The 41090-nt window shown below is 67.4% G+C and carries 38 protein-coding genes and 1 tRNA gene; 18 read left to right on the top strand and 21 right to left on the bottom strand.

What is annotated here, in order from left to right:
• The coding region (locus ASF72_RS13755; protein ID WP_235504733.1) for a hypothetical protein at window positions 1-517 on the top strand (517 nt) is incomplete at its 5' end.
• Window positions 518-708: 191 nt separating this feature from the next.
• Here ASF72_RS13755 and sepH read toward each other — a convergent pair.
• Together sepH and ASF72_RS13745 are read right to left on the bottom strand one after the other, a co-directional pair.
• Window positions 709-2031 carry a septation protein SepH gene (gene sepH, locus ASF72_RS13750; protein ID WP_056599787.1) on the bottom strand — a complete coding sequence of 441 codons (1323 nt, stop codon included), beginning with the start codon at window positions 2029-2031 and terminating at the stop codon, window positions 709-711.
• A gap of 129 nt (window positions 2032-2160) precedes the next feature.
• Window positions 2161-2649: a DUF3093 domain-containing protein gene (locus tag ASF72_RS13745; protein ID WP_056599786.1), complete on the bottom strand. Its 489-nt coding sequence runs from the start codon at window positions 2647-2649 to the stop codon at window positions 2161-2163.
• Between the two features lie 157 nt (window positions 2650-2806).
• Between ASF72_RS13745 and dut the strand changes: the two genes are divergently transcribed.
• The 4 genes from dut (at window position 2807) to ASF72_RS13725 (ending at window position 5354) form a co-directional block, all read left to right on the top strand.
• Window positions 2807-3337: a dUTP diphosphatase gene (dut, locus tag ASF72_RS13740; RefSeq protein ID WP_056599796.1), complete on the top strand. Its 531-nt coding sequence runs from the start codon at window positions 2807-2809 to the stop codon at window positions 3335-3337.
• Between the two features lie 97 nt (window positions 3338-3434).
• Window positions 3435-4151 (top strand): DUF3710 domain-containing protein, encoded by a 717-nt coding sequence (locus tag ASF72_RS13735; protein WP_050687990.1) that lies wholly within the window; start codon window positions 3435-3437, stop codon window positions 4149-4151.
• Window positions 4144-4503 carry an OB-fold nucleic acid binding domain-containing protein gene (locus tag ASF72_RS13730; RefSeq protein WP_050687989.1) on the top strand — a complete coding sequence of 120 codons (360 nt, stop codon included), beginning with the start codon at window positions 4144-4146 and terminating at the stop codon, window positions 4501-4503. Before ASF72_RS13735 ends, ASF72_RS13730 begins: the two co-directional genes overlap by 8 nt.
• Window positions 4500-5354 carry a DUF3159 domain-containing protein gene (locus ASF72_RS13725; protein ID WP_056599783.1) on the top strand — a complete coding sequence of 285 codons (855 nt, stop codon included), beginning with the start codon at window positions 4500-4502 and terminating at the stop codon, window positions 5352-5354. The genes ASF72_RS13730 and ASF72_RS13725 overlap by 4 nt, the downstream gene beginning before the upstream one ends.
• Before the next feature lie 46 nt (window positions 5355-5400).
• On the opposite strand, the gene ASF72_RS13720 is transcribed toward ASF72_RS13725, so the two are convergent.
• Window positions 5401-6198 (bottom strand): potassium channel family protein, encoded by a 798-nt coding sequence (locus ASF72_RS13720; RefSeq protein ID WP_235504732.1) that lies wholly within the window; start codon window positions 6196-6198, stop codon window positions 5401-5403.
• Window positions 6195-6869, bottom strand: coding sequence for a potassium channel family protein (locus ASF72_RS13715; RefSeq protein ID WP_056599779.1), 675 nt, complete (start codon window positions 6867-6869; stop codon window positions 6195-6197). The genes ASF72_RS13720 and ASF72_RS13715 overlap by 4 nt, the downstream gene beginning before the upstream one ends.
• A gap of 118 nt (window positions 6870-6987) precedes the next feature.
• Here ASF72_RS13715 and ASF72_RS13710 point away from each other — a divergent pair, with 118 nt between their 5' ends.
• The 8 genes from ASF72_RS13710 (at window position 6988) to ASF72_RS13675 (ending at window position 18605) form a co-directional block, all read left to right on the top strand.
• Complete coding sequence (locus ASF72_RS13710; RefSeq protein WP_056599778.1) at window positions 6988-8961, top strand: APC family permease; 1974 nt, start codon at window positions 6988-6990, stop codon at window positions 8959-8961.
• Window positions 8961-10349, top strand: a complete 1389-nt coding sequence (locus tag ASF72_RS13705) for a class I SAM-dependent RNA methyltransferase (RefSeq protein WP_056599776.1) — start codon at window positions 8961-8963, stop codon at window positions 10347-10349. Before ASF72_RS13710 ends, ASF72_RS13705 begins: the two co-directional genes overlap by 1 nt.
• A 152-nt stretch (window positions 10350-10501) precedes the next feature.
• Window positions 10502-13312, top strand: coding sequence for an aconitate hydratase AcnA (gene acnA, locus ASF72_RS13700; RefSeq protein WP_056599772.1), 2811 nt, complete (start codon window positions 10502-10504; stop codon window positions 13310-13312).
• Between the two features lie 128 nt (window positions 13313-13440).
• Window positions 13441-15414, top strand: coding sequence for a 1-deoxy-D-xylulose-5-phosphate synthase (gene dxs / locus ASF72_RS13695; protein WP_056599769.1), 1974 nt, complete (start codon window positions 13441-13443; stop codon window positions 15412-15414).
• A gap of 32 nt (window positions 15415-15446) precedes the next feature.
• On the top strand, window positions 15447-16028 hold the full coding sequence (locus tag ASF72_RS13690; RefSeq protein ID WP_056599793.1) for a DUF402 domain-containing protein: 582 nt from the start codon (window positions 15447-15449) through the stop codon (window positions 16026-16028).
• Window positions 16025-16585, top strand: coding sequence for a hypothetical protein (locus tag ASF72_RS13685; protein ID WP_056599766.1), 561 nt, complete (start codon window positions 16025-16027; stop codon window positions 16583-16585). The genes ASF72_RS13690 and ASF72_RS13685 overlap by 4 nt, the downstream gene beginning before the upstream one ends.
• Before the next feature lie 10 nt (window positions 16586-16595).
• The gene (locus ASF72_RS13680; protein WP_056599765.1) at window positions 16596-17573 is read left to right on the top strand and encodes an aldo/keto reductase; all 978 of its coding nucleotides are present in this window, start codon (window positions 16596-16598) and stop codon (window positions 17571-17573) included.
• 6 nt (window positions 17574-17579) lie between these two features.
• Window positions 17580-18605, top strand: coding sequence for a nucleoside hydrolase (locus tag ASF72_RS13675; protein WP_050684044.1), 1026 nt, complete (start codon window positions 17580-17582; stop codon window positions 18603-18605).
• A 29-nt stretch (window positions 18606-18634) separates the two neighbouring features.
• On the opposite strand, the gene ASF72_RS13670 is transcribed toward ASF72_RS13675, so the two are convergent.
• Complete coding sequence (locus tag ASF72_RS13670) at window positions 18635-20059, bottom strand: mycothione reductase (protein WP_056599764.1); 1425 nt, start codon at window positions 20057-20059, stop codon at window positions 18635-18637.
• A 217-nt stretch (window positions 20060-20276) separates the two neighbouring features.
• On the opposite strand from ASF72_RS13670, the gene ASF72_RS13665 reads away from it, so the two are divergent.
• Genes ASF72_RS13665 through ASF72_RS13655 form a run of 3 tightly spaced genes read left to right on the top strand, consistent with a single transcriptional unit; the run spans window position 20277 to window position 23850 of the window.
• Window positions 20277-21095, top strand: a complete 819-nt coding sequence (locus ASF72_RS13665) for a hypothetical protein (protein ID WP_056599763.1) — start codon at window positions 20277-20279, stop codon at window positions 21093-21095.
• A 50-nt stretch (window positions 21096-21145) separates the two neighbouring features.
• Window positions 21146-21889 carry an energy-coupling factor transporter transmembrane component T gene (locus ASF72_RS13660; RefSeq protein ID WP_050684047.1) on the top strand — a complete coding sequence of 248 codons (744 nt, stop codon included), beginning with the start codon at window positions 21146-21148 and terminating at the stop codon, window positions 21887-21889.
• 2 nt (window positions 21890-21891) lie between these two features.
• Entirely contained in the window at window positions 21892-23850 is a 1959-nt protein-coding gene (locus tag ASF72_RS13655; RefSeq protein WP_082484272.1) for an ABC transporter ATP-binding protein, read from the top strand.
• A 116-nt stretch (window positions 23851-23966) separates the two neighbouring features.
• Here the strand turns inward: ASF72_RS13655 and ASF72_RS13650 are convergent, their stop codons facing one another.
• The 9 genes from ASF72_RS13650 to ASF72_RS13610 form a co-directional block, all read right to left on the bottom strand.
• On the bottom strand, window positions 23967-26138 hold the full coding sequence (locus ASF72_RS13650; RefSeq protein WP_056599762.1) for a 3-hydroxyacyl-CoA dehydrogenase NAD-binding domain-containing protein: 2172 nt from the start codon (window positions 26136-26138) through the stop codon (window positions 23967-23969).
• Window positions 26135-27415: a thiolase family protein gene (locus ASF72_RS13645; RefSeq protein ID WP_056599759.1), complete on the bottom strand. Its 1281-nt coding sequence runs from the start codon at window positions 27413-27415 to the stop codon at window positions 26135-26137. The genes ASF72_RS13650 and ASF72_RS13645 overlap by 4 nt, the downstream gene beginning before the upstream one ends.
• A gap of 119 nt (window positions 27416-27534) precedes the next feature.
• On the bottom strand, window positions 27535-28866 hold the full coding sequence (locus tag ASF72_RS13640) for an HRDC domain-containing protein (protein WP_056599757.1): 1332 nt from the start codon (window positions 28864-28866) through the stop codon (window positions 27535-27537).
• A 58-nt stretch (window positions 28867-28924) separates the two neighbouring features.
• Complete coding sequence (locus tag ASF72_RS13635; protein ID WP_056599754.1) at window positions 28925-29575, bottom strand: DUF3000 domain-containing protein; 651 nt, start codon at window positions 29573-29575, stop codon at window positions 28925-28927.
• Between the two features lie 57 nt (window positions 29576-29632).
• Entirely contained in the window at window positions 29633-30724 is a 1092-nt protein-coding gene (locus tag ASF72_RS13630; RefSeq protein ID WP_056599751.1) for a threonine aldolase family protein, read from the bottom strand.
• A gap of 84 nt (window positions 30725-30808) precedes the next feature.
• On the bottom strand, window positions 30809-31534 hold the full coding sequence (locus ASF72_RS13625) for an SDR family oxidoreductase (protein ID WP_056599749.1): 726 nt from the start codon (window positions 31532-31534) through the stop codon (window positions 30809-30811).
• On the bottom strand, window positions 31531-32898 hold the full coding sequence (locus ASF72_RS13620) for a DUF6421 family protein (RefSeq protein WP_056599748.1): 1368 nt from the start codon (window positions 32896-32898) through the stop codon (window positions 31531-31533). The genes ASF72_RS13625 and ASF72_RS13620 overlap by 4 nt, the downstream gene beginning before the upstream one ends.
• Window positions 32899-33042: 144 nt before the next feature.
• Entirely contained in the window at window positions 33043-33570 is a 528-nt protein-coding gene (gene msrB / locus ASF72_RS13615; RefSeq protein WP_082178153.1) for a peptide-methionine (R)-S-oxide reductase MsrB, read from the bottom strand.
• 14 nt (window positions 33571-33584) lie between these two features.
• The gene (locus ASF72_RS13610) at window positions 33585-34076 is read right to left on the bottom strand and encodes a hypothetical protein (RefSeq protein ID WP_056599747.1); all 492 of its coding nucleotides are present in this window, start codon (window positions 34074-34076) and stop codon (window positions 33585-33587) included.
• Window positions 34077-34179: 103 nt separating this feature from the next.
• Between ASF72_RS13610 and ASF72_RS13605 the strand changes: the two genes are divergently transcribed.
• Window positions 34180-35439, top strand: a complete 1260-nt coding sequence (locus tag ASF72_RS13605; protein WP_050684056.1) for an alpha/beta hydrolase family protein — start codon at window positions 34180-34182, stop codon at window positions 35437-35439.
• A gap of 24 nt (window positions 35440-35463) precedes the next feature.
• Here ASF72_RS13605 and ASF72_RS13600 read toward each other — a convergent pair whose 3' ends face one another.
• Genes ASF72_RS13600 through ASF72_RS13585 form a run of 4 tightly spaced genes read right to left on the bottom strand, consistent with a single transcriptional unit; the run spans window position 35464 to window position 37902 of the window.
• Window positions 35464-35997 (bottom strand): hypothetical protein, encoded by a 534-nt coding sequence (locus tag ASF72_RS13600; RefSeq protein WP_157370989.1) that lies wholly within the window; start codon window positions 35995-35997, stop codon window positions 35464-35466.
• Window positions 35990-36484 (bottom strand): Cys-tRNA(Pro) deacylase, encoded by a 495-nt coding sequence (gene ybaK, locus ASF72_RS13595; protein ID WP_050684058.1) that lies wholly within the window; start codon window positions 36482-36484, stop codon window positions 35990-35992. The genes ASF72_RS13600 and ybaK overlap by 8 nt, the downstream gene beginning before the upstream one ends.
• Before the next feature lie 9 nt (window positions 36485-36493).
• Window positions 36494-36952 (bottom strand): SufE family protein, encoded by a 459-nt coding sequence (locus ASF72_RS13590; RefSeq protein ID WP_050684059.1) that lies wholly within the window; start codon window positions 36950-36952, stop codon window positions 36494-36496.
• 26 nt (window positions 36953-36978) lie between these two features.
• On the bottom strand, window positions 36979-37902 hold the full coding sequence (locus ASF72_RS13585) for a sulfurtransferase (protein WP_056599744.1): 924 nt from the start codon (window positions 37900-37902) through the stop codon (window positions 36979-36981).
• 215 nt (window positions 37903-38117) lie between these two features.
• Here ASF72_RS13585 and zapE point away from each other — a divergent pair, with 215 nt between their 5' ends.
• Window positions 38118-39155 carry a cell division protein ZapE gene (zapE, locus tag ASF72_RS13580; protein WP_050684118.1) on the top strand — a complete coding sequence of 346 codons (1038 nt, stop codon included), beginning with the start codon at window positions 38118-38120 and terminating at the stop codon, window positions 39153-39155.
• Window positions 39156-39182: 27 nt separating this feature from the next.
• Here the strand turns inward: zapE and ASF72_RS13575 are convergent, their stop codons facing one another.
• From ASF72_RS13575 to ASF72_RS13565, 3 genes are all read right to left on the bottom strand, one after another.
• Window positions 39183-40349: a benzoate/H(+) symporter BenE family transporter gene (locus ASF72_RS13575; protein WP_050684061.1), complete on the bottom strand. Its 1167-nt coding sequence runs from the start codon at window positions 40347-40349 to the stop codon at window positions 39183-39185.
• A 202-nt stretch (window positions 40350-40551) separates the two neighbouring features.
• On the bottom strand, window positions 40552-40812 hold the full coding sequence (locus tag ASF72_RS13570; protein WP_050684119.1) for an antitoxin: 261 nt from the start codon (window positions 40810-40812) through the stop codon (window positions 40552-40554).
• Window positions 40813-40987: 175 nt separating this feature from the next.
• Window positions 40988-41059 (bottom strand) — tRNA-Val (locus ASF72_RS13565).
• Window positions 41060-41090: the final 31 nt, after the last annotated feature.

The raw sequence follows: 41090 nt of genomic DNA, 5'->3' as shown, positions 1-41090 counted from the left end.
CGAACACCCCGACCACGAACCACCCACCTGGCCCACCACCTGGACCCAACAACACCCCACACCACCCATGGACGCGAAGCGTGACGACCAGGAGTCAAGTGAACAGAGCGCCGATGATTGGAGTCTCCAGGACCAGGAACTCATTCGTGAAGACCCGTCGGGTGCTGATGAGCCCGGAAGTCAGGTGCAGTTGGTGCACGCGGCACTAAATGCTTACGAAGCTTGGTGGGGCAACATGAACTGCCGCGACGAGAACCCCGAACTTGGAAATGTACCGGCGGATGCCTTCGTTGAATCCACCGACGACGTGCACTTGACCTTGCCGCCGTATTCAACTCCGCCAGGCTATGAGTCGCTGGGGATGGATCCCGACGATGAGGACTTTGTCACCGTCCAGGAACTCCGCCCGGACGATCCGCGTTGGGACCAACTCCCGGCATGTCCTGAACCATCCGTTGGCGATCCGCCCAAGGAATGGGTGACGTATCTGCTGGCCTCAGCGTCGCCCGTCAGATGAAGTTTGACCGCAAGGTGATGACCGCTGGCCAGTTTCGACATGTCACGGGCCAGCAGCCAGCAGTCAAATACCAGTAGCCAGTAACCAGCAGTCAGAAACCAGTAGCCAGCAGCCGAAAACCGCTGCGCGCCAACGCTTCGCATGCCTAAACCAACAACGCCACGGGCAGTTGCCCGTGGCGTCAGGTGAAGCTAGTCGCCCCGCGTACCGAAGACGATTTCATCCCACGAAGGGACGCTGGAACGCTTGGGCCGCGCTGGCTGCCGTTCTGGAGTCTCGGAGTCCGGTCCCTGGCCAGAGCCGGAAGCGTCCTCGTTCCGGGGTGCAGCCCGACGCGGGTTGCCACCCAGTAGTTCGTTGAGTCCTGCCGTGCCTGACGATCCAACTGCGGGCGCCGGCTCGTTGCCGGATTTCTGCGGCGAAGCAACAATGGTGATTTCCCGTGTCTCCGTGCTCACCCCATCATGGAGCCGGAGAGCGTCGTCTTGGGAGTCCCGGTGCGGCGGAATGAGGCTGAGCCGGGACAGCATGGACGGCCGGGGTTCCCGGCGCTTGACGAACGAATCGCCCTGGCCGGGCTGGCCATCCTGAGCGGCCGGCGTTTCGACTGCGTCATCCGTGGATTCGTCTGCGCCGGGTTCCGGCTCCGGGATGACCTCTGAAGGCCGCGGGTGGGCGGCCGGGACTCCGTGTGTGAGGAGCAGGGCCAGGGCGTCATCGGACTGCTCGTCCACACCCAGCCGCTGCCCGCGACGGGAGCGGAGCATATCGAGGATTCCGTCAGGATCGGTGCCGGCAGCGACAGAGGCAGCGCCGGCGGCTGCGGCGTCTGCATCGGTTTCGAAATCAAAGGGCCGGTCCGAGACGGCGGAAAGGCGACGTGCCGGAACGGGCCCGTCCAAGGGCTCAAGCTCACTGAGTTGCTGGGCCCACCGGTTGGCGTTCAGCAGGGTTTTGCGGCCCGGGTTGAACGTCCACAGGGCGGGCGGTTCCTCACCGATCCCGGCGGTGGCGCCGTTTTCGGTTTCGAACGCGGCCGAAACCGTCCACAGGCCGTCCTGGCGGCGCCAGGAGTCCCATTCAACGGTGGAGGCACTAATGCCGTGGGCTGAGAGCCGGTGGGCCACCATGTCGGCGAGCGTTGCCGGGTTGTCCCCAAAAGCAGAGCGGTAAATGTCGTGGCCGGGGGAGGGGGTGGCAACTTCCACCTTGCGGGCCTGCTGGGCAACGTAGTCACGTTCCGCGAGGACCGGGCCCTCGTAGCGCTCAACCTTGGCCAACGGCAGCCCTGAAAGCTCCGCCACGTCCGCCGCCGTGGCACCGGCGCGGATCCGCGCCTGGATGTCCCGCGGGGACATGGGAATGGCCGGCACGTCAGCCTTCGGCTTTGCCGTGGCCCTGCTTGCTGTCCTCAGCGCTTCATCGATCGGCAGCTGGAACATCTCGCCGCCGGCCCCGCTCAACAGGAGGTGAGTCCCGTCGTCGTGTACGCCTACAAGCCGTAGATCCTGCATACAAATCCTCCACCCTGGCATTACTATCAAACGAAACTCTGCCATCCGGCAGGGCGGAATCGGTTCAAGTGGCAGGGCGCGCCGCAAATTTCCGGCGTTTTCTGCAGTAATTCAGGCGGCGTGGGAACTTCAGTTCCGGGTCAGTGCCGCAACCAGTTCGTCCGGCCGGCGGCTGGAGGTCAGCCAAAACGGTGTCCGGTCGGCGGGATCGGTGATCTCGATCTTCACCACGGGATCAATCCAGCCGCGGATGCACAGGTACGTCAGGCCGTTGAGCCGGGTGCCGCGCTCCGCCGTCGCCTCGCGGGCCCGGAAGGCCTCCACGGAACCAACGAAGCGGCGTTCGATGGTGGCACGTCCCACCGTCACCGAATCCCCAGTCACCACAATGGTGGGGGTGGACAAGATAAGCAGTGCCGCGATGATCACAAACAGCACTGCCGCCGCCGTGTAGCCGGCACCAGCGCTGATGGGTGCAAACACCAGGATTCCCGCGCCGGCAATGCCCGCCGAGATGATCCAGATACACATGTTCGGCCAGAGCTTCTCCCGGTAGATGATGGAAGTCCCGGGAGTCGGAGTACTGGGAACAGGAGTGGGCGTGCTTGATTCGGGCATGTGCCCAGCTTTCCACCTTTGCCTGCCTATTTCACCTTGGCAGACCGGCAACAGGAAGCAAGGCGTCCGACGGCGGGCCAAGACTCAGCAGATCCGTGTCGGCAGGCGTCCCCGCCGCCTAGGCCGGTGCTGGCGACGGGGGTTAGAGTGTGTGACTGTGACTGATCAACCCGCCACAACTGATGCCCTGCCCGAACAAGCCACCGCAGAGACGGACGCAGCCGCAACGGCTCCCACTCTCCAGGTGCAGCTGAAAATGCTTGATTCCGGACTTGAACCGCCGTCGTACGCACACCCGGGCGATGCCGGAGCAGACCTTCGGGCCCGCGTGGACGTAACCCTGCAGCCGGGTGAGCGAAGGCTTGTGCCAACCGGTGTGGCCATTGCCCTCCCGGCCGGTTTCGTCGCCCTGATCCACCCCCGTTCCGGGCTGGCCACCAAGCACGGCCTGACAATCGTCAACGCCCCGGGGACAGTGGACGCCGGGTACCGCGGCGAAATTTCCGTGACCCTCCTCAATACCGACACCAGTAACGCGATCGAACTCAAACGCGGCGATAGAATTGCCCAGATGGTCATTCAGCGCGTTGAATACGCGCAGTTCGTCCCGGTCAACGAATTGACCGGATCCGCCCGGGGCACCGGCGGGTTCGGATCCACAGGAGGCTTCGGCCTCCCCAGCGCCTAGTTTCCGGCTCCTGCACCGCGCTGCTGCTGGAGCAGCACAGAACGACGGCGGGACCCCCTCGGGCCGGACCGGAACAGCTACTACAAAGGAGAACCCCATGGTCTTTGGGCTCGGCAGGAAAGCCAATAAGGAAAAGGCAGCCGAACCGGACGATTCGCTGGACACCGCAGAAGCTGCGGAAGCCAAGGCGGAGAGTACGGAGCGGAGCGCCACAGGACCGTTCGACGAATCGGAGATCAGCAGCCAGGACGGTTACATCGACCTCGGCGCTCTCCTGGTCGCCCCGAGCGAGGGCCTCCAGTTGCGGCTCGAGGTGGAGGAAGCCACCCAGCGCGTTGTGGCCGTGACCCTTGACCTCAACGGTTCAAGCCTTCAGTTGCAGGCGTTCGCTGCACCCAAGACCGAGGAACTCTGGGACGAGATCCGCGGCCAGATCGGCCAGTCGGTCGGTTCGCAGGGCGGCCAGGTTGAGGAAGTTGAAGGATCATTCGGCACCGAACTGGTTGCCAAGCTCCCCGCCGGACTCCCCGACGGCAGCCAGGGCTACCGGGTGGCGCGCTTCATCGGCGTCGACGGTCCCCGCTGGTTCCTCCGTGGCGTGCTGGGCGGCCCGGCAGCGTTGGAACGCCCGGCTGCCGAAGCCCTCGAGTCATTGTTCCGCCAAGTGGTAGTGATCCGCGGCGACGTTCCCATGCCTCCCCGCGACCTGCTGCAGCTGCGCCTGCCCAAGGATGCTGCCGCCAGCCCCACACCCGCCGGTGGACCTGTCCTCGAAGAGCCCGAACGCGGTCCCGAAACCACTCAGATTGGCTGATCCGGAGCAGGGCGGAGTCCCGGCCGCCGGCGTTCCCGTCCCGCTCAGCCAACTACCGGCGAAGGGCCGGGTCCTCTGCCGGGGCCGGATAGAGTCCGTCACTTATTTCCCGGCCGACCGGACCGCGGCGTTCACCGCCATCATGTCGGACGCCGAACCGCCCCGCCCCGGCAGTACCGCCACAGCCGGCCGCCGGGCCCGGCTCCGCGTGGTCTGGCTGGGCCGGCGGCGTGTCCCAGGCATCGAAGCAGGCACTGAACTTCGCCTCGAAGGAATGCTCTCCCGGAGCGAAGGCCTGCCAACGATCTTCAATCCTCGTTACGAGATACTTTCCCACCAGGAGAACGAATGACCGCGCCCCAGCACGAACCGTCCTCCACCCCGGAAGGCCCCGGCGCCTTGGGCGAACCCGGCGCCGCCAGCGAGTCCGGCATCGCCGAAGCCGAAGCGTCGGGCCGGGACAACGGCCCGGCCTCAAACGTACGGGACACCACAACGCCAACCTCCGCACTTGCCGCCGAATATGCGGCCAAGGCAGGTCTGCACCGGACCCACACTGGCCAGGTGGACGTGCTGCGCAGCGCTGGCGGCATCCAGGGCATCGCCGAAAGCATCGCGCCGGGACTTGTGTTCCTGATCGCGTTCACCATCACCCGGGACCTCACCCCGTCGCTCGTGGCAGCACTGGGCACGGCAGCGGTGTTCACCGTGGTTCGCCTGGTCCAGCGCAAGCCGCTCACCCAGGCCCTGGCAGGTGTGGTGGGCGTAGGCATCTCCGCCTGGCTCGCCAACAGCACCGGCAAAGCCGAAGACTTCTACCTGCCCGGGCTCATCACCAACGCCGCGTACGTCCTGGCGATGGTCCTCTCCATCATCATCAAATGGCCCGTGGCCGGACTTCTTTTCGGGTTTATCCGTAATGAAGGACTGGACTGGCGCAAAGACCCGGTCCGGCTCAAGGCCTACCGGCTGGGGACCTGGATCATCGTGGCTGTCCTGGCCCTCCGGCTCCTGGTCCAGGTCCCGCTGTACCTGATGGGCCCGGACGGCCTTGCCGCCCTGGCCACTACCCGCCTCATTATGGGTGCGCCACTCTACATCCTGGGCGTGTGGATCGCCTGGCTGGTCACCCGGCCCGCAGGGTCAAGCGAGGCAACTGCCGGAAACACGAAGGACGGGCAGGCTGAAGGGCTGCAGCCCTAGCAGGCAAACAGCAGGCATCCCAACCCCACCGCAATAACCCGCTGGGCTACCCGTCGAACCCGTCCTCCGGCGCATGCTGACCCGTGGCGCCGGTCCGATCAGCGCCGGTCCGATCAGTGCCGGTCCGATCAGTGCCGGTCCGGTCAGCTCCGTCCGGATCAGCATCGGCTGGCTCCGTGCCGGCCGACTCTGCGGACAGCAAGGCCCGCAGTTCGTCTTCGGCGGCGATGGTGGTGACAAAAAAGAGCTCGTCCCCGCCATCGATCACATCGTCGCGGCTGGGCGTGATGGGGGCGTGGTCCCGCAGGATCGCCACCAGGGTGGAATCCTCCGGCCATTCAATGGTGCCCACCGTCCGGCCGATCACGTGCGAGTCGTGCGGCACGGTGAACTCAACAATCGAGGACACCCCCGTCTGGAGCGTCAGCAGCCTCACCAGGTCGCCAATTTCCACGGCTTCCTCGACCAGCGCCGTCATCAACTGCGGGGTGTTGACGGCCACGTCCACACCCCAGGAATCGTTGAACATCCAGTCGTTTTTGGGGTTGTTCACCCGGCCCACCGTGCGGCCCACGCCGAACTCGGTCTTGGCCAGCAGGGAGACCACCAGGTTGACCTTGTCGTCACCGGTGGCGGACACCACCACGTCGGCGTCCTCCATTTTGGCGTTCTGCAGTGTGCTCAGCTCACAGGCGTCGCCCACCAGCCACCGCGCTCCCCGCAGGCCGCTGCGGCCAATCACTTCGGGCTTCAGGTCGATCAGCAGGATCTCATGCTTGTGGGACAAAAGCTCCCGGGCGATCGAGGATCCGACGCTGCCAGCGCCGACGATGACCACTTTCACTGCAACTCCTTGGCGGGGGCTTTGGCCAGGATCTGGGCGACCTGGGCGCTGCGGTCAACCTGCAGCATGGCGTGCACGGTATCGCCGTCCTGGTAGGCGGTCCCGGCGTCGGGCAGCAGGCCTTCCCCGAAGCGGGTCAGGTACGCAACCCGGACGGACGTAGCCTGTTCAATGCTGCTGATCCGGTGCCCGATCCACCCGGGGTCGAGGTCCACCTCCGCGAGCACCAGGCGCCCTGACGGCTCACGGTAATCACCGGCCAGGTGCTGTTCGGGGAGGATGCGGCGCAGGACCTGGTCCGCGCTCCAGCGGACCGCAGCTACGGTGGGGATGCCCAGCCGCTGGTAGATTTCCGCGCGGCCGGGATCGTAGATCCGGGCCACAACATGCGGCACATGGAACGTCTCCCGGGCCACCCGCGTGGCCAGGATGTTCGAATTATCGCCGCTGGAGACAGCAGCGAAGGCGTAGGCGTCGTCAACACCGGCCTGCTTCATGGTGTCCCGGTCGAATCCGACGCCGGTCACCTTGCGGCCCGTAAATCCCGGGCGGAGCCGGCGGAAGGCCCTGTCGTCCTGGTCGATGATGGCGACGGAATGGCCGGCGTCCTCCAGCGTGTGCGCCAGCGTCGCCCCCACCCTGCCACATCCCATGATCACGAAATGCGCCACCGATTCTCCTCTGTATTCAAGCCCGGGCCGTGCAGCTAGAACTCTACCGGCATGCCGCCGTTAATCGCCTTCCCCGGGCCGCCATGACACAGCCCTTGATTCAGACTAGCTTTGTGGAGTGCTGACAATATTGAACGCCGTCAAACGCGTGCTGGTGGGCCGGCCCTTCAGGAACGACCGCCTGGCCCACACCTTGCTTCCCAAAAGGATTGCACTGCCGGTCTTCGCCTCCGACGCCCTCTCCTCCGTGGCTTATGCGCCGGATGAAATCCTGCTCACCCTGGCCCTGGCCGGGGTCAGCGCGGTGGCCTTCTCTCCGTGGGTGGGCCTGGCCGTGATGGTGGTGCTGCTGACGGTGGTGGCTTCCTACCGGCAGAACGTGCACGCCTACCCCTCGGGCGGCGGCGACTACGAGATCGCCAACGAAAACCTGGGCAAGTACGCCGGGCTCACCGTCGCGTCCGCACTCCTGGTGGACTACGTGCTTACCGTGGCCGTGTCCATGTCCTCGGCCGCCGCATACCTGACCACGGCCGTGCCCGCCCTGCACGGGCAACAAGCCCTCATCGCCACCATCGGCGTCGTAATCCTTGCGTTGGTGAACCTCCGCGGCATCAAGGAGGCGGGCAGCGTCTTTGCCGTGCCCACCTACATCTTTATGGCCTCGATCCTGGGCATGACCGGCGTCGGCGTCTACCAGGCGGCCACCGGCCAGCTCGGCGAGGCGCCGTCCGCGGCGTTCACGATCGTGCCCGCCCCCGGCTTCGATGAAGGCCTGGTGGGCCTCGCCGGCGCCTTCCTGCTCCTGCGGGCCTTCTCCTCGGGTGCCGCCGCCCTGACCGGCGTGGAGGCCATCAGCAACGGCGTGCCCAACTTCAAAAAGCCCAAAAGCAAAAACGCGGCCACCACGCTTCTCTTGCTGGGCGTGATCGGCGCGTCCATGCTGGCCGGCATCATGTACCTGGCCCAGGCCACCAAGGTCCACATCGTGCTGGACCCGGCCACGGAATTCCTGCTCAACGGCCTGCCACTGCCGGACAATTACATCCAGAACCCCGCCATCAGCCAGATCGCCCAGACCATCTTCGGCCCCGGCTCGATCCCGTTCTACATCGTGGTGGCCGCCACCGGCATTATCCTGGTCTTCGCCTCCAACACCGCGTTCAACGGCTTCCCGGTGCTGGGTTCCATCCTGGCCCAGGACGGCTACCTGCCCCGCCAGTTGCGGACCCGTGGCGACCGGCTTGCCTTCAGCAACGGCGTCCTGGCCCTCGCCGCGGGCGCCCTGGTGCTGATCATCGCCTTCAATGCCGACGTCACCAAGCTGATCCAGCTCTACATCGTGGGGGTGTTCATTTCCTTCACGGCCAGCCAGCTGGGCATGATCCGGCACTGGGGCCGGGAACTGAAACTGGCCAAGGACAAAGCCGTCCGGCGCAGGATGGCGAAGTCCCGCACCATCAACAGCATCGGTTTCGGCATGACGGCGCTGGTGCTGGTCATTGTCCTGATCACCAAGTTCGAGCAGGGCGCCTGGATCGCCCTGCTGGCCATGTTTGTCCTGTTCCTGATCATGTGGAGCATCCGCGCCCACTACGACAACGTGGCCAAGGAACTGGCCGTGGACGAGGACTCCTCGCCCCGCGCCCTGCCCACCCGCGTGCACGCCGTCCTGCTGGTCTCCCACGTCCGCAAACCCGTCCTGCGCGCACTGGCCTACGCTCGCGCCTCGCGGCCCTCGCGGCTCGATGCGATTACGGTGGACATTGAACCCGGCGAAACGGCACACACCGTGGCGGACTGGGAAAAGCTCGAAATCCCAGTTCCCCTCACGGTCCTCGCCAGCCCCTACCGCGAAACCGTCACCCCGATCATGGACTATGTCAAGCAGATGCGCCTGGATTCCCCTCGCGACCTGATTGTGGTCTATATCCCCGAATACGTGGTGGGAAAGTGGTGGGAGCAGCTGGTGCACAACCAGACAGCGCTGCGCATCAAGACCCGCCTTCACTTCGAGCCCGGGGTCATGGTGGCCAGCGTGCCGTGGCAGCTCAAATCATCCGAAGAAGCAAAGAACCTCCAGGACGTGTAATGACCGGCAAGACCTCCACCCATCCCGCCCCCGCTGATTCCGGCGCGCACGCCGGAGAGGAGTTCATCCTCGAGGTGGGCCCCGTGGCGCACGGCGGCCACTGCGTCGCGCGGCACCAGGGCCGGGTCATTTTTGTCCGGCACGGCATCCCCGGCGAGAAAGTCCGGGTCCGGCTGACGGACGCGGGGGAGAAGGCCAAGTTCTGGCGGGCCGACGTTGTGGAGGTGCTGGAGGCGTCCCCGGACCGGGTGGAGCATTTCTGGCGCGCAGCCGACTCCGGCCGGGCCTGGGCTGCCGGCCACCCGCCCGTGGGCGGAGCCGAGTTCGGGCACATCACCCTGGCCCGGCAGCGCCGGCTCAAGGCGGAAGTGCTCAACGAACAGCTGCAGCGGCTCGCTGGCATCAACGGGCCCGTGGCCGGCTGGTCCGGTGAAGCTGTGGAAGCGGCAGGTGAAGCGGCCGACGGCGGGACAGGCCTTGGGTGGCGCACTCGGGCCAGCTTCTCGGTCACCACCGGCGGCAAGCTGGGTATGCACGCGCACCGCTCCACGCATATCGTCCCCGTCCGCGGGATGCCCCTGGCCACGGACGCCGTCAACGCCTTGAACCTTTGGGACATCGACCTGCAGGGCATCGAACGCGTCGAAGTCGCGGCACCCGCCAACGGCTCCCGCCCGCTGGTGCTCCTGGCGCCGGGCGCTGGAACCACACCCAAACGGCTGAGCCGGATCGCCGCCCAGCTTCCCGATGACGTGTCCGTCGCCGCGCTTGATCCGGAGACCGAAGAAGTCCAGCAGCTGCGGGGCCGCACCTGGGTCCAGGAAACCGCCGTCGGCCACGAGTACCGGGTCACCGGTGCAGGCTTCTGGCAGATCCACCGCGACGCGCCCGGAGCGCTTGTGGGCGCTGTCACAGAATTCCTGCACGGCGGGGGCTTCCTGGCGCCTGGCTCAGTGGTGGCTGACCTGTACGCCGGGGCCGGGCTGTTCACCGCAGTCCTGGCTGACGCGGTGGGTGAGACAGGCTCGGTCCTGTCCGTCGAAGGCGCCACCGGCTCCAGCCGCGACGCCCGCAAAAACCTGCACGCAGCACCGCAGGTGGAGATCGAACAGGGGCGTGTGGAACGCGTCCTGCGCCAGAAGCCGCGGAATTTCGACGCCCTGGTCCTTGACCCACCCCGCGCCGGCGCCGGCAAGGACGTGGTGCGCCAACTCGTTGCCGCGGCACCCCGGGCCATTGCCTACGTGTCCTGCGATCCGGCGTCGTTCGCCCGTGACGTGGGTTACTTCCAGCAGGAGGGCTGGGAGCTTGCCGGGCTGCGCGGGTTCGATCTTTATCCGCACACCCACCACCTGGAGACGGTGGCACTGCTGACTCCGCGCGGCTGATACCACTACTATGGGGCTAAGTAGTCCCACGTCGCGCTCCGTTTCCACGGCCGGCCGTGTGCAATTTTCGAGCCCGGACTAATTAGGGCTTCCTAACTAGCAAGCGGTCAACCGCGCGACAAAGATGAAACTGTTGCGAGAGGAGTCCTGCGATGAGCACTGTGGACAGCTTCGGTTCAAAAGGCAAACTTAATGTAGCCGGAACCGAATACGAAATTTTCCGGTTGAACTCCGTTGAAGGTGCAGAAAACCTTCCGTTCAGCCTCAAGGTATTGCTTGAAAACCTGTTGAGGACCGAGGACGGCGCGAACATCACTGCCGATCACGTCCGCGCCTTGGCAGGCTGGGATCCAAATGCCCAGCCCGATACAGAAATCCAGTTCACGCCGGCACGCGTGATCATGCAGGACTTCACCGGCGTCCCCTGTGTGGTGGACCTGGCGACAATGCGTGAAGCGGTCAAGGAACTGGGCGGAGACCCCAAGCGGGTGAACCCCCTGGCTCCTGCCGAGATGGTCATTGACCACTCGGTCCAGATCGATGCATTCGGTAACTCCGGCGCGCTGGAGCGCAACATGGAGATCGAATACCAGCGCAACGGGGAGCGTTACCAGTTCCTGCGCTGGGGCCAGACGGCCTTTGATGACTTCAAGGTCGTTCCGCCGGGAACCGGCATTGTGCACCAGGTCAACATCGAATACCTGGCCCGCACCGTCATGACCCGCGAGGTGGATGGCGCCCTGCGTGCCTATCCCGACACCTGCGTTGGCACCGACTCGCACACCACCATGGTCAACGGCCTGGGCGTGCTTGGCTGGGGCGTTGGCGGCATCGAAGCCGAGGCTGCCATGCTGGGCCAGCCCGTCTCCATGCTGATCCCGCGCGTTGTGGGCTTCAAGCTGACCGGGTCCATCCCGGCCGGCGCCACCGCCACTGATGTGGTGCTGACCATCACCGAGCAGCTCCGCAAGCACGGTGTCGTGGGCAAGTTCGTGGAGTTCTACGGCGAAGGTGTTGCCGCGGTGCCGCTGGCAAACCGTGCCACGATCGGCAACATGAGCCCGGAGTTCGGCTCCACGGCCGCCATGTTCCCGATCGACGACGTCACCCTCGACTACCTGCGCCTCACCGGCCGCGCGGAAGAGAACGTCGCCCTGGTGGAGTCCTACGCGAAGGAACAGGGCCTCTGGCACGATCCTTCCCGTGAGATCAAGTTCTCCGAGTACCTTGAGCTGGACCTGTCCACCGTTGTGCCGTCCATTTCCGGCCCGAAGCGTCCGCAGGACCGCATCGAGCTCACGGACGCCAAGGAGCAGTTCCGCAAGGACATCCACAACTACGTGGCCATCGAGGACGGCAGCGTCGACGAGTCCCTGGACGAGTCGTTCCCGGCCTCGGACGCCCCGTCGTTCACGCACGCTGATTCGCACACCACCGAAACCAGCCGCGTGGAATCCGCTGCCAACGGTGCGGTGGGCCGCCCGTCCAACCCGGTGCACGTCACCACGGCTGACGGACGCGAATTCGAGCTGGACCACGGAGCGGTCTCCATCGCCTCCATCACGTCCTGCACCAACACGTCCAACCCCTCGGTCATGCTTGCCGCAGCACTGCTGGCACGCAACGCCGTGGACAAGGGCCTGACCTCCAAGCCGTGGGTCAAGACCTCCGTGGCGCCGGGCTCCAAGGTAGTCACCGACTACTACGAGAAGTCAGGCCTCACCCCGTACCTGGAGAAGCTCGGCTTCTACATCGTGGGCTACGGCTGCGCCACCTGCATCGGCAACTCCGGCCCGCTGGACGCCGAGATCTCCGAGGCCATCCAGGCCAACGACCTCTCCGTCACCGCAGTGCTCTCCGGTAACCGCAACTTCGAAGGCCGGATCAACCCGGACGTCAAGATGAACTACCTGGCCTCCCCGCCGCTGGTCATCGCCTACGCCCTGGCCGGTTCCATGGACTTCGACTTCGACACCGACGCGCTGGGCAAGGACGAAGCCGGCAACGAGATCTTCCTGAAGGACATCTGGCCCAACCCGGTCGAGGTCCAGCAGGTTATCGATTCCTCGATCGACTCCGACATGTTCGCCCGCGGCTACGAGGGCGTCTTCGACGGCGACGACCGCTGGAAGGCCCTGGACACCCCCGCCGGCGACACGTTCGCCTGGGATCCGAACTCCACGTACGTCCGGAAGCCCCCGTACTTCGAGGGCATGCAGGCAGAACCCGCGCCGGTGACGGACATCGCCGGTGCCCGGGTGCTGCTCAAGCTGGGCGATTCGGTCACCACCGACCACATCTCCCCGGCCGGTTCGTTCAAGTCCGACACCCCCGCAGGCCAGTACCTCCTGGCCAACGGTGTGGAGCGCAAGGACTTCAACTCCTACGGTTCACGCCGTGGCAACCACGAAGTGATGATCCGCGGCACGTTCGCGAACATCCGCATCCGGAACCAGATCCTGGACGGCGTTGAGGGTGGCTTCACCCGCGACTTCACCCAGGCCGACGGTCCCCAGGCCTACGTCTACGACGCCGCGCAGAACTACCAGGCTGCCGGCACCCCGCTGGTGGTCCTGGCCGGCAAGGAATACGGTTCGGGATCCTCACGTGACTGGGCCGCCAAGGGCACCGCGCTGCTGGGCGTCAAGGCTGTCGTCGCCGAGAGCTACGAGCGGATCCACCGCTCCAACCTCATCGGCATGGGCGTCCTGCCGCTGCAGTACCCGGCCGGCGAGTCCGCAGCCACGCTGGGCCTGACCGGAACGGAGACGTTCTCCGTTGAGGGCGTCACCGCCCTGAACGAGGGCACCACGCCGAAGACCCTCAAGGTCACGGCGACGGCTGAAGACGGCTCCTCGAAGTCGTTCGACGCCGTCCTGCGCATCGATACGCCGGGCGAAGCGGATTACTACCGCAACGGCGGCATCCTGCAGTACGTGCTGCGCCAGATCTCCGCGAACTAGCGCAGGTCCTGCCAGCAGGCACCACCCCGAAGCCCCGGCCGGTCACCGACCAGCCGGGGCTTCGGCTGTTCGGGTGGGCCGAGGCGTTAGAGTTAAGCGGCACGTCTACCACCCGAAGGAGGGGCCATTTGGGAATCCTGGACACCATCCGGACACCGCAGGACCTGAACGAGTTGAGCGGGGAGCAGCTGGAAACGCTGTCCTCCGAGATCAGGGACTTCCTGATCACAAACGTCTCACAGACGGGCGGCCACCTCGGACCGAACCTCGGCGTGGTGGAACTGACGCTTGCCGTGCACCGCATCTTCGATTCACCCCGCGACAGCATTGTGTTTGACACCGGCCACCAGTCGTACGTCCACAAGCTGCTCACGGGACGCCAGGACTTCAGCACCCTCCGCCAGGAAGGCGGCATGTCCGGCTACCCGTCACGTGCTGAATCCGTCCACGACATCGTGGAAAGTTCCCACGCCTCGTCCTCCCTGTCCTGGGCGGACGGCATCTCCCGCGCCCGGCAGCTGACGGGCGAAGGGGACCGGCACGTCGTCGCCGTGGTGGGCGACGGTGCCCTGACCGGCGGCATGGCCTGGGAGGCCATCAACAACATCGCCGCCGACAAACGCCGCCGCGTAGTCATCGTGGTCAACGACAACGGCCGGTCCTACGCGCCCACCGTAGGCGGTTTCGCAGACTACCTGGCGTCCCTGCGGCCCACCATCGACTCGTTCCGCGCTGCGCCAGCGTACGAAGGCGCCCTGGACTGGTGGAAGCGGAAGCTGCAGAACGGCGGCCCTGCCGGCCAGTTCACCTATAAGAGCCTGCATGCCATGAAAAAGGGCATCAAGGACTGGTGGGCACCCCAGGGCATGTTCGAGGACCTCGGCATGAAGTACATCGGCCCGGTGGACGGCCACAACCTGCAGGCCATGGAACACGCCCTGTCCACGGCAAGGAACTACGCCGGCCCCGTGATTGTCCACGCCATGACCGAAAAAGGCCACGGCTACGCCCCGGCCCGAGCCCACGAAGCGGACCAGTTCCACGCCGTGGGCATCATCGACCCGGAAACCGGCGAACCTACGGGCAGCGCCGGCGCCCAGTCCTGGACGTCCGTCTTCGCCGACGAAATCGCCGCGATCGCCGATGAACGCAAAGACGTTGTGGGCATCACGGGCGCCATGCTCATCCCCGTGGGCCTGCACAAGTTCGCGGCCAGGCACCCGGACCGCGTGATCGACGTAGGCATCGCCGAACAGCACGCCCTGACGTCCGCCGCCGGCATGGCCTTCGGCGGACTGCACCCGGTGGTCGCTGTCTACGCCACATTCCTCAACCGGGCCTTCGACCAACTGCTGATGGATGTCGCCCTGCACAAAGCGGGCGTGACCATCGTCCTTGACCGGGCCGGCGTGACCGGACCGGACGGCGCCAGCCATCACGGTATGTGGGACATGTCAATGGTCCAGATCATCCCCGGCCTGCACCTGGCAGCGCCCCGTGACGCCACCAGGCTGCGCGAGGAACTCCGCGAAGCCGTGGCCATCAGCGACGCGCCCAGCGTGGTCCGCTACTCAAAAGGCTCCGTCGGTGCCGAGGTCGAGGCCCTTGAGCGGCTCAGCGACGGCGTGGATGTCCTGTCCCGCCGCCCGTCCGGCGCCACCGAAAACGACGTCCTGATCGTCAGCGTCGGCGCCATGTCGGAACTCGCCCTCGATGTTGCCAACCGGCTCGGCGCGCAGGGCATCAGCACCACGGTGGTTGACCCCCGCTGGGTTCTGCCCGTGCGGCGTTCGATCATCGCGCTGGCATCGCACCACCGCCTGGTGGTCTGCATCGAGGACGGAGTCCGGGCCGGTGGCGTTGGCTCCAGGATCCGCCAGGAGATGCGGGCCGCCGGTGTTGACACGGCCCTGAACGAAGTGGGCCTGCCCGTTGAATTCCTGGACCACGGCACCCGCGGCCAGGTGATGGAACGCGTTGGCCTGACAGCCCAGCAGATCACGCATGACGTTGTTGCCCAGGTGCTGGGCACCAAGGTGCCGTTCGCACGCCCGCTGCCGGGCCAGGAGCACCCCACCACCGGCAGCCTGCCGATCCTGTGAGGGGCGGGGAGATCCTGCAGTACCCCGGAGTCCTGGGGGCACCCGCCGGACACGGGGAGCCGGGCGCCACCCGCGTTCCGGTGGGCCTGGAACCGGGACAGCTGGTGGTGGCCCGCAACCGCAAATGGGACGGCACCGCCCACTGGGTGGTGCCCGGACGCTATCTGGGCGAGGATGAGCACGGCTGGTGGATCTTCCAGGGCACCAACGAATTCTGCTCCCGCCCCGGCCTCGCGTTTTACACCGAGTCCGACGCCGTCCTGCTGGTTCCGCGCCAGGGGGACTGGGTGGCCACGTTCTACGACGACGCCCACCCCCACGGGATGCGCGTCTACATCGACCTCGCCGTGGCCCACGAATGGCAGCCCATCCGCCGCGGAGTGATGGAATTCCATGTGATCGACATGGACCTTGACGTGATCCGGATGGACAGCCGCGGGGTGTTCATCGACGACGAGGACGAGTTCGCCGAACACCGCGAACAGATGGATTATCCGGACGGGCTGGCAGCATCGCTGCAGCAGTCCACCCAGGAGCTTTACCAGGCCGTCACGGCGCAGCAGGCGCCGTTCGACGGCACCGATGCCGCATGGTTTACCAAGGGACGCACATGAGCGAAATTGTCAGGGTCTACAAACGCGACGACGAAGGTGTCCTGCAGTTCCGGGAAGCCTGGTTCGATGAGGACTACAACCAGTTTGTGATGAACTACGGCGTAGTGGGCCACCAGAGCAAAACAGAGGAAACCGACGTGCCCGGCAGTGCCGAAGCCGACGGCCTCCTGGACGCGTTCGCGGCACAGTGCGCCGAAGACGGCTATGCCGAAATTCCCGAATCCGAGCTGTCCTGGGTGGTGGCCCAGTTTGCCCTCAAAACCCGTGAAGGCACCGAACGGGACCGCTATCTTGAGGAGAAAGCCACGGACGCCTTCATCAGCCATCTGGCGTGGCGCGGCCTGGGCACTGTTGAACGCTCGGAATTCACCGCCTTCAAGCTGAACATCTTCTGCCTGGTGCCGGACGTCAACAAGGCCGTCAACGCCATCAAGGTCTGCGCCCGCGGTGAAGACCTCGACTTCACCAAGCTCAGCATCGGTGCCGCCGCGTTCAACGAACCGGGCACCTTCAAGCTCAAGCATTCCGCCAAGCCCGCCAACAGTTTCACCCTTTAGGAGCCCGCCTGTGACCTCGTACCGCCGCGTCGGAAAATCCGGACTGACAGTCTCCACCGTGGGGCTGGGCTGCAACAACCTTGGCCGGGCCAGCACCGCCACCGAGTCCCAGGCCGGCACTGACGCCGTCGTGCACGCAGCACTCGACGCCGGCATCACCTTTTTCGACGTCGCTGATGCCTACGGCCGCGAACCCGGCCTGAGCGAGACCATGCTGGGCAAGGCCCTGGCCGGCCGGCGCGACGCCGCCGTGGTGGCCACCAAGTTCGGCATGGACATGAAGGGCGCCAGCGGACCGGACTTCGGCGCCCGGGGATCCCGCCGCTACATCATCCAGGCCGTGGACGCGTCCCTGCGCCGGCTCGGAACGGACTGGATCGACCTTTACCAGTTCCACACACCGGACCCGCTCACGCCCATTGATGAGACGCTTGCAGCACTCGACGCATTGGTCAGCAGTGGGAAGGTCCGCTACATCGGGCACTCCAACCGCTCCGGCTGGCAGATCGCCCAGGCCGAGTACGTGGCCCGCGAACTGGGCAGCACCCGGTTCATCTCCACCCAGAACCACTACAACCTCCTGGACCGGCGCGCCGAACTGGAGGTGACTCCCGCAGCGGAGGAGTTTGGCCTGGGTGTCCTGCCCTACTTCCCCCTGGCCAACGGCCTGCTGACCGGCAAATATTCGCCCGGCCACGCCCCGGACGGTTCCAGGCTCAGCCACACCCGCACCAACCTGGTGAACGACGCCGACTGGGACCAGCTGGGCGCCTACAGCCGGTTCGCCAAGGAACGCGGCCTGACGGAAATCGAGGTGGCCTTCTCCTGGCTCGCCGCCCAGCCGTCGGTTGCCAGCGTGATCGCCGGCGCCACCAAGCCCGAACAGGTGCACCAGAACGCCGCCGCGGCAGACTGGCAGCCCGGCACGGCTGACCTGGCCGAACTGGACAGCATCTTTCCGGCTGTCCCCAAGGTGGCACTCTTCTAGGCAACCATGACGTCCTACCTCCTCGACGTCGACACCGGGATCGACGACGCCCTGGCCATCACCTACCTCGCGGCACTCCCTGACACGGAGTTTGTGGCCGTGACGGCCTCGCCGGGGAACGTGGACGCGGACCAGGTGGCCCGCACAACCCTGGCGCTGCTGGAACTGTGCGGGCGGCCCGGCGTCGAGGTGGCGGTTGGCGCGCGGGTGCCGCTGTCCATTCCACTGGTCACAACGCCGGAAACCCACGGCCCCCAGGGAATCGGCTACGCCGTCCTGCCGGAACCCGACGGTGCCGTTTCGGACCGCGACGCCGTTGACCTGTGGATTGAACACGCGCGGGCCAGGCCGGGGGAGCTGACGGCGCTCATCACGGCGCCGCTGACCAACTTTGCGCTGGCTTTGCGCCGGGCACCGGACCTGCCGGACCTGCTGGCCAGGGTGGTGATCATGGGCGGCAGTTTCTACCACCAGGGAAACACCACACCCACCGCGGAATGGAACACCCACGTTGATCCGCACGCGGCCAAGGAGGTGTTTGCCGCATACCGGGGCAAACCCCTGGACCGGTTGCCCGTCATCTGCTCACTGGACACCACCGAGCGGATGGAGCTGCATCCCCGCCACGTGCAGGAGCTTGCGGCAGCGGCCGGCGCAGCGGTTCCCGAACTGGTCCTGCCGGACCAGCCCGAGGGGCAGGCCAGCACCAGCAGCAACGCGCTGATCCGGCACCTGTCCGACGCACTGCGGTTCTACTTCGAATTCCACCGGCACTACGACCAGGGCTACCTGGCCCACGTCCACGACTTCTTCGCTGCAGGGGTGGCAGCCGGAACCCTGGAACACGCCACCCGGCTGGCCACGGTGGACGTCGAAACGGAATCGCCACTGCTGATCGGCACCACCGTTGCGGACTACCGCGCGCTATGGAATGCACCGCCCAACGCCTGGATCGTTTCGGCAAACAACCCGGAGCAGGCCTTCACGGAGCTGGTGGCCGCCGTCGGACGCCTCGCCACCCGGCTGGGCTGAAGGCTTTCCGACGACGGCAACGGACCGGCCTACAGGGGCGCGTCTGCGGGGACGTCCACGTCCAAGGCGAGGAGCGCGTTCTCCACCACTTCGGTCAGCGCGGGGTGGATCCAGTACGGGCCGCGCGCCAACTGGTGGACTGTTGTGCCGGCCACCATGGCCTGGACCAGGGGTTGGATCAGGATGGAGGCCTCATGGCCCATGATGTGCGCTCCCACCAGCCGGCCGGTGGCCTTCTCCGCCACCAGCTTGACCACGCCCTCTTCGTCCTCCATGGCCCAGCCATAGGCCGTGCTGCCGTAGTCCTGGACTGCCGCCACAATGTCGGTGCCCGGTTCCGCTGCTGCCCGCGCGTCCTCCTCGGACAAGCCAACGGATGCCACCTGCGGGTTCGAGAACACGGCAAACGGGACGGCGGTGTAGTCGATGCTGCGCATCCGGTCCGGGTTTTCCAGGTTGTTGGCCACCACCCGGGTTTCCCGGTTGGCAACGTGCTTGAGCTGGTATTCGTTGGCGATGTCCCCGAGCGCATAGAGGCCCGCTACTGGCTTGCCCTCCGACAGGATCCGCAGGTTGCCGTCCACGGCAAGGGTGCCGTTGCTGGTGAGGTCGAAGCCGGCCGCAGCCAAGTCCAGCCGGTCGGAGTTGGGGACCCGGCCGGTGGCCATCAGCACCACGTCCGCCTCGAGGCGCAGCGGGCTGCCGTCCGCGGCCTTGAACACGGCAGTCACGGTGCCGTCGCCGTTATCGTTGATGGCTTCCAGGGAGTGGTCCAGCACCAGGTTCCAGCGGGCGGCGGCCGCGGCGGCGAAGCGCGTTGAAACGTCGGCGTCGATGCCGCGCAGCAGCCGGCCTGACCGGTTCACCTGGGTGACCTCGGAGCCGAATCCGGCGAAGACGGACGCGAACTCGGCGGCGATGTAGCCACCACCCACCACCACAACCCTGGCGGGCAGCCCGTCGATGCGCATCACGGTGTCGGAGGTGTGCACCTGGGGCAGGTCGATTCCCGGTACGTCAGGCAGAACCGCCCGGGACCCTGCCGCCACCACCACCTGGTCGGCGGTGATTTCGACGCCGGACGTGCCCACGAGGGTGCGCGGCCCCGTGAACCGCACGTACTCCTGGTACAGGTCCACGTTGTCCAGTTCATCTGCCCGGTACTTCCGCCCGGACTCGGCGATGGCGTCGATCCGGCCGAAGATCCGGTCGCGGATGCCGTTCCAGTGCACCTTGTCCAGGCTCATATCCACCCCGAGCCGCGCAGCCTCGGCAGGCGTCGCCGCCAGGCCCGCCGGATAGACGTACATCTTGGTGGGGATGCAGCCCACGTTCAGGCAGGTTCCGCCGAACACGCCGCCGTCAATCAGGGCCACCCGCTTGGTGTCCCAAAACGGCGTAATCAGCGAGTTGCCGGATCCGGAGCCGATGATGGCCAGGTCATAGTGGGGCATGTATCCGTCTTTCCGGGGGTAAAAATGGGGTCCGGGTCCGCCCGGCCTTCCTCCGGCAGTTTATGGCAGGACGGCGCAGCATGCCGCGCCCGGCCCGTAGAATGGTGGGCGGCCCGCCGGACGCATTGTCCGCAGGCCGCTGCCGAGGTGACATAGGCGGCGTTCCGCGCGGCCCGGCAATTCCGGTCCCCGTGCCCGCACCCCTGAAGGAAACCCCATGTCATCGCCCTCCCTGACATTGCCCGCAGCCGGCCCCGGCGCAGCCCGGAAGCGCAGGCTGCTGGAGGCCGCCGGTGCCCTGGCCATCGCCGGAACCTACATCTACCTGGTGCTGAACCAGCCCGCTGACATCACCGGCGGCCCCGGCAGTGCCCCGGCCCTCATCGCCCTCTCCGGGTTCCTGGTGGGCGCGGTCCTGCTGATCGCCGCAGTCCTGCCCACCCTGCCGGCATCCACCGTGGCCCTGATCCCGGTGGCGCTGGTGCTGAACATCGTGCTGGGCCAGTTTGTGGGCAGCACCCTGGTCCCGTTCTACCTTGACGCGGTGGGAACCGTGCTGATCGCCGTCCTGGCAGGCCCGGCCGCCGGTGCCGCCACGGGCGCCCTCAGCAGCATCATCTGGTCCCTCTTTAATCCCACGGTGCTTCCGTTTGCTGCCGGCGCCGCCCTGATCGGCGCCCTGGCAGGCCTGGCCGCCCGGCACGGCTTCTTCCGCCGCTTCTACCTCGCCCCCGTGGCGGGTTTTGTGACGGGCATCATCGGCGGCGTGGTCTCGGCGCCGGTGGCCGCATTTGTCTTCGGCGGTACCTCCGGCGTCGCCACCGGTGCGATTGTGGGTGCGTTCCGCGCGATGGGCGACACACTTCTGGCGGCCATCACCAAGCAGGCCCTGATCTCGGACCCCATGGACAAGGCCATCGTTTTCACCGTGGTGGCGGTTCTGGTCTACGCATTGCCCCGCCGGGCCCGGATGCAATTCCCTTTCCTGCGCAAGCACCGCGTCCTGGCCGGCGACACCACGGATCGGGCTGCCTGAGCAGCAGGCCCGTGATCCACCGAACCCCCGAACACCGGTAGCTGAGGCCAGTGCGCCTACACCCGTTGACCTTGCTTGCCGCTGCCGGCAGCACAGCAGTTATGACGACGGCGGCAGCCAGCCTGCCGCTGTCCCTCACCGTTGCTGTCGTGGCGGTTGGCATTTCGGCCGTCAGCGGTTCGGCCCGCCGGCTGCTGCCCACCGCCGTGGCCATCCTGGTGCCGTTGGGGTTTTCGCTGCTGCTGGTCCATGGGCTTTCCTTTCCCGGCGGGCTGACCGTGCTGGCGCAGTGGGGTCCTGTCCGCGTGACCGCTGAAGGGCTGGCGTTTGCTGGCGGGCGGGGAGTGCAGCTTTCGGCAGTGGTGCTGGTCCTCCTGCTGTTTTCGTTCAGCGTCAGCGTGCCGGACCTGGTGGCCGCGCTGTCCGCCCGCGGTGTGCGGGGCCGGTTCGCCTTTGTCCTGGCTTCCACTCTTACGCTGTTGCCTGCCATCGCCGCACGCGTGGACCACATCCGGCAGGCCCAGGAAGCGCGCGGCCTGGTGATCCGGCGCGGGCCGGTGGCCCGGCTGGCAGCCTTCCGGCAGCAGGTAGTGCCCCTGGTGCTGTCCCTGGTGGAAGATGCCGGCACCCGTGCCGCAGCGCTTGAGGCCCGGGGCTTTGGTGCGCCGGGACCACGCACCAGCTACCGGGAAGTGCCCGACTCTGCCGCTCAGCGGCTGCTGCGTCCCGCCCTGGTCCTTGCGGCCGCCGCTGCTGTGGCATGGCGGCTGTGGCCCGGAAGCGGGGGAGCGTAGCCATGGCTGAACCACAACGGCTCGGTGCCGCCGGGCAAAAACCCCGGGACGGGACGCCCGCCGCGCGGGGTGCAGCTGCGGGGCAGGAACGGGAGGCCAGGACGCCCGCCACAGCAGGTGCACCTGCAGCTGCAGGTGCCGGGCCTGTCCTGGCAGCCGGCATCCGTAACTTCACCTACCCCGACCATGCGGCAGCTGCCCTGCAGGACATTGATCTAGCAGTAGAGCCTGGCTCGCTGACAGCGATAGTGGGCGCCTCGGGCAGCGGAAAATCGACCCTGGGCAGGCTCCTGGCCGGCTGGCTGCTGCCCGGAAGCGGGGGAACACTGCAGGGCCACCTCGAGGTTTCCGGGACGCGGATCGCGTTTGGCGGGACCGCCGCGGACCCCCGCATCGATCCCGCCGCCTGGGGACGCCAGGTGGGCTTCGTTCCCCAGGACGCGGCAGCCATCCTGTCCACTGTCCGGGCCACCGTGGCCGAGGAGCTGGCGTTCGGGCTCGAAAACCAGGGCACGGCGCCAGCGGCCATGCGCGAAGCCGTGACCCGGACTGCTGGCCTGCTGGGACTCTCCGCACTCCTGGACCGCCGCCCTGACCGGCTTTCCGGGGGTCAGCTCCGGCGCCTGGCGATCGGCTGCGCCGTCATCACCGGCCCGCCATTGGTGCTGATGGATGAGCCGTACGCTTCGCTGGATGCTGCTGGCTCGGCGGGTCTGGCTGACTTTGTGCGCAACCTGAACAAGGCCGGAACTGCCGTGGTGATCCTGGGCCAGGCCATCGACCCGCCGCTCTTTGACGCGGACTCCTGGCTGATCCTCGACCGAGGCACCGTGGTAACCAGCGGGACACCTGACGGGCTGATGTCCGCGCCCGCCCTGCTGCCGGCGGGCATCCGTCGCGCGGCAGGTCGTCAGGGCACCGGCGGGGTCGCCGCCGGAACGTCGGTTGCGCGGGCAGGTCACCCAGCGGCCGGCGGATCCTTCGCCGCAACTCCGGTGCCGGCTGCCCCGGGCGTCCGGAACCCGCAAGCACCACGTCTGCAGGGCAAGTGCGCACCGGCACTGCAGCTTACGGACGTCACCTTTGGGTTCGACGCACCCCCAACCGCAGCGCCCGCAACCGCAGCGCGGGCAACGGCCGGACGGCCCTGGCGCAGCCGTTGGCGCCGGGCGCCGGCGGAACCGACACTGGAAGACCCCACAACAACAAAACAGACACCAGCAGAACCGGCAACAACGGACCCAGCTCTGGAAACAACCCGGAACGCAGCCGTTGACGCTGGCGTGCAACCAGCCTGGGGGTCCATCCTGCGGGACCTTTTCCTTGAGGTGCACCCGGGCGAGATTGTTGCCATCACGGGGCCCAACGGCGTCGGGAAATCGACCCTGCTGCGGATGTTCAACGGACTCCTGCGACCTGTGACCGGCAAGGTGCTGGTGAACGGCGTAGATATTGCCGGCGTCCCGGTGGGCCGCACGGCCGCTCACGTGGGGCTGCTCTTCCAGCACCCGCGCGACCAGCTGTTTGAACGGTCATTGCTGCGCGAGGTGCAGTTCGGCCTGGACCACCTGGACCGCCTGGACCGCCTGGACCGCCTGAGCCCCCTGGGCCGCATCGACGCCGCCCGGGACGGCCAGGCTCCAGGCGGCGACCGGGCACTGGCTGCCCTGGCCCAGGTGGGCCTGGCGGATTCAGCAGGGGAGCACCCCGCCGAACTGCCCGGCTCCCACCAGCGGCTCCTGGCCCTGGCCACAGTCCTGGCGCGCAGGCCAGCCGTCCTGGCGCTGGACGAGCCCACCGTCGGGCTGGACGGCAACGGGCTGGCGGTCCTGGACGCCGCGGTGAGGTCGGCCGCGGAGGCGGGCGCCGCCGTCGTGCTGGTCACCCACGATGTGGAGTACGCCCGGACGGCGGCGCACCGCATTCTCCGGTTGACGGGCGGCAGCCTGGTTCCGGGCTAAGCCGGCACCGGAAACGCGGCCCGGCACCGGAAACCCGGCCGGCACCGAATCCCGGCCCGGCACCGGAAACCCGGCCGGCACCGGAAACCCAGCCAGCACCGGAAACCCGGCCCGGATCAGGCGTCCGCGCCCACCGCGACGCTGGACGCCACACCGGCCGGCAGGAACCGCTTGCCGTTGACCCGCTCGGAAGCCCCCACCCGGTCGAGGTACGGCGTGATGCCGCCCAGGAACATGGGCCAGCCCGCGCCAAGGATCATGCAGAGGTCGATGTCCTCCGGCCCGGCCACCACGCCTTCGGCGAGCATCAGGCCGATCTCCTCCGCCAGGGCGTCCTGGGTGCGGCGCAGCACCTGTTCGGCCGTGGACGGCTGGGTCCCGAAGGACATGAGGGCGAGCGTCGAATCGGGGATCCGTCGGGTGCCGTCCACGTCTTCCCAGAGTCCCTTGACGCCGCTGTCGATTAGTTTCTGCAGGTTGGAAGAGACCGGGAAGCGGCTGCCAAAGGCCGTGTTCAGGGATTCCTGGACGTGCTGCGCCACCGGCAGGCCCACCATGGCCAGCAAGGTGAAGGGCGACATGGGCAGGCCCATGGGCCGCAGTGCGGTGTCGGCGGTGTCAGCCGGCGTCCCTTCGTCCAGCGCAGCGGTGACCTCTCCCATCAGGCGCAGGAGGATGCGGTTGACCACAAACGCCGCCGCATCCTTGACCAGCACACCCGTCTTCCGCAGGCCCTTGGCGAGTTCGAAGGCCGTGGCCAGGACCGCGTCGTCGGTCCGCGGGGCCCGGACAATTTCAAGCAGCGGCATGACAGCCACCGGATTGAAGAAGTGGAACCCCACCAGGCGCTCGGGATGCTGCAGGTCCGCCGCCATGGCCGTGACGGACAGCGACGAGGTGTTGGTGGCCAGGATGCACTCGTCCGACACGATGCCTTCGAGCTCGGCAAAGACCTGCTTTTTGACGTTCAGTTCTTCGAAGACCGCTTCGATGACAAAGTCGGCGTCGGCAAACGCGGCCTTGGACACGGATCCTGTCACCAGCGCTTTGGTCCGGTTGGCGGCGTCCTGGCTGATTCGCTTCTTCGCCAGCAGCTTGTCCACTTCGGCGTGTACATAGCCCACGCCCTTGTCCACCCGGGCCTGGTCAATGTCCGTCAGGACCACCGGAACCTTGAGCTGCCGGGCAAAGAGCAGGGCCAGTTGGCCGGCCATCAGGCCCGCGCCCACCACCCCCACTTTCGTGACGGGCCGGGCCAGCTTGCGGTCGGGGGCGCCTGCTGGACGCTTGGACCGCTTCTGGACCAGGTCCAGGAAGGCGTAGACGGTGGAGCGGAATTCGTCGGTCTGCATCAGGTCGGCCAGGGTTTCGCATTCCAGTGCCGCGGACTCGGCCTGCGTCATGGTGCGGTTGGCCGCCATCACGTCCAGGACCTTGCCCGGCGCGGGCGCGGCGTTGGATGTTTTGGCTTCCACCAGCTGCCGGCCCGCCGCCACCGCGGCGTCCCAGCGTCCGGCGGTGGCAGGATCGGCGGGGTCGACGGCGTCGGGACGCTCCGGCACCAGGTCACCGGAGATCACGCGCGCTGCCCACGCCAGGGACTGCTCCACAAAATCGGCGGGTTCGAACAGGGCGTCAGCGATGCCCAGCCCGAAGGCCTGCTGGCCGGTCAGGGTCCGGTTGTTGCTGAGCGGGTTTTCGATCATGACCTTGACGGCGTTTTCGGGGCCGATCAGGCGGGGCAGGATGTAGACGCCGCCCCAGCCGGGCACCAGGCCGATAAAGGCCTCCGGCAAGGCCAGGGCGCCGGCGCCAGTGGAAACGGTGCGGTAAGTGGACTGCAGCGCCACCTCCAGCCCGCCGCCCAGGGCAGCGCCGTTGATGAACGCAAAACTGGGCACCCCCAGGTTGGCTAGGGTGGAGTAGACATCGTGCCCCAGCTGGGCCATCCACAGGCCATGTTCGCGCTGCTCCAGCGACTTCACGGCGGAAAGATCGGCGCCTGCCACCAGGTAGTGGGGCTTTCCGGTCACGCCGACGCCGACGATCTCACCGCGGGCCGCCCGGTCCCGGAGGGCCTCCAGGGCCTGTCCCAGTTCAATGAGGGTATTGGGCCCCAGCGTGGTGGGCTTTGTATGGTCCAGACCGTTGTCCAGCGTGATCAGGGCGAACGTTCCGCCGCCCGGCTTACCGCCCGCAGCTGGGAGCTCGATGTCCTGGACGTAGGAGTGGGTAATGGTCTCGTCGGGGAAGAGGGCTGCCAGTTCCCGGTAATCGGTGGCGCTCATGCGGTGGCTCCTTCGGCGGCGGTTGCGGTTGCGGCGGCGGTGGGTGCGGCGCCGCTGTAGTCGGGGTGGTGCGGGTTTTCCCAGATCACGGTGGCGCCCATGCCCAGGCCCACGCACATGGTGGTGATGCCGTACCGGACTGAAGGGTCGGCCTCGAACTGGTGTGCCAGCTGGGTCATCAGCCGCACCCCGGAGGATGCCAGCGGGTGCCCTACGGCAATGGCACCGCCGTAGCGGTTGACCCGGGGGTCGTCGTCGGCAATGCCGAAGTGGTCCAGGAAGCTCAGGACCTGGACCGCGAAAGCCTCGTTGATCTCGAACAGACCAATGTCGGAGATGTCCAGCCCGGCGTTGCGGAGGGCCTTTTTGGTGGCGGGGACGGGCCCGATGCCCATAACCTCAGGCTCGACGCCGGCATACGCGAAGCTGACCATCCGCATCTTCACGGGCAGGCCAAGTTCGGCGGCGGCTTCCGACGACGCCAGCAGTGCGGCCGTGGCACCGTCGTTCAGGCCCGCTGCGTTGCCGGCCGTGACCCGGCCGTGGGCGCGGAACGGGGTGCGAAGCGCTGCAAGGTCGGCCAGGGTGGTGCCGGGGCGGGGCGGCTCGTCCACGCTGTTGACCGTCCAGCCCTGGCCCGGCTTCTTGGTGGCCACCGGAACCAGGTCCGGCTGGATGTTGCCTGCACCGTAGGCGGCGGCCAGTTTCTCCTGTGAAGCGACGGCGTAAGCATCGGTCCGCTGCTTGGTGATGGCGGGAAAACGGTCGTGCAGGTTTTCTGCGGTGTTACCCATGTTCAGGGCTGCCGGGTCCACCAGCCGTTCGGACATAAAACGCGGGTTGGGGTCCGCCCCGGCACCCATGGGATGGTTGCCCATGTGCTCCACGCCGCCGGCGATGACAACGTCGTAAGCGCCGAACCCGATGCCGCCGGCGGTGGCCGTGACGGCGGTCATGGCCCCGGCGCACATCCTGTCGATGGCGAAACCGGGAACGGTACGCGGGAGCCCCGCCAGGAGTGCGGCGGTGCGGCCCAGGGTGAGTCCCTGGTCGCCGGTCTGGGTGGTGGCGGCAATGGCCACCTCGTCGATCCGCTCTGCCGGCAGTGACGGGTTCCGGCGCATCAGTTCGCGGATGCATTTGACGATCAGGTCATCGGCGCGGGTTCCGGCGTAGATCCCCTTCTCTCCCGCCCGGCCAAAGGGGGTGCGGACGCCGTCGACAAAAACGACGTCGCGGACGGTGCGCTGGGCTGCGCCGCTTCCGTGGTGGCTCACGTATTACTCCTCATCGAGACGGTGCGCCGGCCGCGTGCCGGAGTGCGGCAGTGCCAGGCGTCGGTACACTCGATGTTACTCGTGAGTAACTTAGGCCGCAAGGGCCCTGAGGCAGGCGGCTACTGTCCCGCAGCCACGGCCTGCCGCGGTTCCTTGGGGGGAAGCGGCTGCGGGTGGAGGAACGCCTCGGTGATCAACGGCGCCGTCAGGTCAACCTGCCACTGGCGGGCACCCAGGGCCAGCAGACCGGCTGCGACGCCCTCCGCCGTGATCTCGGCCGGCGGCCGCCAGGACACCCGGCGGAGGGTGTCCGGGGTCAAAAGGTTTTCCAGCGGCAGGTTCAGCTTCTCCGCCAGCTCCTGCAGGGCCGGGCGGGCCGTGGCCAGCCGGGCTGCGGCCTCGGGATCCCTGTCGGCCCAGACGCGCGGCGGCGGCGGGGCGTTGGTGGGCAGGTGCAGCGGCGGCAGGTCCTCCATGGCGCGGGCGGTGGCGATGCAGCGCAGCCACCGCGGTGCTTCACGCTGGGCAGCGCGGCCGTGGAAGCCCTTGGTGCCCAGGAGCTGCGGGACGGTGGTGGGCATGGCCTTGGCTGCCGCCACCAGGGACGAATCGGGGATAAGCCGGCCCGGGGCGACGTCGCGCTTTTGGGCCAGCGAGTCGCGTTCCAGCCAAAGTTCGCGGACAGCGGCCAGCTGGCGCCGGTCCCGGATCTGGTGCAGGCCGGAGGTTTTCCGCCAAGGGTCAACCCGGGGCGGCGCCACACCCCCTGCCAGGATTGCGGCAAACTCCTGCTCGGCGTAGTCCAGTTTGCCGTCGGCTGCCAGCAGTTCGATCAGTTCCTCGCGGAGCTCGGCGAGGACCTCCACGTCCAGGGCCGCGTACCGCAGCCAGGGCTCGGGGAGGGGGCGGGTGGACCAGTCCGCTGCGGAGTGCTCCTTGGCGAGGCCGAAGCCCAGCAGCTGCTCAATCACGGCGGCCAGGCCAACGCGGGGGAGCCCGGCGATGCGGGCGGCGAGTTCGGTGTCGAAGAGCCGGTCCGGCCACATGCCCAGCTCTGACAGGCAGGGCAGGTCCTGGCTGGCGGCGTGCAGGATCCATTCGACGCCGGAGAGGGCGTCGTTGATGATGTCCAGGTTGTCGAACGGCTCGGGGTCGATCAGCCAGGTGCCGGTGCCTTCGCGCCGGATCTGGACCAGGAAGGCGCGCTGGCCGTAGCGGAACCCTGACGCCCGTTCGGCGTCGACCCCTGCAGGCCCCGTGCCGGCGGCGATGGCCGCGGCGCACCGTTCCAGTCCGGCGGCCGTTTCGATGACCAGCGGGACCCCCTCGCGGGGGGTGTCGAGCTCGATGACTTCGGGGATGGGGCTTTCGAAGCCCTCCACCGTGATGTGGGGTGCGGTCTCAGCAGCCGGGTCGCCGGCCGTGGTGTTTTCCGGAATGTTTGGGGTCATGATGCTTCCAGTTTACCGGGCGGCCCGGTTGGGGACTGTCGGGGGACGGTTCGGCATCCTAGTTCCGGCGCCGGTGGGGCAGGGCGGTGACGCCGTCCGGCAGTGGCGGCAGGCCAGCGAACGTGCAGACCATGTCAGACCAGGCCTCAAGGTGCGCTGTCACATCGGCGGTGGCAGGCGTCCAGGATGCGCGGAGTTCGATGTCGATGGTGCCGGGCCGTTCGGAGAGGGTGCCGAAACTTTCGGACAGGACGCGGGTGGCGGTGCCGCCGGCTGCCCGGTAGTCGGCCTTGTGGTTTTCCAGCGCTTCCACCAGCCAGGTCCAGGCAACCGTGCCCAGCATCTCGTCGTTGCCCATCTCGGCTTCCAGCTCTGCCCTGATGTAGGTCACGATGCGGAATTCGCCGTCCCACACGGCCGAGCCGTCGGGGTCGTGCAGGAGGATGAAGCGGCCGGTGGCAAGTTCCGTATCGTCATCGCCAGCGGAACCCGCCGCGGCCGCGAGGGCCATTGCGGCGGGTCCGTGCAGGGCGGTGGCGGCTGTGCCGGCGCCGTGGGCCATGACCTCCGCGCCCAGCGCCACGGCAAAGGGCGCCAGGCGGGCCGGGGCCGGAATCTCGGCCAGGCGCAGTTCCTTGCGGCACTGGGCTTTCCTGAGGGTTCCCAACGCCCGGAGGAAGTCCGGGGGAACCTGGTCAAGTGCGTTCACCTTCGCAGAGTACGCAACGGTGCAGGTGAGCGCCGGAAGGCTCGCCGTTGGCAGCGCTTAGCTGCCCTGGCGGTAGTCCCGAAGTTCATGACGGATCGCGGCGGCAAACGCATCGATGTCCTCCTCGGTGGTGTCGAATGAACACATCCACCGCACTTCCCGTGCAGCCTCATTCCAGTCGTAAAAGCGGAACGAGGCACGCAGGCGGTCAGCCACGCCCTCCGGGAGGACGGCGAAGACACCGTTGGATTCGGTTTTCTGCGTGGGCAGCACCCCGTCGATGCTGTCGACTGCGGCGCGCAGCCTGGTGGCCATGGCATTGGCGTGCGACGCGCTGCGCAGCCACAGGCCGTCCTCGAGCAGCGCGATGAACTGGGCGGACATAAACCGCATTTTCGAAGCCAGCTGCATGTTCATTTTCCGCAGGTACACCAGGCCTGAGGCCGCCTCCGGGTTCAGGGCCACCACCACCTCGCCGAACAACAGGCCGTTTTTGGTGCCGCCGAAGGAGAGGATGTCCACGCCCGCGTCCCTGGTGAAGGCCCGCAGCGGAACCTGGAGGTGGGCTGCGGCGTTGGCCAGCCGGGCGCCGTCCATGTGCAGCTTCATGCCCTTGGCGTGGGCGTGTTCGGCGATGGCCGCCACTTCCTCCGGGGTGTAGCAGGTCCCCAGCTCGGTGGTCTGCGTGATGGAGACGGCCAGCGGCTGGGCCCGGTGTTCATCGCCCCAGCCCCAAGCCTCGCGGTCGATCAGTTCCGGTGTCAGCTTGCCGTCAGGCGTGGGGACGTGCAGGAGCTTGATCCCGCCGATGCGTTCCGGCGCGCCGTTCTCGTCCATGTTGATGTGGGCGGTGGACGCGCAGACGACGGCGCCCCAGCGCGGCAGCAGCGACTGCAGCGCCAGCACGTTGGCGCCGGTTCCGTTGAAGACCGGGAAAGATTCGATGCCTGCGCCGAAGTGTTCGGCCAGCAGGTCCTGCAGCCGGGCGGTGTAGTCGTCCTCGCCGTAGGAGACCTGGTGGCCTTCGTTGGCGGCCGCCAGCGCAGCCAGGACTTCCGGGTGGACGCCGGAATAGTTATCGGATGCGAAGCCGCGGATGTCCGGGTTGTGGAGGCGCGCGGCGGTGGCGGATTCGGCTGTGGTTGTCAAAGGTTTGCTCACACTTTCAGTTTAGGGACAGCCGCAGGCGCCGCGGTGCGGGTCCGCGGCTGCGGGTTGCGCGGCTGCCGGAGGTCAGGGGGCCAGGACCAGCCGGGTGCCATTAAGCTGGTCCGCCGGGGTGGTAAAGAGATTAACGACGGCGGCACCCAGGTCCGCGACGTCGGTGGCGCCGGGAAAGGTCCGGTCGGGATGGCTGCTGCGCAGTTGGTCGTCCACCAGGGCCTTGACCACCAGGACGACGGCGGCCGCGTGCAGTTCGTCCCCCGGGCCGGCATCCCGCCGGAACCCGTCTGCCATGGCCATGGTCCAGGCCTCGGCCGCCGCCTTCGCTGCCACGTAGCTGGCGGTTGCCGCCGTGGGGCGGGTCACCGCGGTAGAGGACACCATGGCGAACCTGCCGGCCGAAGACTTAGCGAGGTCGTCGTAAAACACCCGGGAGACGTTGCGGAGCGTGGTGATGGCGCCGCGCGCCAGGAAGTCCCAGTCCTCGTCCGTCTGGTCCGCGATGCCTTTGGCACCCCGCCAGCCGCCCACCAGGTGGATCACGGCGTCCACCGGCCCGGCGGCCGCCGTGACGTCCGCGCGGAGCTGCCGGACGTCGTCGGGCACTGAAAGGTCGCAGGTGAAGGCGGTGACGCCGGTACCCGCCTGCCGGGCGGCGTCGGCGATCCGGTCCGGATCGGAACCAACGGTGCACACCCGGTGCCCGGCGGCGTGCAGGGCCCGGGCGACTGCTACGCCGGAGGGGCCGCTGCCGCCGGTGACCAGGACGGTTGCCGGCGTGGACCCAAGGCTCACAGCGGCGACCCGCCCGTGAGCCCCGCGGTGGATTCAATGACGGGACGCATCTTCTTCTCCAATGCTTCGTAGAACATGGACAGCGGGAATTCATCGTCAAGGACCTGGTCGGTCAGGCCCCGCGGCGGACCGTCCAGCGGCAGGGCGTCCGGGCCCTTGGCCCAGGCCGATGCCGGGTGGGGCGTGAGGGTGCCGGCCACCAACTGGTAGGCGGCAAGCCAGTGCGCGGTTTTGGGCCGGTCGATGGAGCGCCAGTACAGGTCGTCGATGGTGGTCCCAAGGGCGATCACGGCGTCCGCGACGTTGTCCCAGTCGATGCTGAGGCGGGTGTCCGTCCAATGCAGCACGTGCCGCTGGTGCAGCCAGGCGAAGAGGAGCTGGCCGCCCAGGCCGTCGTAGTTGCGGACCCGGCTGCCGGTGATGGCGAACCGGAAGATCCTGTCGAAGATGATGGCGTACTGCACCAGCCTGGCGTGCCGGCGGGCTTCCGGATCGGCATTTTCGTCCTTGTCGATGCGGACCGACTCGCGGAACGCCGTGAGGTCGCAGCGGAGTTCCTCCAGCGAGTACAGGAAAAACGGCATCCGCTGTTTGATCATGAACGGGTCGAAGGGCAGGTCGCCGCGCATGTGGGTGCGGTCGTGGATAAGGTCCCACATCACGAAGGTGGCCTCCGTGAGGTCCTGGTCCGCGAGCAGTTCCGCGGCACCCGCCGGAAGTTCCAGGCCCGTGATGCCTGCGGCGGCTTTAAGGACCCGGCGGAACCGCACTGCCTCGCGGTCGGCGAAAATGGCGCCCCACGTGAACGTGGGAGTGGTGCTGACGGCAACCGTTTCGGGGAACAGGACCGCGGAGTTGGTGTCGTAGCCTGCGGTGAAGTCCACAAAACGGATGGGGACAAACAGCTTGTTGGAGTAGTCCCCGGCTTCCAGCGCGGCGATGAATTCGGGCCAGATCACTTCAAGGAGGACTGCTTCGACCAAGCGGCTGCTGCTGCCGTTCTGGGTGTACATCGGGAAGATGACCAGGTGCTGCAGGCCGTTCACGCGCTGCTCCTGTGGCTGGAAGGCCAGCAGGGATGCCAGGAAGTCAGGCACGGCGAAGCCGGCCGCAGCCCAGCCGTCGAAATCGGTGCACACGGCGGCCAGATACCGGGCATCGTGCGGGAAGGCCGGGGCCAGGGCGCCGATCGCGGCAATGATGTCCTCGACGTGTGCTGCCGCTGCGGGATGGTCCGCCGGATCCGGGACTGAACCGTCCTGTGCCTGCAGGGCCTGCAGGGTGCCGGCCGCCGCCTTGAGTGCGGTCCAGTCCGGGTTGTCGGCGGAGATCCCGGCGATGGCGGTGGTGATGGTTTCAGTCATCGGAGGCTGCCTTCCTGATTGCTTTAGGTCTGCAAAAAGCGTAGCAAGCAACCAGAAGAACTAATCTAAAATACGGCTTAGCCTAAGAAATACTATTGCTCAATGGCCGGGCCGGTCTGGTGAGACCGGCCCGGCGCTAAGGGATCAGGCGCCCGTTGACCCGGGACTGGCCGGCAGGCCGGTTTCCTTTTCCACCAGCTTGAGCGATACCGAGTTGATGCAGAACCGCTGGTCAGTGGGGTTGTTGTAGCCCTCACCCTCAAACACGTGGCCCAGGTGCGAGTCGCACGTGGCGCAGCGCACCTCGATGCGCTCCATACCCAGGGTCCGGTCGTGGATGTAGCGGACGGTGCCGTCCGCCAGCGGGGCCCAGAAGGAAGGCCAGCCACAGTGTGAGTCGAACTTCTCGTTGCTGGTGAAAAGCTCGGTGCCGCAGGCCCTGCACTGGTAGACGCCCGAGGTGTGGGTGTCCCAGTACTCACCCGTGTAGGGGCGCTCGGTGCCGGCCTTGCGCAGGACCTGGTACTCCTCGGGAGTCAGTTCCTGCCGCCACTGGGCATCGCTCTTTTCAACGCTGGGACCTGCGGGGGTTGCGTCGTCACCGGTTCCTGCCGGGGCGGGGACCGCGGTGGTTGCCTGTTTTTTGAAAATGCTGTTGCCGAAGATGCTCATAGTCGTTGCAACGCTCAGGAGTCGCCGATAAATCCCGAACCCGCGTACAGGTGCAGGACGGGAACACCCAGCTGGTCCTGTGCCTTGTTGGCCCAATCGGTGTGGAAGGTGTCCGCCACGGCGTGCGGGCGGGTGATCACCACGGCCTGGGTGGCGCCGGAATCGCGGACCTTTGCCACCAGGGCGTCAACCGCGCGGACGTCCACCACCTCGCCGGTGACGCCGGAGCCGAGGCCCGACAACGCCTCAAGGGAGACGGCAAGGGTTTCGGCGGCCTGGGCGCGTTCCGTACCGGGGTCCGGGGTCGAGGAGGTGAGGTCCCTGAAGGCTTTGGCAATGTCCAGCATGGAGAGGTTCTCCAGGAAGTCCACCAGCAGATGCCGTTCCGTATTGGCAGGAACAAGCAGCAGCAGCGTCGAATCAGCTCCGTCCACCAGGCGCTCGATGTTCAGGCGGTCGTCCGCCCCCAGGGGTTCTTCGGTCAGGATGACGATGGGATCACTCATGGCCTTAGCCTAGTCCTGCGCACCTGGGGCCGCACGCCCGGGCCGCGGCACGCACCGCCGGCAAAATGCGGGCAACACCGCAGGGGGCGGTAAGAATAGGAGCATGGCTTCTTCGCAGCGCACCCGCCGTTCCCGCACCGCCGCCTCCCCGGAGCCCGCCAGGATGTCGCTGCGGACCAAATGGGCCATTGGCGGCACGATCGGCGGCGGAGCCCTGGCAGGGTTGCTGGCCACCGGTTCTTCGGCGCTCGCCGTGTACTTTGCCCGTCGGGTCATCACCCCCGCCCGGCAGCGTACGGCGGACCAGGAAGTGCTGGCCGTCATCCGGGACGGGCAGGCCCGGCAGGTGATCTTCGCCGCCAGCGACGACACCACCGTGGAGGGTACGTACGGGTTTTATTTCGACGGCGGCAAAGGGCACGCGCGCATCGGCCGGATCATTTCCTACTCGCCGGCCGAACGGACGGTGCTGCGGGAGGTTGAAGCGGTGTACAGCGGCGACCTGGAAAAGGCCCGCTGGGGCTGGTGGAGCGGTGCGCTCCACCCTGACCCGGCCGCCGCGGGGTATCCCGCGGAGGACGTCCTGATTGACGTTGACCGGGGCCAGGCCCCAGCGTGGCTGGTCCGGGCCGGGGGCAACCCCCGGACGTGGGCCATCATGGTGCACGGCAGGGGCGCCAGCAGGCAGGAGGCGCTGCGGGCCGTGGGCCCGGCGCTGGAACTGGGGCTGACCAGCCTGCTGGTGTCCTACCGCAACGACGGGCTGGCACCGTCGGCGGACGACGGCCGGTACGGGCTCGGCTCCACCGAATGGCAGGACATCGAGGCAGCCATCGGGTACGCGCTGGCGAACGGTGCACAAGAAATTGTGCTCTTCGGCTGGTCGATGGGCGGCGCCATCTGCCTGCAGACCGCGGACCTCTCCCGCTACCGCCACCTCATCCGCGCCATGGTGCTGGATGCACCGGTGATCGACTGGGTCAACGTCCTGGCCCACCACGCCCAGCTGAACCGCATTCCTTCCCTGGTGGGACGCTACGGGCAGCTGATGCTCGGCCACCCACTGGGCCGCCGGCTCACCGGCCTGTCTGCCCCCGTGGACCTCAAAGCCATGGACTGGGTGTCCCGGGCCGTGGAACTGCGGACGCCCACCCTGATCCTGCACAGTGTGGACGACGAGTACGTCCCCTACCCGCCATCCACCCTGCTGGCCGAGCGGAACCCGGAGATGGTGACGTTCGAGCCGTTCAGCCGGGCCCGGCACACCAAGGAATGGAACGTGGATCCGGAACGCTGGGAGCGGCTGGTGAAGGCGTGGCTGCGGCAGCAGCTGGCACCCCGCCGTAACCCCGGGGCCAACTGACGGGCCCGTCCTGCGGGCAGCGGGCTAACTTCCGCCGGGTTGCAGGGCATCGTCCTGCCACGCCGTCACGTTTCGCCACACGGCAAGGCGTCCCACCGCGGCGGACGCACCCACCGTGGCCCAGAAACCCAGCGCAGCCAGCGTCCAGCCCAGCCCCAGCAGGCCGCCCAGGACCCAATAGGTGAGGGTTGGCACGGCGAAAAAAGCCGCCACATGCAGCCACTGGTTCTGCACGGGCCGCAGCAGGAACGCCAGCAGGGCCGCCAGCGGCGTGGCCACCAACAACGCGGTCCCGAAACCGTAGACCACCAGCATCATGATCATGCCAGGCACAAAGTTCGCGCCGCCATCAGCCTGCCGGGACGAGATAATTTCCTGCGTCACCTGGACAATGCACAGGCCCGCCACCCACAGCACCACGGCAATCAGCCAGCCTTTGATAAAAGCGAACGGACCCAGGACCACCGGCGTCCTGCCGCCCGGCCTGCGCTCACGTCCACCGGAGGGCCCGCCGTCCGGCCCGCCCTCCGGTGGACGTGCCGCCTGGTGCTCAGGCACGCGAGCCGATGGCCGCCGTGACGGCAGACGTAAGCCGGACCAGGTCAGCCGGCGCCAGTTCGATGTCCAGGCCCCGCCTGCCGCCGGAGACCAGCACGGTGGCCAAAGCCAGGGCACTGCTGTCCAGGACGGTGGGGGAGGGCAGCCGCTGGCCCAGGGGCGAGATGCCGCCCAGCACGTAGCCCGTGCGGCGCTGGGCCGCAGCCGGGTCAGCCATGGCGGCTTTTTTGGCTCCCAGGGCAGCTGCGATGGCCTTCAGGTCCAGGGTCCCGCTGACGGGGACGATGCCCACGGCCAGCCTGCCTTCAACATCCACCATGAGTGTTTTGAAAACCCGGGCCGGGTCCACGCCCAGGGCCTGCGCGGCCTCGGTCCCGTAACTGGGCGCTGCCGGATCATGCGTATACGGGTGCAGCACAAAGGGAACCCCTGCCGCGGCAAGTGCCGCTGTTGCAGGAGTTCCCTGTGAGGTGTTCTTCCGTGCCATAAGACTGCGTCAGCGGCCGATGCCCGACGCTGCGGAGACCTTGCGCTTGATCCGGCCCAGCATGGCCGTCATGCCGCGCATCCGCAGCGGCGTGATGGCCCGCGTGAGGCCCAGCAGCTCCGGCATGTCATCCGGCACCGCCAGGATCTGCTCCGCGGAGAGCCCGTCCAGGCCCTCGTGCAGGACCCCGGCGAAGCCCCGCGTGGTGGGGGCTTCGACCGGTGCCTTGAAGTACAAGTGGACGGGGCTGGCCGGACCGGCGTTCTTTTCCGTTTCAATGGTCAGGAACAGCGGCGACTGGCACTCCACCACCTGCTCCAGCAGCTCGGGGTGGTCCTTGAGCCGGTCCGGAAGCTGGGGGAGTCCCTCCGAGAATTCCAGCAGCAGCTGCAGCCGTTCAGGCTCGGTGAGGGCCTGGAAGTCGTCAACGATTGCCGCCAGGGCGGAAGGCAGGGCTTGAGTAGTCATCAGCCCAAGTCTACGTCGACGGCGGGTCAGACTCCCGTTGTGACGGCCACGGAGCCGCGCTCGGCGCCCTTGACGATGGGGACGCGCACGGCGTTGCCCCATTCAGTCCAGGAACCGTCGTAGTTGCGGACCGACTCGAAGCCCAGGAGGTACTTGAGGGCGAACCAGGTGTGGCTGGAACGCTCGCCGATCCGGCAGTACGCCACAACATCGTCGCCTTCGGTGAGCCCGGCCTCGCCGAGGTACAGGGCCTCAAGCTCGGCGCGGTCCCGGAACGTGCCGTCAGGTGCGGCGGCCCGAGCCCACGGGATGGACGCTGCGGTGGGAATGTGGCCGCCGCGCAGGGCGCCCTCTTCCGGGTAAGCGGGCATGTGGGTCCGCTGCCCGGTGTACTCCTCGGGGGAGCGGACATCGATCAGGGGCTTGCCCAGGTGTGCCAGGACATCGTCCTTGAACGCACGGATGGGGGCGTCGTTGCGCTCAACCTCGGGGTACGTGCCGGCTGTCGGGGACGGCCTGTCCCGGGTCAGTTCCCGCTCCTCCGCCACCCACTTGTCCCGGCCGCCGTCGAGCAGGCGGACGTCCTGGTGCCCAAAGAGGGTGAATACCCAGAGGGCGTAGGCTGCCCACCAGTTGGACTTGTCGCCATAGATGACCACGGTGCTGTCGCGCGAGATGCCCTTGGCTGCGGCCAGGGCCGCGAACGCGGCGCCGTCAACGTAGTCACGGGTGACGTCGTCGTTGAGGTCGGTGTGCCAGTCGATCTTTACGGCGCCGGGGATGTGGCCGGTCTCGTACAGCAGGACGTCCTCGTCGGATTCCACCACCACCAGGCCGCCGTTCTCCACGGCGCCGTCGGCCAGGGCGGCGGCGAGCCACTCGGTGGAAACCAGGCGTTCGGGGTGGGCGTAGGCTGCGAACTTGTCGTTCTGTTCAACCGCGTAGGGCATGTTTTGGCCTTTCATTGAGAACACGGGAGCACCGCGGGACCGGCATTGGGACCTGCTCCCACCCTAGCCAGCGCCCGGAACGATGTCCGTATTCCGTTAACAGGGCGAAATGTTGCCTTGGTCACGCCGCCGTGGTCCCCCGGCGGCAGCACCCGTCCGCGCCGGGCATTGCCGGTATCATTTCCCGGGACCACCCACCAGCAGAACGGACCACCTTGGTACAGATCGAACAGCTCGCCGCCCGCACACCGGCGGTGTCGGTGGATGAACTCCTCAAAGGGTTCTTCCCGTCGCCGCGGTTCGGCCAGGTGTCCTTTGAAAGCTACCGGCCGGATCCCAACCAGCCCAGCCAGGCCGCTGCTGTCCACGCCCTGCAGGGCTTCGCCGAAGGCGTCGGTACCGGCGGCGGGGGTGGCCTGTTCAAGAAGCTGTTCGGCAAAAAGGACGAATCCCGTGCGGGCATCTACCTTGACGGCGGATTCGGTGTGGGCAAAACCCACCTCCTCGCCTCACTCTGGCACCTGGCCCCGGGCCCCAAGGCGTTCGGCACCTTTGTGGAGTACACCAACCTGGTGGGGGCGCTGTCCTTCCGCAAGACCGTGGAGGCCCTGAGCAGCTACAAACTGGTCTGCATTGACGAGTTCGAACTTGACGACCCGGGCGACACCGTCCTGATGTCCCGCCTGATGCGGGAACTGGCCGACGCCGGCGTGAAGCTCGCTGCGACGTCCAACACCCTGCCTGGTTCCCTGGGCGACGGCCGGTTCGCCGCCGTGGATTTCCAGCGCGAGATCCAGGTCCTGGCGGACCAGTTCGACGTGCTGCGGATCGACGGCGAGGATTTCCGGCACCGCGGCCTGCCCGCCGCCCCCGCCCCGCTGAAAAACAGCGACCTCTCGGCCCACGTAAAAGCAGAGTTTGCCGGCAAGACGGTGGCCGACGATGAGTTCAGCACCCTGCTTGCGCACCTGGCCGGGGTGCACCCCAGCCGGTACCGGCAGTTGATCAGCGGCATCGACGGGATCGTGTGGCGCAACGTGGAAACCATCACCGAGCAGTCCGTGGCCCTCCGGTTTGTGGTCCTGGCCGACAGGCTATACGACAAGGACGTGCCCATCCTCGCCAGCGGCGTGCCGTTCGACAAGCTGTTCACCGAGGAAATGATGACCGGCGGGTACATGAAGAAGTACTTCCGTGCGGTTTCCCGGCTCACGGCACTGGCCCGGGAAGGCCAGAACCACGAACCGTCCTGACCCGTCTGCTGCAGGCGGCCGCCGGTTTCAGTCCGCTGCCTGCCTGTCCGGGCGGAGTGCTGCGCGCACCACCAGCCCTGCCACCAGGGCCCAGAAGGCAGAGCCGATGCCGGCAAAGGCCAGCCCGGACGCTGCCATCAGGAACGTAACGGCCGGAGCGATCCGGTCTTCCGGGTCCGCCAGGGCCGATGAGATGGAGCCTGCCAGGGTGCCCAGCAGCGCAAGCCCCGCTACGGCTTCGAGCATTCCGGCTGGTGCCGCGCTGACCAGGGTGACCAGGGCGGCCGAGAAGGCTGCCAGCACCAGGTAGGCCAGCCCGGAGGTGAAGCCGGCCAGCCAGCGCCGGCTCCGGTCAGCGCCCGCTTCTTCCCCCGCTGCGAGGGCGGCGCTCAAGGCTGCGAGGTTGATCGCGTGGCCGCCGAAGGGCGCCCCGAGCACCGTCCCTGCACCGGTGACCAGCATCGAGGGCCGCCACGGGGTTTCGTAGCCAAAGGACCGGAGCACCGCCACGCCCGGGATGTTCTGGGATGCCATGGTCACCACAAACAGCGGCAGGGCGATCCCGGCCATGGCCTGGAGGCTGAAAGCGGGCGCCGTCCACACCAGGGCAGGCAGGAGGGCGCCGTCGCCCAGGCCTGTACCCGTGGCGGCCAGCGAGATCCCGATGACCCCGAGCGCCACCACCAGGGCCGCCGGAACAGACCAGCGCGGCGCAAACTTCATCATGGCCAGCCAGCAGATGATCACCGGGGCCACAAACAGGGGAACACTGCCCAGTGCCTTGAATGGTGCCAGGCACAGCTGCAGGAGCACACCGGCCAGCATGGCCTGCGCCAGCGACGTGGGAATCCTGGCCATCAGCCGGCCGAGGGCGGGCACCAGGCCCGTCATGGCGATCAGTACCCCCGTCGCCAGGAAGGCGCCGACGGCGGCCGGCCACCCGCCGTCGACCGCTCCCGACGTTGCCAGCAAGGCCGCCCCGGGGGTGGACCAGGCGAGGGTCACCGGCACTTTGGCGCGGAAGGACAGGACCAGGACGCCCAAGCCAACGGCCAGCGTTACGGCCAGCAGGCCGGATGCGGCCTGGCCGGCATCCGCGCCCACCGCACGAAGGCCCGCCAGGACCACGGCGAACGATGAGGTGAAGCCCACCAGCGCGGTAACGGTTCCGGCCACGATCGGACGGGAATCCATTCCGGAAAGCCTGCGTGCCGGTTGCTGCCGCGGTGGTGCGGGTAATTTCGCCATGAGGGCAGGTTACCGGCGCGGCCGGGCGGACGGTGAATCGGTCCCGCTGGGCGGTAGCTGCCTGATTAAACGCCAAAGGCGCGGGCGCCGCCTCCCGGCGGGACCCGCGCCCCCTTGACGTGCTAGGGCAAAACCCTGGCCGAATCCTTTACGGAGCCCTGTCAACCGGCGGAACCGGGTTCACAGGGGCCGGCGGAACCTGCTCATTGGCAGGTGCCTGACCGGGGGTACCGTTTTTGTCCACGAGTTTGGAAGCGCCATCCTGGATTTTGTCCACATGACCGGCGTACTTTCCGCCCGTCTTGGTATCAACAAAATCGCCGGCCTTGGTGATGCCGTTCTTGATGGCCTGCTCGTTTCCATGGATAAGACCCTGAGCCTTGCCCTTTAGATCGTCAATCAGTCCCACGAGCACCTCCCTTCAATCGCGGAGCCAGGTCGCTCCTCCGCCTTCGATCCTAGCCCCGGAACCAGCAGGTGCCAAGGAAAACAGTGGGTTTAGCTGTTCGCCCGCAGCGGATGCCAGTGGCTGGCGGGTGTCGAAAGGGCACAAAAAAGCAGCTCCGGAAGAGCTGCTGCAAGTGTGGGCGATACTGGGATCGAACCAGTGACCTCTTCCGTGTCAGGGAAGCGCGCTACCGCTGCGCCAATCGCCCGGAACCGGGAAAACCGGTCAATGGGATTTCA

The organism is Arthrobacter sp. Leaf141 (assembly GCF_001424565.1).
GTDB lineage: Bacteria > Actinomycetota > Actinomycetes > Actinomycetales > Micrococcaceae > Arthrobacter.
This window is presented reverse-complemented; position numbering and strand designations above follow the sequence as displayed.

What these genes read in the sequence shown, in the direction of transcription:
- msrB (WP_082178153.1), bottom strand. Translation starts at nt 33,570, where the DNA reads ATGAGCATCTTCGGCAACAGCATTTTCAAAAAACAGGCAACCACCGCG.
- ASF72_RS13685 (WP_056599766.1), top strand. Translation starts at nt 16,025, where the DNA reads ATGAGCGAAATTGTCAGGGTCTACAAACGCGACGACGAAGGTGTCCTG.
- ASF72_RS13670 (WP_056599764.1), bottom strand. Translation starts at nt 20,059, where the DNA reads ATGCCCCACTATGACCTGGCCATCATCGGCTCCGGATCCGGCAACTCG.
- ASF72_RS13620 (WP_056599748.1), bottom strand. Translation starts at nt 32,898, where the DNA reads ATGACTGAAACCATCACCACCGCCATCGCCGGGATCTCCGCCGACAAC.
- ASF72_RS13610 (WP_056599747.1), bottom strand. Translation starts at nt 34,076, where the DNA reads ATGAGTGATCCCATCGTCATCCTGACCGAAGAACCCCTGGGGGCGGAC.
- ASF72_RS13665 (WP_056599763.1), top strand. Translation starts at nt 20,277, where the DNA reads ATGTCATCGCCCTCCCTGACATTGCCCGCAGCCGGCCCCGGCGCAGCC.
- ASF72_RS13585 (WP_056599744.1), bottom strand. Translation starts at nt 37,902, where the DNA reads ATGCCCTACGCGGTTGAACAGAACGACAAGTTCGCAGCCTACGCCCAC.
- ASF72_RS13705 (WP_056599776.1), top strand. Translation starts at nt 8,961, where the DNA reads ATGACCGGCAAGACCTCCACCCATCCCGCCCCCGCTGATTCCGGCGCG.
- acnA (WP_056599772.1), top strand. Translation starts at nt 10,502, where the DNA reads ATGAGCACTGTGGACAGCTTCGGTTCAAAAGGCAAACTTAATGTAGCC.
- ASF72_RS13655 (WP_082484272.1), top strand. Translation starts at nt 21,892, where the DNA reads ATGGCTGAACCACAACGGCTCGGTGCCGCCGGGCAAAAACCCCGGGAC.
- ASF72_RS13675 (WP_050684044.1), top strand. Translation starts at nt 17,580, where the DNA reads ATGACGTCCTACCTCCTCGACGTCGACACCGGGATCGACGACGCCCTG.
- ASF72_RS13650 (WP_056599762.1), bottom strand. Translation starts at nt 26,138, where the DNA reads ATGAGCGCCACCGATTACCGGGAACTGGCAGCCCTCTTCCCCGACGAG.
- sepH (WP_056599787.1), bottom strand. Translation starts at nt 2,031, where the DNA reads ATGCAGGATCTACGGCTTGTAGGCGTACACGACGACGGGACTCACCTC.
- ASF72_RS13575 (WP_050684061.1), bottom strand. Translation starts at nt 40,349, where the DNA reads ATGGATTCCCGTCCGATCGTGGCCGGAACCGTTACCGCGCTGGTGGGC.
- ASF72_RS13745 (WP_056599786.1), bottom strand. Translation starts at nt 2,649, where the DNA reads ATGCCCGAATCAAGCACGCCCACTCCTGTTCCCAGTACTCCGACTCCC.
- ASF72_RS13735 (WP_050687990.1), top strand. Translation starts at nt 3,435, where the DNA reads ATGGTCTTTGGGCTCGGCAGGAAAGCCAATAAGGAAAAGGCAGCCGAA.
- ASF72_RS13640 (WP_056599757.1), bottom strand. Translation starts at nt 28,866, where the DNA reads ATGACCCCAAACATTCCGGAAAACACCACGGCCGGCGACCCGGCTGCT.
- ASF72_RS13590 (WP_050684059.1), bottom strand. Translation starts at nt 36,952, where the DNA reads ATGACTACTCAAGCCCTGCCTTCCGCCCTGGCGGCAATCGTTGACGAC.
- ASF72_RS13725 (WP_056599783.1), top strand. Translation starts at nt 4,500, where the DNA reads ATGACCGCGCCCCAGCACGAACCGTCCTCCACCCCGGAAGGCCCCGGC.
- ybaK (WP_050684058.1), bottom strand. Translation starts at nt 36,484, where the DNA reads ATGGCACGGAAGAACACCTCACAGGGAACTCCTGCAACAGCGGCACTT.
- ASF72_RS13605 (WP_050684056.1), top strand. Translation starts at nt 34,180, where the DNA reads ATGGCTTCTTCGCAGCGCACCCGCCGTTCCCGCACCGCCGCCTCCCCG.